57 protein-coding genes (2 of these 57 only partly in view) are annotated in these 55389 nt (G+C 64.4%); 7 read left to right on the forward strand and 50 right to left on the reverse strand.

Annotated elements, in window-relative coordinates:
• Together E8E95_RS18825 and E8E95_RS18830 are read right to left on the reverse strand one after the other, a co-directional pair.
• A protein-coding gene (locus tag E8E95_RS18825) for a P1 family peptidase (protein ID WP_280352712.1) crosses the window boundary here: on the reverse strand, nt 1-1094 show its 5' portion. 13 nt of this gene lie to the left of the window's left edge; only the first 1094 of its 1107 coding nucleotides appear in the window; the start codon lies at nt 1092-1094; its stop codon lies beyond the left edge, outside the window.
• A gap of 15 nt (nt 1095-1109) precedes the next feature.
• On the reverse strand, nt 1110-2474 hold the full coding sequence (locus E8E95_RS18830) for an APC family permease (protein WP_280352714.1): 1365 nt from the start codon (nt 2472-2474) through the stop codon (nt 1110-1112).
• Between the two features lie 201 nt (nt 2475-2675).
• Here E8E95_RS18830 and E8E95_RS18835 point away from each other — a divergent pair, with 201 nt between their 5' ends.
• Both E8E95_RS18835 and E8E95_RS18840 read left to right on the forward strand, forming a co-directional pair.
• Entirely contained in the window at nt 2676-3479 is an 804-nt protein-coding gene (locus tag E8E95_RS18835; RefSeq protein WP_280352716.1) for a helix-turn-helix transcriptional regulator, read from the forward strand.
• 216 nt (nt 3480-3695) lie between these two features.
• Nucleotides 3696-4346: a hypothetical protein gene (locus tag E8E95_RS18840; protein WP_280352717.1), complete on the forward strand. Its 651-nt coding sequence runs from the start codon at nt 3696-3698 to the stop codon at nt 4344-4346.
• A 36-nt stretch (nt 4347-4382) separates the two neighbouring features.
• Here the strand turns inward: E8E95_RS18840 and E8E95_RS18845 are convergent, their stop codons facing one another.
• The 11 genes from E8E95_RS18845 to ccmA all read right to left on the reverse strand — a co-directional run bounded on the left by E8E95_RS18845 (nt 4383) and on the right by ccmA (nt 12476).
• Entirely contained in the window at nt 4383-4931 is a 549-nt protein-coding gene (locus E8E95_RS18845) for a DUF4124 domain-containing protein (RefSeq protein WP_280352719.1), read from the reverse strand.
• A gap of 152 nt (nt 4932-5083) precedes the next feature.
• On the reverse strand, nt 5084-5530 hold the full coding sequence (locus tag E8E95_RS18850) for a hypothetical protein (RefSeq protein WP_280352721.1): 447 nt from the start codon (nt 5528-5530) through the stop codon (nt 5084-5086).
• Nucleotides 5527-6738 (reverse strand): c-type cytochrome biogenesis protein CcmI, encoded by a 1212-nt coding sequence (gene ccmI / locus E8E95_RS18855; protein ID WP_280352723.1) that lies wholly within the window; start codon nt 6736-6738, stop codon nt 5527-5529. Before ccmI ends, E8E95_RS18850 begins: the two co-directional genes overlap by 4 nt.
• A complete protein-coding gene (locus E8E95_RS18860; protein ID WP_280352725.1) occupies nt 6735-7223 on the reverse strand; it encodes a cytochrome c-type biogenesis protein CcmH in 489 nt (162 codons plus the stop codon). The genes ccmI and E8E95_RS18860 overlap by 4 nt, the downstream gene beginning before the upstream one ends.
• Nucleotides 7220-7756 (reverse strand): DsbE family thiol:disulfide interchange protein, encoded by a 537-nt coding sequence (locus tag E8E95_RS18865; RefSeq protein WP_280352727.1) that lies wholly within the window; start codon nt 7754-7756, stop codon nt 7220-7222. The genes E8E95_RS18860 and E8E95_RS18865 overlap by 4 nt, the downstream gene beginning before the upstream one ends.
• Complete coding sequence (locus tag E8E95_RS18870) at nt 7753-9726, reverse strand: heme lyase CcmF/NrfE family subunit (protein ID WP_280352729.1); 1974 nt, start codon at nt 9724-9726, stop codon at nt 7753-7755. The genes E8E95_RS18865 and E8E95_RS18870 overlap by 4 nt, the downstream gene beginning before the upstream one ends.
• A gap of 4 nt (nt 9727-9730) precedes the next feature.
• Nucleotides 9731-10177, reverse strand: a complete 447-nt coding sequence (gene ccmE, locus E8E95_RS18875; protein WP_077521967.1) for a cytochrome c maturation protein CcmE — start codon at nt 10175-10177, stop codon at nt 9731-9733.
• Nucleotides 10174-10350: a heme exporter protein CcmD gene (gene ccmD, locus E8E95_RS18880; protein ID WP_120649971.1), complete on the reverse strand. Its 177-nt coding sequence runs from the start codon at nt 10348-10350 to the stop codon at nt 10174-10176. Before ccmD ends, ccmE begins: the two co-directional genes overlap by 4 nt.
• The gene (locus E8E95_RS18885) at nt 10350-11102 is read right to left on the reverse strand and encodes a heme ABC transporter permease (protein WP_077521963.1); all 753 of its coding nucleotides are present in this window, start codon (nt 11100-11102) and stop codon (nt 10350-10352) included. The genes ccmD and E8E95_RS18885 overlap by 1 nt, the downstream gene beginning before the upstream one ends.
• A 70-nt stretch (nt 11103-11172) precedes the next feature.
• Nucleotides 11173-11844, reverse strand: a complete 672-nt coding sequence (gene ccmB, locus E8E95_RS18890) for a heme exporter protein CcmB (protein ID WP_028626578.1) — start codon at nt 11842-11844, stop codon at nt 11173-11175.
• On the reverse strand, nt 11841-12476 hold the full coding sequence (gene ccmA, locus E8E95_RS18895) for a cytochrome c biogenesis heme-transporting ATPase CcmA (protein WP_280352735.1): 636 nt from the start codon (nt 12474-12476) through the stop codon (nt 11841-11843). The genes ccmB and ccmA overlap by 4 nt, the downstream gene beginning before the upstream one ends.
• A 151-nt stretch (nt 12477-12627) precedes the next feature.
• Here ccmA and E8E95_RS18900 point away from each other — a divergent pair, with 151 nt between their 5' ends.
• Together E8E95_RS18900 and E8E95_RS18905 are read left to right on the forward strand one after the other, a co-directional pair.
• Nucleotides 12628-14166: a flagellar hook-length control protein FliK gene (locus tag E8E95_RS18900; RefSeq protein WP_280352737.1), complete on the forward strand. Its 1539-nt coding sequence runs from the start codon at nt 12628-12630 to the stop codon at nt 14164-14166.
• 121 nt (nt 14167-14287) lie between these two features.
• Nucleotides 14288-14617: an EscU/YscU/HrcU family type III secretion system export apparatus switch protein gene (locus tag E8E95_RS18905; RefSeq protein WP_280352739.1), complete on the forward strand. Its 330-nt coding sequence runs from the start codon at nt 14288-14290 to the stop codon at nt 14615-14617.
• Here the strand turns inward: E8E95_RS18905 and E8E95_RS18910 are convergent.
• A complete protein-coding gene (locus tag E8E95_RS18910) occupies nt 14598-15035 on the reverse strand; it encodes a rhodanese-like domain-containing protein (protein WP_280352741.1) in 438 nt (145 codons plus the stop codon). The genes E8E95_RS18905 and E8E95_RS18910 overlap by 20 nt on opposite strands.
• A gap of 355 nt (nt 15036-15390) precedes the next feature.
• Between E8E95_RS18910 and E8E95_RS18915 the strand changes: the two genes are divergently transcribed.
• The 3 genes from E8E95_RS18915 to E8E95_RS18925 all read left to right on the forward strand — a co-directional run bounded on the left by E8E95_RS18915 (nt 15391) and on the right by E8E95_RS18925 (nt 20685).
• Nucleotides 15391-17508, forward strand: a complete 2118-nt coding sequence (locus E8E95_RS18915) for a hypothetical protein (RefSeq protein ID WP_280352743.1) — start codon at nt 15391-15393, stop codon at nt 17506-17508.
• A gap of 72 nt (nt 17509-17580) precedes the next feature.
• Nucleotides 17581-17880 carry a hypothetical protein gene (locus E8E95_RS18920; protein WP_280352745.1) on the forward strand — a complete coding sequence of 100 codons (300 nt, stop codon included), beginning with the start codon at nt 17581-17583 and terminating at the stop codon, nt 17878-17880.
• 33 nt (nt 17881-17913) lie between these two features.
• Complete coding sequence (locus tag E8E95_RS18925; protein ID WP_280352747.1) at nt 17914-20685, forward strand: HAD family hydrolase; 2772 nt, start codon at nt 17914-17916, stop codon at nt 20683-20685.
• Nucleotides 20686-20721: 36 nt separating this feature from the next.
• On the opposite strand, the gene E8E95_RS18930 is transcribed toward E8E95_RS18925, so the two are convergent.
• The 36 genes from E8E95_RS18930 to E8E95_RS19105 form a co-directional block, all read right to left on the reverse strand.
• Nucleotides 20722-21132, reverse strand: a complete 411-nt coding sequence (locus E8E95_RS18930) for a DUF2802 domain-containing protein (protein WP_280352749.1) — start codon at nt 21130-21132, stop codon at nt 20722-20724.
• 1 nt (nt 21133) lies between these two features.
• Nucleotides 21134-21613 carry a chemotaxis protein CheW gene (locus tag E8E95_RS18935; protein ID WP_016493839.1) on the reverse strand — a complete coding sequence of 160 codons (480 nt, stop codon included), beginning with the start codon at nt 21611-21613 and terminating at the stop codon, nt 21134-21136.
• Between the two features lie 92 nt (nt 21614-21705).
• Nucleotides 21706-22551 carry a CheW domain-containing protein gene (locus E8E95_RS18940; protein ID WP_280352751.1) on the reverse strand — a complete coding sequence of 282 codons (846 nt, stop codon included), beginning with the start codon at nt 22549-22551 and terminating at the stop codon, nt 21706-21708.
• 85 nt (nt 22552-22636) lie between these two features.
• Nucleotides 22637-23425 (reverse strand): ParA family protein, encoded by a 789-nt coding sequence (locus E8E95_RS18945; RefSeq protein WP_280352753.1) that lies wholly within the window; start codon nt 23423-23425, stop codon nt 22637-22639.
• A 49-nt stretch (nt 23426-23474) separates the two neighbouring features.
• A complete protein-coding gene (gene motD / locus E8E95_RS18950) occupies nt 23475-24362 on the reverse strand; it encodes a flagellar motor protein MotD (RefSeq protein WP_280352755.1) in 888 nt (295 codons plus the stop codon).
• 10 nt (nt 24363-24372) lie between these two features.
• Nucleotides 24373-25113 carry a flagellar motor protein gene (locus tag E8E95_RS18955; protein WP_077521941.1) on the reverse strand — a complete coding sequence of 247 codons (741 nt, stop codon included), beginning with the start codon at nt 25111-25113 and terminating at the stop codon, nt 24373-24375.
• Between the two features lie 16 nt (nt 25114-25129).
• On the reverse strand, nt 25130-26242 hold the full coding sequence (locus E8E95_RS18960; protein ID WP_280352758.1) for a chemotaxis response regulator protein-glutamate methylesterase: 1113 nt from the start codon (nt 26240-26242) through the stop codon (nt 25130-25132).
• Between the two features lie 44 nt (nt 26243-26286).
• Complete coding sequence (locus E8E95_RS18965) at nt 26287-28530, reverse strand: chemotaxis protein CheA (RefSeq protein ID WP_280352760.1); 2244 nt, start codon at nt 28528-28530, stop codon at nt 26287-26289.
• A gap of 14 nt (nt 28531-28544) precedes the next feature.
• Nucleotides 28545-29333 carry a protein phosphatase CheZ gene (locus E8E95_RS18970; protein WP_280352762.1) on the reverse strand — a complete coding sequence of 263 codons (789 nt, stop codon included), beginning with the start codon at nt 29331-29333 and terminating at the stop codon, nt 28545-28547.
• 20 nt (nt 29334-29353) lie between these two features.
• Entirely contained in the window at nt 29354-29728 is a 375-nt protein-coding gene (locus E8E95_RS18975) for a chemotaxis response regulator CheY (protein WP_003083073.1), read from the reverse strand.
• Between the two features lie 83 nt (nt 29729-29811).
• Nucleotides 29812-30558 carry an RNA polymerase sigma factor FliA gene (fliA, locus tag E8E95_RS18980; protein WP_028626565.1) on the reverse strand — a complete coding sequence of 249 codons (747 nt, stop codon included), beginning with the start codon at nt 30556-30558 and terminating at the stop codon, nt 29812-29814.
• Nucleotides 30555-31388, reverse strand: a complete 834-nt coding sequence (fleN, locus tag E8E95_RS18985; RefSeq protein ID WP_179060636.1) for a flagellar synthesis regulator FleN — start codon at nt 31386-31388, stop codon at nt 30555-30557. The genes fliA and fleN overlap by 4 nt, the downstream gene beginning before the upstream one ends.
• Before the next feature lie 70 nt (nt 31389-31458).
• A complete protein-coding gene (gene flhF / locus E8E95_RS18990) occupies nt 31459-32808 on the reverse strand; it encodes a flagellar biosynthesis protein FlhF (protein ID WP_280352766.1) in 1350 nt (449 codons plus the stop codon).
• Between the two features lie 15 nt (nt 32809-32823).
• Complete coding sequence (gene flhA / locus E8E95_RS18995) at nt 32824-34947, reverse strand: flagellar biosynthesis protein FlhA (RefSeq protein ID WP_280352768.1); 2124 nt, start codon at nt 34945-34947, stop codon at nt 32824-32826.
• Nucleotides 34948-35210: 263 nt separating this feature from the next.
• Nucleotides 35211-36347, reverse strand: coding sequence for a flagellar biosynthesis protein FlhB (flhB, locus tag E8E95_RS19000; protein WP_280352769.1), 1137 nt, complete (start codon nt 36345-36347; stop codon nt 35211-35213).
• Between the two features lie 52 nt (nt 36348-36399).
• Nucleotides 36400-37176 carry a flagellar biosynthetic protein FliR gene (fliR, locus tag E8E95_RS19005; protein ID WP_179060633.1) on the reverse strand — a complete coding sequence of 259 codons (777 nt, stop codon included), beginning with the start codon at nt 37174-37176 and terminating at the stop codon, nt 36400-36402.
• A 2-nt stretch (nt 37177-37178) separates the two neighbouring features.
• Entirely contained in the window at nt 37179-37448 is a 270-nt protein-coding gene (gene fliQ / locus E8E95_RS19010) for a flagellar biosynthesis protein FliQ (protein WP_179060632.1), read from the reverse strand.
• A 10-nt stretch (nt 37449-37458) separates the two neighbouring features.
• Nucleotides 37459-38208, reverse strand: coding sequence for a flagellar type III secretion system pore protein FliP (gene fliP, locus E8E95_RS19015; protein WP_077521919.1), 750 nt, complete (start codon nt 38206-38208; stop codon nt 37459-37461).
• Nucleotides 38208-38648 carry a flagellar biosynthetic protein FliO gene (fliO, locus tag E8E95_RS19020; RefSeq protein ID WP_280352773.1) on the reverse strand — a complete coding sequence of 147 codons (441 nt, stop codon included), beginning with the start codon at nt 38646-38648 and terminating at the stop codon, nt 38208-38210. Before fliO ends, fliP begins: the two co-directional genes overlap by 1 nt.
• A gap of 4 nt (nt 38649-38652) precedes the next feature.
• Nucleotides 38653-39114, reverse strand: coding sequence for a flagellar motor switch protein FliN (gene fliN / locus E8E95_RS19025; protein ID WP_280352775.1), 462 nt, complete (start codon nt 39112-39114; stop codon nt 38653-38655).
• A gap of 42 nt (nt 39115-39156) precedes the next feature.
• Nucleotides 39157-40128, reverse strand: a complete 972-nt coding sequence (fliM, locus tag E8E95_RS19030; protein ID WP_280352777.1) for a flagellar motor switch protein FliM — start codon at nt 40126-40128, stop codon at nt 39157-39159.
• Between the two features lie 13 nt (nt 40129-40141).
• Complete coding sequence (gene fliL, locus E8E95_RS19035) at nt 40142-40663, reverse strand: flagellar basal body-associated protein FliL (RefSeq protein WP_280352779.1); 522 nt, start codon at nt 40661-40663, stop codon at nt 40142-40144.
• Nucleotides 40664-40980: 317 nt separating this feature from the next.
• The gene (locus tag E8E95_RS19040; RefSeq protein WP_280352781.1) at nt 40981-42243 is read right to left on the reverse strand and encodes a flagellar hook-length control protein FliK; all 1263 of its coding nucleotides are present in this window, start codon (nt 42241-42243) and stop codon (nt 40981-40983) included.
• A gap of 80 nt (nt 42244-42323) precedes the next feature.
• On the reverse strand, nt 42324-42677 hold the full coding sequence (locus E8E95_RS19045) for an Hpt domain-containing protein (protein ID WP_280352783.1): 354 nt from the start codon (nt 42675-42677) through the stop codon (nt 42324-42326).
• 32 nt (nt 42678-42709) lie between these two features.
• Nucleotides 42710-44404, reverse strand: coding sequence for a fused response regulator/phosphatase (locus tag E8E95_RS19050; protein ID WP_280352785.1), 1695 nt, complete (start codon nt 44402-44404; stop codon nt 42710-42712).
• A gap of 11 nt (nt 44405-44415) precedes the next feature.
• Nucleotides 44416-44721: an STAS domain-containing protein gene (locus E8E95_RS19055; RefSeq protein WP_028626550.1), complete on the reverse strand. Its 306-nt coding sequence runs from the start codon at nt 44719-44721 to the stop codon at nt 44416-44418.
• Between the two features lie 259 nt (nt 44722-44980).
• Nucleotides 44981-45427: a flagellar export protein FliJ gene (gene fliJ / locus E8E95_RS19060; protein ID WP_280352786.1), complete on the reverse strand. Its 447-nt coding sequence runs from the start codon at nt 45425-45427 to the stop codon at nt 44981-44983.
• A 6-nt stretch (nt 45428-45433) separates the two neighbouring features.
• Nucleotides 45434-46786 (reverse strand): flagellar protein export ATPase FliI, encoded by a 1353-nt coding sequence (fliI, locus tag E8E95_RS19065; protein WP_280352787.1) that lies wholly within the window; start codon nt 46784-46786, stop codon nt 45434-45436.
• Complete coding sequence (gene fliH / locus E8E95_RS19070) at nt 46776-47573, reverse strand: flagellar assembly protein FliH (protein ID WP_280352788.1); 798 nt, start codon at nt 47571-47573, stop codon at nt 46776-46778. The genes fliI and fliH overlap by 11 nt, the downstream gene beginning before the upstream one ends.
• A gap of 7 nt (nt 47574-47580) precedes the next feature.
• The gene (gene fliG, locus E8E95_RS19075; protein ID WP_077521897.1) at nt 47581-48597 is read right to left on the reverse strand and encodes a flagellar motor switch protein FliG; all 1017 of its coding nucleotides are present in this window, start codon (nt 48595-48597) and stop codon (nt 47581-47583) included.
• The gene (gene fliF, locus E8E95_RS19080; protein ID WP_280352789.1) at nt 48590-50380 is read right to left on the reverse strand and encodes a flagellar basal-body MS-ring/collar protein FliF; all 1791 of its coding nucleotides are present in this window, start codon (nt 50378-50380) and stop codon (nt 48590-48592) included. The genes fliG and fliF overlap by 8 nt, the downstream gene beginning before the upstream one ends.
• A gap of 14 nt (nt 50381-50394) precedes the next feature.
• Nucleotides 50395-50727, reverse strand: a complete 333-nt coding sequence (fliE, locus tag E8E95_RS19085) for a flagellar hook-basal body complex protein FliE (protein ID WP_280352790.1) — start codon at nt 50725-50727, stop codon at nt 50395-50397.
• A gap of 132 nt (nt 50728-50859) precedes the next feature.
• A complete protein-coding gene (gene fleR, locus E8E95_RS19090; protein WP_280352791.1) occupies nt 50860-52275 on the reverse strand; it encodes a sigma-54-dependent response regulator transcription factor FleR in 1416 nt (471 codons plus the stop codon).
• A 6-nt stretch (nt 52276-52281) separates the two neighbouring features.
• Nucleotides 52282-53487, reverse strand: coding sequence for an ATP-binding protein (locus E8E95_RS19095; RefSeq protein ID WP_280352792.1), 1206 nt, complete (start codon nt 53485-53487; stop codon nt 52282-52284).
• 111 nt (nt 53488-53598) lie between these two features.
• Complete coding sequence (locus tag E8E95_RS19100; protein WP_280352793.1) at nt 53599-55071, reverse strand: sigma-54 dependent transcriptional regulator; 1473 nt, start codon at nt 55069-55071, stop codon at nt 53599-53601.
• A 219-nt stretch (nt 55072-55290) separates the two neighbouring features.
• Nucleotides 55291-55389, reverse strand: the end of a protein-coding gene (locus tag E8E95_RS19105; RefSeq protein ID WP_179060617.1) for a flagellar protein FliT. The gene runs 198 nt beyond the window's last position; only the last 99 of its 297 coding nucleotides appear in the window; its start codon lies beyond the right edge, outside the window — the gene reads right to left on this strand; it ends in the stop codon at nt 55291-55293.

Genomic DNA, 55389 nt, shown 5'->3' on the forward strand with positions numbered 1-55389 from the left:
TTCCCCTTCCAGCCCTGTGCTTTCAGGGCCTCCAGCAATGTCTCCCCATCCAGCGCCGGCACTCGCCGTCCATCCGTGCAGACCATCTCGCGTCCGGCCAGCAGCGCATTGACGATGGCCTCTTCCACCGCTTCCGCAGCCGCCGCGAACAACGGCGAAATGTGATTGTTGTTGACCATGGCGAGTGGCGTGCTGAACGGCAGGTCCTTGCGTGCATAGTCCGCAGCAGGCATATCCCGGTTACCGGTGGCGAAGGCGAGGAAGATATCCCCACTGGAATCCTCGGTACCGCCACCGGTGCGGGCGATGCCGATGGAGGCGCGCTGGGCCAGGCGCTGGCACTGGTGCGGCAACAGCGGCGCATCGGTGGCCAGGATGACCACGATGGAGCCCATTCCGGGGGTGTCGCGCTCGGCGAAGGGCGACTCGATCTCCCGCAATACCCGGCCGACCGGATAGCCATCCACCCGCAACTCCTGGCGCACGCCGTGATTCGCCTGCACCAGGGCGCCCACGGTCCAGCCGCCCTGCTCTGCGGTGAGACGCCGGGAAGCGGTGCCAATACCTCCTTTGAACTCATGGCAGATCATGCCGGTGCCGCCACCGACAGGCCCTTCGGCCACTTCGCCGGAACGCGAATCAGCCAACGCCGCCTGCACCTGTGCCGGCCCGACATGCTGGCCCCAGATGTCGTTCAACAAACCGTCGTAGGTTTCCATCACCACCGGCATGCACCAGTACACGGCATCGCCGGCCGCCTCCCGCTCGGCAGCCACCAGTGCATCGCGCACCACGCCGACGCTATGGGTATTGGTGATCGCGATCGGCGTGGTCAGCAGTCCCGCCTCGCGAATCCATTCCAGGCCGGTGGCATCGCCATTTCCGTTGAGTACGTGGCAGCCGGCGAAGCAGGGCTGCTCGCGCGCCGAACCATCCCGGGGCTGCACCACCGTCACACCGGTGCGCACCGGCTTGCCGCCGCGCTCCTCGCAGATCGTGCTGTGTCCAACCCGCACGCCCGGTACATCCGTGATGGCGTTGAATTCACCCGGCGTACCGAGTCCGATGGTGATACCAAGTTGACGCGCGCGCATAACGACTCCTGTGACTCAGAGTTTCTGGAAAGCCGGGCTGAATTTGCCGTAGGTGCCATAGAGGATGGCCGACACCGCCAGCAGCCCGAAGATGATCAACAGATCCTGGCTGGACGCTTCCTGCACCAGGTTGAGCAGCAGATACCCCGCGCCGGTGACCGCCAGCAGGGCCGGCAGTGGCCAGAGCGGCATGCGGTAGCTGTGCTCCACATCACGCCGCAGCACGCGACTGAAGAGCGCGCAGAGTCCGACGATCAGGTAGACGAGGACGATCAGTAGCACGGTGAACGAGGTCATCTCCGCCAGGTTGGAACTGAAGCTGAGCAACGCCGACGGCACGGCCAGGAACAGCGTGGCGAGCCAGGGCGACTCCCAGCGTGGATGGATGCGGGTGAAGGCGCGATTGAGGGATGGCATCCACAGCTCGTCGCGGCCGCTGCTGAAGATCACCCGACCGATCTGGATGACGATAGCGATGATGGCGTTGAACACGGAGAGGAAAATACCGGCGCTGACCAGCCGCGACAGCGTCTCGTTGCCATGACTCATGAGCAGGTAGCCGATGGGGTCGGGACTGGCGATCATCTCCGTCAGCGACGGTGCCCCGATAAGGATCGCGGTGAGCGGGACAAGTTCGATGGCGACCACCAGCAACAACGACCAGAGCACCGCACGCGGAACCCCTCGACCGCCGCACTTCATGTCTTCGGCCATGAGCACTGCGCCACCGAAACCGTTGTAGGAAAACAGCGCCATGCCGACTGTGCTGAGCACCAGCGCCATGGGCGCCACGCCCAGTACGCCGTTGTCGACGACCTGAGGATGCAACAGCACGCTGGCCGGCTGCGTGGCATTGCCAAAACCGAGCGCGACAATCACCAGCAGGGCCGCCACTTCCAACAGCAGGCAGGCGCCCGTGACCCAGGCATTGAGCTTGATGTTGAGGATGCCCAGCAGGTAACTGGCCCCCACGACCACCAGGGCGACCAGTTGCGAATCGAACTGCGTACCGAGCGCGACGTTGAGGTAGGTCGCAGTGCCAGTGGCCAGCACCGGCGGGATGAACAGCAGCATCGCCAGCACCATGAGGAAGGTCGCGTAGCCAGGCAGGCCACCGAACACGCGCTTGGCGTAGACGTACTCACCGCCGGCGGACGTGTGGGCACGACCCAGTTCCGCGTAGCACCAGGCGAACATCAGCGCCAGCACGCCGGCCAGCACGAATGACAGGAAGGCACCGCTGCCAGCCTGCTGGATGGCAAAAGGCGCAATGACAAAAACCGAACTGGCGGGGGTGACACTCGAAACGGTGATGGCAACTACGTCGGCAGTGCTCAATCTGGGCTTGAGCACGCCGTTCTCGGGGGACGTCGCGGGCATATCCTGATCCTCTGGTTGTTATTGGTGATTGAGGCAGTAGGAATCTGTGAGCTGCGTCGCCTGATCGGGACGCTGTCGTTGTGGGCAGATTCTCGGCAGTGGCTCAGGACACGCCAATCACCCTATTGGAGTACGCCCCTTGACGATGCCCGCCCCGGATCAGCCAAGCTTGGCTACCCCATCACCCGATCGGAGAACCGGATGGACAGTCTGTTCAGGGAGGCCGCCCTGCACGCCGGCCTGGGTCGCGCAATCGGACAGCTCGGCGGTGACCGCTTCTGGAAGCAGCTCATCCTGCTGCTGCACCAGTGGCTGCCCTTCGACAATGCCCTGGCCACCTTCTACCCCAATGACGGCGCGCCCCAGCCCCTGGAGGAATACGACGCGGAGCCGCAAGCCGGGCCGGCCTCCATGCCGGTTTACCTGGACGGCCTGTACCTGCTCGACCCCTTCTACCAGGCATGCCGCGAAGGCCTGCCCAATGGTTTCTACCGGCTGGAGGAGATAGCTCCGGACCATTTTCGCCAGAGCGAGTACTACCTGAACTACTTCCACGACAACGTGCTGGAGGACGAGGTGCAATTCATCGTCCAGCTGGAGAGCCGGGGCAGCCTGTCTTTATCGCTGGGCATGCGCCGTCGCTTCAGCGCTGAGGAGTGCGGCATGCTGGGGATGCTGTCGGGATGGGTCCTGGCGCTGATGGAACAACACTGGTTGCAGAGTACCCACGTTCCCTTGCTGACCCGACAGGATGAAGTGGCCTCGCAGGTCCGCGACGCCCTGAGCCAGTTCGGCGCCGGCGTGCTGTCGGACCGGGAGTTGGAGATTGCCCGGCTGATCCTTCGGGGTTATTCGTCCAAGGCCATGGCCGAGCGGCTGGCGATCTCACCGGAAACGGTGAAGGTGCACCGTCGGCATCTCTACGCCAAGCTGGACATCTCTTCCCAGCCGGAGCTGTTCTCGCTGTTCATCCAGGCCCTGGGGCACGACCCGGAAAACCCCTGATCCGCTGGCGCTTTTCCCACGCCCCCGGCCGGCGCTCGCTCATCCCCGAAAGCACAAATTGGAACGATCGTCACCCTATATTCATTTGACTCTAATAATTATTTACAAATAACATCACCGCCCCTGCGGTAATGATTCTCGATTATGAGCCGCAGCAACCCGCGTTTCTGCAGACGCGGGACGGGGATAGCGATTTCATAGAACAAGAGACAAAGCATGGAATTCTTTCACCTGGTCACTGCTCTGCTGAAGCAGGAGGCCAACCTCGAACTGGTGCGCCTGGCGGTCGTCTACATGCACCTGATCGCCTGCTGCGTGGCAGTTGGCCTGGTGGTCACCAGCGACCTCGCCATGGCAAGGCAACTGCTGCGAGGCGACGACTCCGCTCATTGCCGGCCGTCCCACCTGAAATCCCTGCAACGCACCATTTCCCTGGCCCTGCTGGTGCTCTGGGTGACGGGCGCCGCGATCATCCTGCTGGACATGTCCGTGAAGGGCTGGACCTACCTGCTCAATCCCAAGTTGCAGGCCAAGGTCCTGATCGTTGCACTGCTGACCGTCAATGGCATGCTGCTGCATCGCGCCGTACTGCCCGCCCTGGCACGCGCCGGCTCGCTGCTGGCTCTGCAGCCCGCAATGCGCAGTCTGACGATGTTCGCCGGCACGGTTTCGGCGGTGTCCTGGTTCTACGCGGCGCTGCTCGGCGTAGGGCGGCCACTGGCGTGGAAGTACAGCCTGGCCGAACTGATGGTGGCCTATCCGCTGCTGATCATCGCCGGCTACGGCGCCATGCGTTTACTGGTCGCGCTGGCCCGCAAGCGCAGCCGGGCAGAAGTCATCACCACCTCCCTCCCCGACCACCAGTAATTCTCTCGCCTCGGGGCGCTCATGCGCCCCGGCAGCTTATCGGAACGTCTCCGCCCACTCGGCGAACTGCATGCATTGGCCGAATGTCAGCACGTCCTGCGTGTCCGCCAGGCAATCGATGGAAACCCGGCTCTTCTCGCTGGCGACGTACTCGCTCACGCATTCACGCTCATTGCGCTTCAGGCCCTTGTAGAAGTCGTCCATCTTGAACATCGCTTTGTCGAGCTGGTTCTGGGTGATCTTCTGCTTGCGCACTCCATCGCGGCCGAGTTTCTGCGTTTCGTTGATCAGGGTGGGCATGCGCGCGATGGCCGTGGAGCACTGCTGCAGTCCCTTCTGCTGGAGCTGGGCAGGGGTGGGCAATGGCTTCTGTGTCTCAGGGTCGGCGGACGGTTCCGGCGGTTTCGGGGGAAGCGAATCCATGCTGTTCACCTGGAGGTTCTCGCTCTCCACCGCGCGGCTCTGAGGCGGCGGGGTATCGGTGAAATGCAGCTTCCCATCGGCATCGCGCCACTGGTAGACCTGGGCGGCAAGGGGTTGCGCCAGCAGCACGGCGATGGCGGCAAAAGCAAGACGGGGCAGCATCCACGAGCTCCTAGATAGCGCAGTGCCAGCACACTACATAAGGTGCTCGTCGGCGGCAACTATCGGGGGCGGTGATGTGCAGTGCGTCCCGTACGGTCCGGCACGGGGAAGGGATATGGAGCGGGTTGTAGGCCCGCTCCTTGACGCCAAAATCAGCGGAAATGCCGACCCAGGCCTGCCGGGACGCCACTGGCATCGGTGGGTTGCCAGGGCCCCTGCGGGCCATTGGAGTAGCTCCAGCCATTGTCCCAGCGATAGTAGACGCGCTCGCGATAGAACACGTTGCGCTCACCTTCGAGTACATAGACGCCCAGGCCGGTGTCCCAGTAGCAGTTACCACCGGGTGGCGGCGCAAAGCGCGGATGGGCCTTCATGCGCGGAGCCTGCTTGGGAGGCTGCGGCTGAACCGGCGGCAGGGGTCGACTCTGCGGCGGCGGAGTCTGAACCGCTGGCGGCTTGCGGGAAGGTTCCCACACCGGCTCTTCGGGCTCTTGGTAGGGGCCCTGGCCAGCACAGCCGGCCAGGGTCAGGAGGAGGCAGATCAGGGGCAGGCCGAAGCGGGTGCTCGGCGCTGCCGGAAACGCGGTGTGGATGGTCATTTCTTGTCCGGGCTGTCGATGGTCAGTCGTTGGGTATCCGACGTACCAGTAGACAGCGGCGAACTGCTTCCTATCCATTCACCTGCGGTCGCATTGCCACTACGGGAAATCCGGGCGACCAGTTGTACCTGCGGGAAGTTGGACAGCTTGAGCTGCGGCATCATCGCGTCCGCGTCGCTCAGGCTGACTTCCACCGGCAGGTCCGCCACGGTCATGCGCTTGACCGCCAGCGGCATGGGCGGGCCCGAGGTGGCGCGGGCGAAGATGAACACGCTGTCGCCGGGCTGCACCTTGTCCTTGAGGTCGGCCGCCAGATCGACATGGACCTTGAGCTGGGCACCGGTCGGCGCCGGCGCCGCGGCCGGTTCTTCGACAGCCACGCCGCTCTCCTTGAGTTTTTCGCGCGCCTTGTCGATCCCACCCTGCAGGGCGCCACGGGACGGATCATCGGCCGGCAGCTGGGTGATCAGGCGTTCCCAGTAGGTGATCGCGTCCTGGAAGCGGCCTTCCTCGAAGCCGGCGATGCCGAGCAGTCCAAGGCTGGTGATCTCGTTGGGATCGGCCTTCAGGGCCTCTTCGGTGAGCGCCTTGACCTCGGGGGTCAGCTTCTTCTGGCTGGCGAAGTACAGGGCCTGGGCCCACTGGCCGAGCAGTTCGGGCTCGCGGCCGCCACGCTTGACGGCCTGCTCGTAGGCACGTGCGGCATCCGCCGGGCGATCCTGCGCCATGTAGGTACGGCCGAGGAAGTACCAGCCTTCGGCGGACTCCGGTTGCGCCTCGACCACGCGCTCCAGGCGCGAAGTCATTTCCTCGATGCTGCGCGGTTGCTCGCGCAGCTCACGGGTCAACTCCACCTTGCTACTGGCGCCCCAGTGCAGGTAAAGGCCGAAACCCAGTGCCGGAACAAGTATCGCGGCCACCAACGGCAGGGCCTTGCCCAGGCGCGAAACGCGGCCGTTGTCGGCACCTTCGGTATCGGCCAGCAATTCACGGGCAGCTTCCGCACGGCCGGCTTCGAATTGCTCGGCGGTCAGGGTGCCGGAGGCATGCTGGGAGTCCAGTTCGTCCAGGCGCTCCTGATAGAGGGCGACGTTAAGGGAGGTGCGGTCTTCCTCGGTCTGGGCCTTGCGGCCGCGCAGCACGGGGATCAGCAGGAAAGCCAGGGCGACCAGCAGGAGCAGGCCGGCGGCGAGCCAGAAATCGATCATGAGTCTTTCTTGTCCTGGTTCTCGGAGTTCAGCAGGGCGTCGAGACGGGCCTGCTCATCGGCGGAAAGCAGCACCTGCGCGGGGCTGTTCTCCACCCGGCGACGGCGCACGACGATGATGCCCAGCACCACCAGCCCACCGACCAGCAGGCCGGCAGGGCCGTACCAGAGCAGCAGCGTGCGGGTGTTGATCGGCGGCTTGTAGCGCACGAAGTCGCCGTAGCGCGCAACGAGGTAGTCGACGATCTCGTCGTTGCTCTTGCCCTCTTCCAGCATGCGGAAGATTTCCCGCCGCAGGTCGGTGGCGATCGGAGCATTGGAGTCGGCGATGTTCTGGTTCTGGCACTTCGGGCAACGCAGTTCTTCGGTCAGGACACGGAAGCGCTCGCGCTCGGCCTCATCCTTGAACTGGTAGGTGTCGATGGCGGCCTTGGCGACTCCGGTCAGGGCCAGCCCCAGCAGGGCAGCGGCGATCAGGCGCTTCATTTGCCGCCCTCGTCCACCATGGACTGGTACAGCGGGGCCAGTTGTTCGCGCCAGACCACTTCGTCGATCACACCGACGAATTTGTGGCGAATGATGCCGTCCTTGTCGATCAGGAAGGTTTCCGGCGCGCCGTAGACGCCCAGGTCCAGGCCGAGGCTGCCCTGCTCGTCGCGAATGTCCAGCTGATAGGGGTTGTGGAACTCCTTCAGCCATTTCAGCGCGGCGGCATTGTCATCCTTGTAGTTGACGCCGTAGATGGTCACGCCCATCTGCGCCAGCTTGTTCAGTACCGGGTGCTCCACGCGGCAGGAAACACACCAGGTGCCCCAGACGTTGACCAGCGCCGGCTTGCCCTTGAGGTCAGCCTCGGTGAGGGTGCGCTCGCCGGTCACGTTGGGCAGCGAGAAGGCCGGGAACGGCTTGCCGATCAGCGCCGAGGGCAGCTCGGCCGGATCGAGGAACAGTCCGCGATACAGGAACAGCGCGATGGCAAGGAAGCCCAGCAGGGGCAGGACGAGGATCAAACGCTTCATGCTTGGGCTCCAGCCATGCCCAACGCCTCACGGACGCGGGTCTTCACTTTCACGCGGTAGCGACGATCGAAGGCTGCCAGCAGGCCGCCCAGGCCCATCAGCAAGCCGCCCAGCCAGATCCAGCGGACGAAGGGCTTGACGTGTACGCGTACGGCCCAGGCTCCATTGTCCAGGGGTTCGCCGAGCGCGACGTAGAGGTCGCGGGTGAATCCGGCGTCGATGCCGGCTTCGGTCATCACGGACTGCTGCACGGTGTACAGACGCTTCTCCGGATGCAGCACCGATACCTGTTTCTCGCCTTCGTAGACGATCACGGTGCCCTTGTCGGAGGTGAAGTTGGGGCCTTCATGGTGCGCCGCGCCCTCGAAGAGGAAGCGATAGCCGCCCAGCTCCACCGATTCGCCAGGTGCCAGGCGCAGGTCGCGCTCGGCGCTGTACTGACTGGAGAGCACCACGCCCAGGGCGCAGACGGCGATACCGGCGTGGGCCAATTGCATGCCCCAGTAGCTACGGGTCAGGCCAGCGGCACCCTTGAGCAGGCCCTTGTGGCGGGTCTTGTCGAGCAAATCCCGGACGCCGGCCAGCACGACCCAGGCAGACAACGCGCCCACGGCCAGCACCGCCCAGTGGAAGTCGCCATAGAAGAAGGCGGCCAGCACACCCAGCAGCAGGCTACCGATCAGCACCGGACCGAGCATGCCCAGCAGCCATTTCACCGGGGTGTCCTTCCAGCGCACCAGCACGCCGACAGCCAGGGCCAGCATGACGAGGCCCATCAACGGCACGAACAGGGCATTGAAGTACGGCGGGCCCACCGACAGCTTGGCGCCGGACAGGGCGTCCAGCACCAGCGGGTAGAGGGTGCCGAGCAGGATCATCGAGGCCGCCACCACCAGCACCAGGTTGTTCACCAGCAGCAGGGTCTCGCGGGACCAGAGGGCGAAGCCCACCTGGCTCTTCACTACGGGAGCACGCACCGCGAACAACGCCAGTGAACCGCCCACGACCAACAGCAGGAACGCCAGGATGAACACGCCGCGCTCCGGGTCGGAGGCAAAGGCGTGCACCGAGGTCAGTACACCGGAACGGACCAGGAAGGTGCCCAACAGACTGAGGGAGAACGCCGCAATGGCCAGCAGCACGGTCCAGCTCTTGAACACGCCGCGTTTCTCGGTCACCGCCAGTGAGTGAATCAGCGCGGTCCCCACCAGCCAGGGCATGAAGGAAGCGTTTTCCACCGGGTCCCAGAACCACCAGCCGCCCCAGCCCAACTCGTAGTAGGCCCACCAGGAGCCGAGCACGATACCCACGCCGAGGAAGGCCCAGGCGATGATGGTCCACGGCCGCGACCAGCGCGCCCAGGCGGCGTCCAGACGACCGCCGAGCAGCGCGGCGATGGCGAAGGCGAAGGCCACCGAGAAGCCCACGTAGCCCATGTAGAGCATCGGCGGGTGGACGATCAGTCCAAAGTCCTGCAGCAGCGGGTTGAGGTCATTGCCGTCGGCCGGCATGTTCGGCAGCAGGCGATTGAACGGGTTGGAGGTGACGATCAGGAACAGCAGGAAGCCGATGCTGATCATCCCCATTACGGCCAACACACGGGCCAGCATTATTTCCGGCAGTTGCCGGGAGAAGATCGACACGGCGAAGGTCCAGCCCCCGAGGATCAGCGCCCACAGCAGCAGCGAACCTTCGTGGGCACCCCAGACGGCGCTGAACTTGAAGTACCAGGGCAGTGCACTGTTGGAGTTGCTGGCGACGTAGGCGACGGAGAAGTCGTCCACCATGAACGCGTAGGTCAGGCAGCCGAAGGCGAAGGCCAGGAACGCAAATTGTCCCCAGGCGGCCGGCTGCGCCAGGCTCATCCACTGGCGGTCACCGCGCCAGGCGCCGATCAGCGGCAGCGTTGCCTGCACGAGCGCCATGCACAGGGCAAGAATCAGGGCCAGGTGGCCGAGTTCGGGAATCATCAGGTCAGCCCTCCTTCTTCGGGAGTTGGCCACTTTCCTTGAGGGCCTTGGTCACTTCCGGCGGCATGTAGTTTTCGTCGTGCTTGGCCAGCACTTCGTCAGCCACCAGCACACCATCGCCATTCAGCTTGCCGAGGGCGACGATGCCCTGCCCTTCGCGGAACAGGTCGGGAAGGATGCCGTGGTAACGAATGGTCACGCTCTTGGCGAAATCGGTGACGACGAACTGCACGTCGAGGGAGTCGCCGCTGCGTTGTACCGAGCCCTTTTCCACCATCCCGCCAGCGCGGATGCGGGTGTCTTGCGGGGCCTCGCCGTTGGCGATCTGGGTGGGGGTGTAGAACAGGTTGATGTTCTGTTGCAGCGCGGAAAGCGCCAGCGCCACGGCAATGCCCACGCCCGCCACGATGGCGAGGATGATGAACAGGCGCTTCTTGCGAACCGGATTCACTTCGACTCCTCCCGGCGCAAACGGCGCGCCTCGTCTTGCAGATAACGGCGCCGCGCAATCAGCGGCATGGCGACGTTGATGGCCAGTACCACCAGGCTGATGCCGTAAGCGGTCCAGACATACAGGCCATGGTTACCCATGGCGAGAAATTCGGTGAAGGAAGAAAAACTCATCAGACCTTACCCACTTGTGCCTGAATCTCGGCCTTGGCCCAGCTGGCGCGGGACTCGCGCCGGAGCACCTCCAGGCGCATGCGCATCAGCATCACGGCGCCGAAGAAGCAGTAGAAGCCGAGCACCATGATCAGCAGCGGCACCCACATTTCAGCGGGCATGGCTGGTTTCTCGGTGATTTTGAAAGTCGCCGGCTGGTGCAGGGTGTTCCACCACTCCACCGAGTACTTGATGATCGGGATGTTGATCACCCCGACGATGGCCAGCACCGCGCAGGCCTTGGCGGCGCTGTCACGATTGCTGATCGCCTGGCCGAGGGCAATCACTCCGAAGTACAGGAAAAGGAGGATGAGCATCGACGTCAGTCGAGCATCCCACACCCACCACGCGCCCCAGGTCGGCTTGCCCCAGATGGCGCCGGTCACCAGGGCCACGAAGGTCATCCAGGCGCCGATGGGCGCGGCGGCCTGCAGGGCGACATCGGCGATTTTCATCTTCCAGACCAGGCCGACCACCCCACAGACGGCGAGCATGATGTAGCAGGACTGGGCGAGGAAAGCCGCCGGCACGTGGATATAGATGATGCGGAAGCTGTTGCCCTGCTGGTAGTCCGGCGGCGCGAAGGCCAGCCCCCATACCAGGCCGAGGGTGATCAGGATCACCGCGCCCCAGGCGAACCAGGGCAGCCAGCGCCCGCTGATCTCGTAGAACCATTTCGGCGAGCCAAGCTTGTGGAACCACGTCCAGTTCATTGGGGCCACCTGCTCGGCGCTTGGGCCTGTTCGGACATCGGCAGTTTTCTCATCAGGGCAACTCTATTTCTTATTCACCGACGCTGATGGTCAGGCCGGCGGCAATGGCAAAGGGTGTCAAGGTCACCGCCAGGGCAGTGAGGCTCGCCAGCCACAACAGGTGGCCAACGGTCGGCAATCCTTGCAGCGCCGCCTGCAATGCCCCGCTGCCGAGAATCAGCACCGGGATGTACAGCGGCAGGATCAGCAGCGCCAGCAGCAGGCCGCCGCGCTTGAGTCCTACGGTCAGTGCAGCGCCAACGGCGCCCAGCAGGCTCAAGACCGGGGTACCGAGCAACAATGAGAGCAACAGCACCGGCAGACAACGCGCAGGCAAACCGAGCATCAGCGCCAGCAGCGGCGCCAGCAGTACGAGGGCCAATCCAGAAAAAAGCCAGTGTGCCAGCACCTTGGCCAGGACAAGAAGCGGCAGGGGGTGCGGCGAAACGACCCACTGTTCGAGGGAGCCGTCTTCGAAATCACTGCGGAAAAGCCCGTCCAGCGAGAGCAGCACGGCCAACAGGGCCGCTACCCAGACCAGACCGGGAGAAAGGCTTTGCAACAATTGGGTCTCGGGGCCAACGGCCAGCGGGAACAATGCGACCACTATGGCGAAGAACACCAGCGGGTTGGCCAATTCCGCCGGACGGCGTACCAGCAGGCGGGCTTCGCGGGCGACCAGCAGGGTGAAGACGTTACTCATGCGCGGCGCTGCCCCAGGTCGAGTTCGCGATAACCGGCGGGCACCTGACCCATGGTGTGGTGGGTGGTGAAGACAATCAGGCCGCCCTGCTCACAGTGCGCCGCAAGATGCGCTTCGAGCTGGGCGACGCCCTGCTTGTCGAGGGCGGTGAAGGGTTCATCGAGAATCCACAGCGGCGGCGCGTCCAGGTACAAGCGTGCCAGGGCGACACGGCGCTGCTGGCCGGCGGACAGGGTGTGGCAGGGCACATCCTCGAAACCCCGCAATCCGACCGCGTCCAGTGCCCGCCAGATGGCGTCGCGCTCGGCGGGTTGGTGAAGCGCGCAGAGCCAGCGCAGGTTTTCTTCCGGAGTCAGCAAGCCCTTGATGCCGGCAGCATGACCGATCCACAGGAGGTTGCGCGCCAGTTCGCTGCGCTGGCTGGCCAACGCCTTGCCATTCAGGCGAACTTCCCCCGCGGTGGGCTGCATCAGACCGCAGAGCAGACGCAGCAGGCTGGTCTTGCCGCTGCCATTGGGACCGGCGACCTGAAGCATCTCGCCACGGGACAACTGCAGGTCCAGCCGCTCGAACAGCAGGCGCCAATCCCGCTCGCAGGCGAGGGCCACGGTCTCGAGATAGGGACTGGTCACGGCATGGGTACCCGGGATGTATTCAAGTCAGGAAGGTGCCGGCCGCTATACTGGAGAACCCCAAGGCTCGCGGCCGGCCCGGACGGGGCGGCATTATACATGCCATCTCTCACCCCCGAAGCCAGCTTTTTCGACAGGTTGTAACCCCTTCATGACCGAGATCAGCGGCGCGCGCCCTCTCCCGCCCAGCCAGCCCGTCTCCCGCCCCGTGCAGAACGCGGCGGACATGGCGCTCAAACTGCTCCAGCCTCTGGACGGACTGCTGACCGCCGGCGAAAGCGCCGACGCCGAAGTGATCGCCCTCAAGGAAACCGCGCAGAGCTTCCAACTGCTGCTCAAGCTGACCCTGGCCAACGGCACTCAGACCACCCTGGAAGCCAGCAGTACGCGCCCTCTGGCCCAGGGCAGCCTGCTCAACATCACGGCGCTTTCGGATACCCGTCTGGCCATGGCCCTGAAAGGCGGCGAACGCGCCCTCGGCAGCCTCGACCTCGATCTGCTGCCGGTGGGCACCCTGATCCAGGGCAAGGTCCTGACCAGCGAACTGGCCGCCCAGGGCAAGGCCCAGGCGGCGGTCTATAAAGTGCTGGTCAATGTACTCAACACACCACTGGCCGGTAGCCAGCTGAGCATCGAAAGCCCGCGCCCGCTGGCCATCGGCAGCCTGCTCAGCGCCCAGGTCCAGGGCAGCCAGATGCTGCAGTTCCTGCCTCTGGCCGCACAGCTGGATCAGCTCGAACTCACCCAGCAACTGGCCGGGCAACAAAGCCGCCAGAGGTCCCTGGACGCCTTGATCGGCGCGCTGCAGAGCACCAGCCGGGACAACCTGCCGGAAAACCTGCGCGCGGCCATGGACAAACTGCTCGGCGCATTGCCCGACATCCGCCAGCTGGGCGACCCCAAGGTCCTGGCTGCCGCCCTGGAAAACAGCGGTGCCCTGCTGGAGGCGCGGCTCCTCGCCGGGCAAACCGGCTCCCTACCCCAGGACTTCAAGGCCAACCTGCTGCGCCTGGTCGCCCAGTTGCTACCTGCCTTGCCCACGCCCGGCAGCCTGCCGACCACCGGCACCAGCAACGCCATGGCCCAGGCCCTGCCAGCCTTCATTCGCAATGCCCTGGGTGCCCTCGGCCAGGCCAATGCCCGCCAACAGGCGCTGAGCTTCCCCCTGCCGTCGCGCCTGGCGCAGGCCGCCGAGGAAGAAGGCGACCTGGAAACCCTGCTCAAACTGGCTGCCGCCGCCGTTTCGCGGCTGCAGACGCACCAACTCTCCAGCCTCGCCCAGACCCAGGTAACGCCCGAAGGTAACCTGCTGACCACCTGGCAGCTCGAAGTGCCGATGCGTAACCAGCAGGACATCGTCCCGTTGCAGATCAAGTTGCAGCAGGAACAGGAAGGCCGGCAGGAAAAGAACGAGCGCAAGGAAAGCCTCTGGCGGATCGAACTGGCCTTCGACCTGGAGCCTCTCGGCCCCTTGCAGGTGCAGGCGCAACTGGCGCAGGGCAGCCTGTCCAGTCAGCTGTGGGCGGAGCGTGCCGACACCGCCGGATTGATCGGCCGCGAACTGCCGAACCTGCGTGAGCGCCTGCAGGCGGCGGGCCTCACTGTTGGAGAACTGGCCTGCATCCAGGGGCAACCGCCACGCGGCCAGCGCACCACACTCGAACAACGCTGGGTAGACGAAACCGCATGATTCCAACGCCCTTGCATGCGTTCAGCCTTGTCGGCTGCGCACCCAATTCCTCGCCGTACTGTTCGTACTGTCTCGTCGCTGCTTGCTTGCCTTCGCGCTGCACATTTGCAAGGAAGCCGGAATGAGCAAGAAACCGCGCCAGGCCATTGCCCTCTCCTATGACGGTACAAATGCTCCCAACCTGACCGCCAAGGGCGACGACGAGCTGGCCGAAGCCATCCTCGCCATTGCCCGCGAATACGAAGTGCCCATCTACGAGAACGCCGACCTGGTGCGTCTGCTGGCCCGGCTGGAACTGGGCGATGCGATCCCCGAGCCGCTCTACCGCACCATCGCCGAGATCATCGCATTCGCCTGGTACCTGAAGGGCAAATGCCCGGACGGCTTCGACCCTGACGCTGAACGTGACGTCACCCCTGCCCTGCCCCTGCTCAACGCTCCGGATCACTGAGCACCAGGCGCTCACCCGCCAATCCCTTGCCCTGGGGGAAATCCTGCAACTGCCAGGCGAAATAGCCTTCGCGGAAGTAGAAGACCTGCCGATAGCCCCAGCTCACGGCCATCTTCACCGCCTGGGCGCCATGGGGGCAGACCTCGCTATCGCAATAGATCACCAGGGGAATCTGGCGCGGCCATTGCGGTTGGGCCAGGTCGCTGAACCGATCGAGCAGGTCGAGGTGCAGGGCGCCATGGATATGGCCCCAGGTCCATTCGCGCGTGGGTCGTATATCGATGAAGATCGCGCCGCGCTCGTACAGGTAACGTGCTTGCAACACATTGACCGTCATTGCGCCCTCTACTTCCATGGGGGCTTCCTGGGCTTGCAGACAGGACACCAGGCAGAACAACAGAACTGGAAGTAGACGCATCGCCGGACCTCCCCGGAGAGAAGCCCCGGAATTTCAGCTTAGGCCAGTCCGACCCGCTGGAACCGACCTGCGCGGAACCGCCCGACGACAGGCTAAGAACCCACCGCGCTAACCCGCAGCAGGACAGCTTCGAAATTGCTGGAACCCGCGTACCAAGCGGGTTTCAGGCGATGAGTGGCGTTTTACAGACGTCGCCTCCGAACCATACTTTTGACGTCATGCGATTGTCGCTGTGCATGACCAGACCTCATCGAAGGAGACAACATCAAGGGCACCGTACCGGAAGTGCAGTCGCTCGCGTGCAAGCTGGATTCCACGGGCAGGGTGCGCCCCTTGTTGAATAGGAGTGTTCAACGTGTCCAACCTGCCAGATCAAAACAACATCCCTCCCATGCCCGACCTGATCCCGCCGACGCAGGAAGACGGTCCCACGCCCTCCCCCACCGCGCTCAACCCCAACCTGCCCCTGGCCATACCGGGCCGCTTCACCCTGCCGCCCATCCGCAGCGTGCGCGCCGGCTGCTGGCTACTGAACTACAAGCCGAGCGGTGCGCCGCTGGTGTCCTACGACGGGACCCTGCGCGTGGAGAGCCACAGCGACGGCCGCACCGCCAGCGGCGACCTCTACCAGCGACCGGTGATCTTCCTGCCGATTCCCATCCCCTTGCCCTTCCCGGTCCTCCAGGGGCAGCCGATAGTCACCCAGGACCTGCAACTCAAGCCGATCCTCCTCGCCGGGCCCAATCCCGCTTCGGGCATCCCGATCCTGGCGCGCTCGCGCTATCGCTACTACGTCCGGGTCACTGCGCTGCCCGAGTACTTCTATCTCGGCAACAGCTTCGGCCTCAGCTTCCAGCTGTACCGGTTCACCGCCCCGAACAGCTGGGCGCTGGAGTCCACCCTCACCGCGCAGATGACGCGGATGACCGCGCCAGCCGGCTACCCCTCGTCCTCCGACTACGCCGAAGGCGATGTGAAGAACGCCGCCAACACGGTGGTCGGACGCCTCACCATGGGCTGGCTGTCGGCCTACTTCCGCCGCTGCAGCGTCGAGATCGACACGGTGTCCGGCTCCGAACGTCCCACCAACAGCGGTATCGGCCACACCTGGGCGACCGTGATGGACGCCGTCGGCTGGCAGACCGCGGTGAACCTCAGCGATACCAATGTCGCCGAACCGTCGGGCAATTCGTGGTCCGATGCCGAAATGCACGCGGCGATGCTGGCACGCCGTGCGGTGGTGAACCTCGACAGCGAATGGCGCTACCACATCCTCGCGGTGAAGAACATCGACTCCACGCCGCGCGGGATCATGTATGACGCCAGCGGAACCGACTCCAACAACGTTCCCCGCGAAGGTATCGGCATCGCCTCGCACTGGACCATCGCTGCTGGCTGGGGCACGGTCAGCGGCCAGCGTTTCGGCACGGCGGCGGCGCCGTACTTCCGCACCGCGGTCCATGAACTGGGGCACGCCATGGGCCTCTACCACAACTTTGCCGACCACGGTTTCATGTGCACCAGCGATGTCATCGCTTCCGCCGGTACACCTGCGACGCCGTTCCCCAGCAACATCCAGTGGTCCTTCAACCCGGACAACCTCAAGCAGTTGCGTCACTACCCCGATCCCTTCGTGCGCCCGGGCTCGGTGGCCTTCGGTGGTGCGTCCACCAGTACCCCGAGCATCACCCCGACCGACCTCGAAGCCGAAGTCTTCGGGCTGGCCGTGGAAGTCGCACCGCTGCTCGGCGAAGTGCCGCTGGGAGCCCCGGTGCGTGTCGGCGTAGCCCTGGTCAACCAGGGCGACCAGCCGGTCCGGGTGCCGGCGACCCTGAGCCTGAAGAGCGACTTCGTCAGCGGCACCGTCACCGATCCGGCCGGCAGCGTGCGCAGCTTCCGGACCCTGGTGCACTGCATCGAGGATCGTCCGTTCCGGGTACTCCAGCCCGGCGAGCGCCTCGAAGACTCCATGACCCTGCTGCGGGGGGCCGAGGGCGCGCTCTTCGGCGTGCCCGGCATCCATGAAGTCCGGGTCGAAGTGCACTGGGAAATCGACGGCATGGTTGCCCACGCGGCCGGTAGCTCGACCGTGATGGTCACCGCAGCGGTGGATGCCCGCCACGCTGAAGCGGCGCACAAGGTGCTCGTCACACCCGACCTGCACCTGGTGCTGGCCCTGGGCGGCGACCATCTGGGCGACGGCCTGGATGCGCTGGATGCGGCACTCGACTCGGCGGTATTGCGGCCGCACTTCGCCGCTGTCGCAGCCAAGCGCCTGGCGCGTCGCTTCCTCAAGCGCAAGCCTGACGTCAAGGCTGCGGTGGCCTTGCTCGAAGACGATGCCGTGATGAGCGACGCCGAGCGCAGCAAGCTGGCTGCGCTGATCGACGACGCTGGCGGTGCGGCCACCAAGGACCTGGCCAAGGCACTCAAGGGCAAGTCCAAGTCGACCACGCTGGTACGCGCCAAGTAACGCGCTGCAGAAAGGTGGAGCGCCGGCCCCGGCCGGCGCGCCCCCCGAGCGATTCACCAAGGAGCCACGAAAATGACGGAAGCGGACCTGCGACTGGTCGGCCAATGGCATCGGAGTTCCGCGGACGCCGGTGCAATCGGCTATGCCGGCTACCTGCGCTTCGCGGCCGACGGACTCTATGCCGGCCAGGCTGATCCCCCCGGCGCTTTCACCTGGTGGGACGGCGGCACCTGGGCAACCCGGGCACCGGGGCAGCTCGCGCTGTCCACCGCCAATGACGCCATCGTCACCTACAGCTACGAACTGGATCGCGACACCCTCACCATCACCGATGCCTCGGGCAACGCGGTCATCTATCGCCGCGTCGTCTGAGTCGCCGACCTGAATCATTGCCAGGAGGGCGATATGCCAGGCCCCTACCCCACTACGGTCTACTTCGACCTGGGCGACACCCTGGTCACCACCATCGGCGGCGTGCGCCAGCGCTATGCCGACACCCTGGACTGCCTGCAGATCCTCAAGGCACGCGGCTATCGCCTGGGTCTGCTGAGCAATCAAGCGGCCGGCACCAGCGTCACCTCCATCCAGTCACAGATGGAAGCATTGCGGTTGGCCGGTTACATCGAGCCCGGGCTGATCACACTGTCCACCGAGATTCCGGGCAACGTCGGCAAACCGGCGCAGCCCATCTTCGACCTGGCCCTGCTCAAGGCAGGGCATGGCGAGGCCAGCGAACGCGCCATCTTCATCAGCGAATCAGCAGCGGACGTGCTTGCCGCGCGCAGTTTTGGCTGGCGCGCGATCCGTAAGCGCAATGGCGGCGCCTGCCTGCCCGGCGATGGTGAGTGCGTGGCCAACCTCGCCGGCTTGCTCGAGCGCTTGCCGCCCCTGGCTGACATCGTCGGTAGCAACCTCGACCTGGCGCCACCGCCCCGCCTGGTGGATGGCCTCTGGGCGGTTCCGCTGGACATCGTGCGGATCGACGCCGCGCTGACGTTCGATGCCGCCACCCAGCAGGCCAGCGGCGATGCGACCCTGGAGTTTCGCCTGGGCGTCAATGCCGGCTGCCCCATCTTCGACCTCCGCCAGACACCCACCGGCGCCTGGCTGGATGGCACACCCATCCCGTTGGCCGAGATAGCCGCACACGACTTCGGCGGCGGCGCACATGCCAGCCTGCGGGTGCTGGCCCGGGTGCTGGAGGCCGGCAGCCTCCACAGCCTGCGCCTGACCTACGCCGTCGGCCTGCCCCAGGCCTCCACCGCCGGCTCCTATCAGCCGCAGGTCACCTGGAGCGCCGGCCCGAGGCTGGTGTTCAACTTCGGCTTCACCGATCTGGGTGCGGGACGCTATCTGGAGGCTTTCGTCCCGGCCAACCTCATCTACGACCAGTTCGAACTGGACCTGGAACTGCAACTGCTGAACACGCCGGTGGCCCATACCCCCATCAGCAACGGCACGATCAGCCCACTGGGTAGCAATCATTGGCGCATCACTTTTCCATCGCGCAGCACGGCCTTCTCACCGCTGCTCGAGCTGCGACCAGCCAATAGCCTGCAGAGCGCCACCTTCGACACCCTGCTTCCGGTCTCGGGCAGTGCAATGACCGTGACAGCCTGGAAGCTCAGCAGCAGCCCGGTGGATATCGCCGCCCAGGCCGGCGCCATCGCCGGTTTTCTCGTGGACAACGAGAACAGCTCCGGGCGTTACCTGCATGGAGGACGCTTCACCGCCTTCATCCATCAGGGCGGCATGGAGTACGACGGCGGCACCACCAGCGGCACCGGCGCATTGCGCCATGAGGCATTCCACAGCTGGTGGGCGCGCGGCCTGAAGCCGGCGAGCCAGCCCGACGCCTGGTTCGACGAGGCCTGGACCGTCTACCACGGCAACGGAGCCGGGGGTGTTCAGCCCTTCGACTTCAGTGCGCCTGCCCTGGCCCTGTGTCCGCGCAATCCCTGGGTGCGGGTCACCCATCTCGATGCCTATGGCGCCGGCGAACGACTCTGGAAAGGCATCGCGGCGCTGACCGGGGCGGCAGCCCTGCGCGACCAGATGCGCGCCTTCTACCTGGCTCGTCACGCCCGCCCGGTGCTCAGCGAGGACCTCGAATGCCACCTGCTGGCGAGCACGGGGCAGCCCGATTGCGTAGATGCATTCCATCGTTTCGTCTATGGCTTCGCCGACCCATCGCCCGTGCCGGACCTCTGGCTGCGCGACGATGCTGCCGACCCCGGCGGCAACGATTGGCCCGGCCGCTTCTGGGACTCTCCCGACCTCTGGGTACGCAACCGTGACGACAATGGCCTGGAGCACCAGAACCTGGAATACGGCCAGGACAACTGGATTCACGCTCGTGTGCGCAATCGCAGTGCCACGGCGATCGCGCGCCATCTGGTGGTCAGCTTCAACGTCAAGCAGTACGCCGGCAGCCAGTTCACCTACCCCGCCGACTTCCTACCTGCTGTGACGGCGGCCGCCGCCTTCGACCTGGGGCCTGGGGAAAGCCGCATCCTCAAGGCACGCTTGCCCCGCTCGGCGATTCCTCCCGTCGGCAGCCATCCCTGTCTGCTGGCCAGCGTCTTCACCCGCTTCGATCGGCCACAGGCCGGGCGTCATGTCTGGGAGCAGAACAACCTGGCGCAGAAGAACCTGACGGTGGTCGACCTGGCGCCGAACGCCTGGATCGTGTTGCCGCTGCTGGCCATCAACCTGCGGCCGCGGCGCGCGTTGACCGTGCAGCTTGAACTGGTGCGACCAAAGGGCCTGGAAGGCTTGGCTGCAAGCCTGATTCTGGATAAACGTGCCCTCGCGCCCGGATTACGGAGCAACGCCCTGGCACTGCCCACGCCTCCTAGATTGCAGGACTCCACGCGCCTGGATTGCTCCTGCGGTGAGCGCAGCGACGGAGCGCACTCAAACCCGGCAGTGCTCACCAGCCATGCAGCGGAGCGGCTGGCCGAGCAATTTCCGGGAGCATTGGAGCTGGCCTGGGCACAGGGTGAACGCGCGCAAATACCCGTCCTGCTGCGACCCTCGGAGGCGCTGCGTGTCGGCCTGCGCATCCAGGTGCCGAATGCGGCGAAGCGCGGTTCGCGTTTCACCATCGATCTGTTGCAGCGGGAAAATGGCAAGCTGGTTGGCGGCGTGGCACTGGAGGTACGGGTGAGCCGGTAACCGGCTGGAGGGGAATGAGTCTGCGGTCCGGCGAACTCAGTCGTGATCCTTGCGGGCCTGGTGAAGCTTGCTCACCAGTTCGGCTTCGGCCTTGGTCAGGCCGCAGGAATGGGTGAGGTCGTCGACGCTGGCGCCGAGACCAACCAGGCGCGCCGCCTGGGAGAAGGACAGGCTGGTGGGGTCACGCTGCTCCATGCGGCTCAACTTGTCCGGCAGGGGCGCGACCACGCGGCGAAGCTCCTGGAGGTCTTCGCCCATGCGCACACTGCCCTCGAAATAGGCTTCGAGGCGGCGCCCCAGCTCCTTGAGTTTCTGATCGCGCACTGCGTCGCGCTTGGCTTGCGCCTCCACTTCCTGGCGCAGGCGCTTGGCCAGCCAGTAGCACGTCCAGCCCAGGCCGATGCAGGCCAGGGCCAGGACCACCGCGAGCAGCGCAATCCAGATCAACTCAGATGCTCTCCAGCTCGGACCACTCTTCTTCGCTCATCATCTTGTCCAGCTCGACGAGGATCAGCAGTTCGCCGTTCTTGTTGCAGACGCCCTGGATGAACTTGGCGGATTCGTCGTTACCGACGTTGGGTGCAGTCTCGATCTCCGACTGCCGCAGGTAGACGACCTCGGCCACGCTGTCGACGAGGATGCCCACCACCTGCTTGTCCGCTTCGATGATGACGATACGGGTGTTGTCCGTCACCGGCGCCGGGCCGAGGCCGAAACGCTGGCGGGTGTCGATCACCGTCACCACATTGCCACGCAGGTTGATGATGCCCAGCACGTAGCTCGGCGCCCCCGGCACCGGCGCGATTTCGGTGTAACGCAGGACTTCCTGCACCTGCATTACGTTGATGCCGTAGGTTTCATTGTCCAGGCGGAAAGTCACCCATTGCAGGATGGGATCTTCGGCACCTTGAGCGGACGATTTCTTCATGTTCCCTAGCCTCTCTTGAGCCACCCTGGGCGGCGTTCGCGGGTTGACCCGCTGTTGTGTTCATGGCGCTCCGTACGGCACGGAGGCACCTTTCAATTCAGTGTCATGTGCCTGATGGCACCGCTGGCGATCAGCTCGGCAAGGGCCGAGACGTCCAGCAGCGCGCACATGTGTTCAATCACGGTACCGGCCAACCAGGGCCTTTGGCTACGCTGGCTGCGCCATTTGATTTCGTTCGGGTCCAGGCGGATGGAGCGGCTGACCTGATGAACCGCCAGCCCCCACTCGTAGCCCTGCACCGAAATCACGTACTGCAGCCCCTCGCGGAAATCGTCGCGGTAGCGTTCGGGCATGACCCAGCGCGCGGTATCCAGCACCTTCAGGTTCCCCGCCTGGCACGGCAGTATGCCGAGGAACCAGTCCGGCTGCCCGAACAACGGCGTCAGCTCCTGCCCGGCCAGCGGGTAGATGGAGCCAAGGGATACCAGCGGAACGGCCAGCGTCAGGCCGGCGACATCGAACAGCAGGCACTCGAAGGGTTCCTCGCCCCATGCAGGACGCCCTCCGGCGACGAGCGCGGGAACATCGGACTGGAGCGTGCCCGGCATACCGAGTTCCACCAGCGCTTCAACGCGCGCCAGCACGGGCTCCGGCTCGGCCTCGATTGCAGCCGGCATGAAGGCTTCGGGCTCCAGGACCAGCAGCGGCTCGACTTCCGGCTCAGATACCACCACGACCGGAGCGGCCAGAGGCTCGGGCGCAGCTTCCAGCACCTGAGTCAGGCGTGCGTCACGTACCTGCTCTTCCAGCACCGCGGCTTCGAACTCTTCCCGGCTGATGCTTTCGGCCAGCTCGACCGAAGCCTCATGCAGCAACGCATCCAGGTAGGACTGCAGGGCCAGTTGCGGGCGGGTGGCGGTGGCGAGGGGACGACTCATGTTGGAAACCCACGGGATTGATCTGTAGAGCCTATCGGCAGGCGGCGCACTTCACTTGAGCTCCAGCAGTCGACATTGCAACGCATCAGGCTACCTGGGCTGCCAGTTGCTGGCCGAGCAGGTGCTTGAGCAAGGCCCGGTAGGCGATCACGCCCCGGCTGTTGCCATCGTACTGCGAGGGTGTGACGCCGGCGCGGCTGGCATCCCGCAGACGGGTATCCACCGGAATGTAAGCCTGCCAGAGGGTTTCCGGGTAGTTGTTGCGCAGCACCTTGAGGGTGTTGAGCGATGCCTGGGTGCGGCGGTCGAACAGGGTCGGCACGATGGTGTAGGGCAGCGCCTGCTTGCGCGAGCGGTTGACCATGCTCAGCGTGCTGACCATGCGCTCCAGGCCCTTCACCGCAAGGAATTCGGTCTGTACCGGGATCACCAACTGCTGACTGGCCGCCAGGGCGTTGACCATCAGCACCCCGAGCAGTGGCGGGCTGTCGATGATGGCGTGGTCGAACTGCTGCCAGAGTTGCGCCAGGCTCTTGGCGATCACCAGGCCGAGGCCATTCTGCCCGGGCGACTGGCGCTCGAGGGTCGCAAGCGCCGTGCTGGATGGCAGCAGGGAAATGCGTTCGTGGCTGGTCTGCAGCAGCAGCTCGCGCGGCAGACCGTCGGGTACGCCCCCCTGGTTCAGGAACAGGTCGAAGCAGCTGTGTTCCAGCGTGTCCGGGTCATGCCCGAAATAGCTGGTCATCGACCCGTGGGGGTCGAGGTCAACCACCACGACACGCTTGCCGGCATCCGCCAGCAGGCCCGCCAGGGCGATGGATGTGGTGGTCTTGCCGACTCCACCTTTTTGGTTGGCTACTGCCCAGACTCTCATCTTCTTCATCCTCCCGGCTGCGCTGATGCACCGAGACTCTCAACCTGCCCTAGGGACCAGGTGACGGGGAATTGACGGCACCCGCTGCCGGGGCCTGTGCTGGGGCTGCTGGTGCAGGTTGCGTGCCAGCCCTCTGCAGTGCGGCATCCGGCTTGGCATTGGCGCTACCGACGCCGCTGACACTACGGCGCACATCGAGGTTTCGGGAAATCACCAGCACCACGCGCCGATTGCGCGCCCGCCCTTCAGCCGTAGCGTTATCCGCGACTGGCTGGAACTCGCCATAGCCCACCGCTGCCAGCCGGCGCGGTGCCAGTCCGTCCATGGCGAGCATGCGCACGATGCTGGCGGCGCGCGCCGTGGACAGCTCCCAGTTGGACGGGAACTGCGAGGTGGCGATGGGCAGGTTGTCGGTGAAACCTTCGACGTGTACCGGGTTGTCGTAGGGCGCCAGAATCCTGGCAACCTTCTCGATCAAGGTGAAGGCGACGTCATTAGGGACGGCATCGCCGCTGGGGAACAGCAGGCTGGAGTTCATCTCGATCTCCACCCAGAGTTCGTTGCCGCGCACGTTCAGCTGTTCGGACTTGATCAGGTCGCCGAAGGCATCGCGCACGCTCTGGGCGATCTCCTGCAGCGGATCGGCACCCGGATCGTCGATGGAGGTCTGGCTGCGCTCGCTCTCTTCCACCATGCTGCGGTCGGGTTCGGTGGTGCGCGGCTTCTCCTCGCCCACCGGGATCGGCTTGATCGAACGGTCCGGCTGGTTGAACACGCCGACCAGGGATTCCGAAAGGATCTTGTACTTGCCTTCGTTGATCGAGGAAATGGAGTACATCACCACGAAAAAAGCGAACAGCAGGGTGATGAAGTCCGCGTAGGACACCAGCCAGCGTTCGTGATTCTCATGCTCTTCCTGATGCCGCCTGCGCGCCATGCTCAGCTCCTCAATCCATGAAGCCTTGCAGCTTGAGTTCGATCGATCGAGGGTTCTCGCCTTCGGCGATGGAGAGAATGCCTTCCAGCAGCATTTCGCGGTAACGCGACTGGCGTATGGCGATGGATTTCAGCTTGTTGCCGATCGGCAGAAGCAGCAGGTTGGCGAAGCCGACGCCGTAGATGGTGGCGACGAAGGCTACTGCGATTCCGCCCCCCAGCTGGCTGGGATCGGCCAGATTGCCCATCACATGGATCAGGCCCATGACTGCACCGATGATGCCGATGGTCGGCGCGTAGCCGCCCATGCTCTCGAACACCTTGGCCGCTTGCAGGTCCCGTCCCTCCTGGGTGAAGAGATCGACCTCGAGGATGCTGCGGATGGATTCCGGCTCGGCACCGTCCACCAGCAGCTGCAGGCCCTTGCGAGCGAAGGGATCGGGTTCGCTGTCGGCAACCGGTTCCAGGCCCAGCAGACCCTCCTTGCGCGCGGTCATGCTCCAGTTCACCACGCGGGTGATGCCACCGGCGAGGTCCACCTGGGGCGGGAAGAGAATCCAGCGGAAGATGACCAGCGAGCGCTTGAAGATGCTCATGGGCGTCTGCAGGAATGCCGCGCCCAGGGTGCCGCCCAGAACGATGAGCGCCGCGGGCCCATTGAGCAGGGCCGCGGCGTGACCGCCTTCGAGGTAGTTGCCGCCAATGATGGCGACGAAGGCCAGGATTACCCCGATGAGGCTCAGTACATCCATTACCTGGGTATCTCCATCACATGCACGCCTCGACCAGGTGACGGCCGATATCGTCCAGGCCATACACGGCATCGGCCAGATTGGCCTTCACCACCGCCATGGGCATGCCGTAGATCACGCAGCTGGCTTCGTCCTGGGCCCAGACCTGGCTGCCGCCCTGCTTGAGCAGGCGCGCACCTTCACGTCCGTCGGCACCCATGCCGGTCAGCACCACGGCCAGGACCTTGTCATTGTAGGACTTGGCCGCCGAGCCGAAGGTGATGTCCACGCAGGGCTTGTAGTTGAGGCGCTCGTCACCGGGCAGGATGCGCACCACACCACGGGTGTCGACCATCATCTGCTTGCCGCCGGGGGCCAACAGGGCCAGGCCGGGACGCAGCACGTCGCCATCCTCGGCTTCCTTGACGGTAATCCGGCAGAGCTTGTCCAGGCGCTCGGCGAAGGCCTTGGTAAAGGCCGCCGGCATGTGCTGGACCAGCACCAGCGGCGCCGGGAAATTGGCCGGCAGCTGGGTGAGCACGCGTTGCAGGGCAACCGGCCCGCCGGTGGAGGTGCCGATCGCCACCAGCCGGTAGGCCTTACGCTTTGGGGCAGCGGACGCGGTCGGCGCTGCCGGTGCGGCATGGCTCGGCTGCGCTGGCGCATGAGCGGGACGCGCCGGGATGCTGGCCGCAGGCGACGGGGCCGAATGAGTCGGATGCGCGGTAGCACTGAAGCTGCTGTAGCGGCGGTTGCTGCGCGCGATGCTGTGCACTTTCTCGCAGAGCAGTTGCTTGACCTTTTCGGGGGTGCGCGAGATGTCCTCGAAATTCTTCGGCAGGAAATCCACCGCACCGGCATCCAGGGCGTCGAGGGTGACGCGGGCGCCTTCGTGGGTCAGCGAGGAAAACATCAGGACCGGCGTCGGGCAGCGTTGCATGATGTGCCGCACTGCGGTGATGCCGTCCATCATCGGCATCTCGTAGTCCATGGTGATGACATCGGGCTTGAGCGCCAGCGCCTGGTCAATGGCTTCGCGGCCATTGGTGGCAGTGCCCACCACCTGGATATTGGGGTCGGAAGAAAGGATTTCCGAGACACGGCGGCGGAAGAACCCGGAGTCATCCACCACCAGAACCTTGACTGCCATAAGAAAAAAGCTCCTAGCGGGCGGCCAGTCCTGGCCGCCCCAGATCAACCACGGCGTGCGTAATGCTTGAGCATGCTCGGCACGTCGAGGATCAGTGCGATACGGCCGTCACCGGTAATGGTGGCACCGGACATGCCCGGCGTTCCCTGGAGCATCTTGCCGAGCGGCTTGATCACCACTTCTTCCTGGCCTACCAGTTGGTCGACCACGAAGCCGATGCGCTGGGTGCCCACGGAGAGGATCACCACATGGCCCTCCCCCTGCTCCTCGACCGCTGCATCACGCACCAGCCAGCGCTTGAGGTAGAAGAGCGGCAGTGCCTTGTCGCGGACGATCACCACTTCCTGGCCATCCACCACGTTGGTGCGCGACAGGTCGAGGTGGAAGATCTCGTTGACGTTCACCAGCGGGAAGGCGAAGGCCTGGTTGCCCAGCATCACCATCAGCGTCGGCATGATCGCCAGGGTCAGCGGGACCTTGATGACGATCTTCGAGCCCGCGCCCTTCTGCGAAAACACGTTCACGGTGCCGTTGAGCTGGGAGATCTTGGTCTTCACCACATCCATGCCGACGCCGCGGCCGGACACGTCGGAAATCTCGGTCTTGGTCGAGAAGCCCGGGGCGAAGATCAGGTTGTAGCACTCCAGTTCGGTCAGGCGTTCGGCAGCATCCTTGTCCAGCAGCCCTTTCTCCACCGCCTTGGCACGCAGCACGGCTGCATCCATGCCCTTGCCGTCGTCGGTGATCATCAGGAGGATGTGGTCGCCTTCCTGCTCGGCAGAAAGGACAACCCGGCCGGTGCGCGGCTTGCCAGCGGCCTCGCGCTCATCGGGCGATTCGATACCGTGGTCGACGGCATTGCGAACCAGGTGAACCAGCGGATCGGCCAGGGCCTCCACCAGGTTCTTGTCCAGGTCGGTTTCCTCGCCCACCAGCTCGAGGTTGATTTCCTTCTTCAGGTTTCGCGCCAGGTCACGAACCAGGCGCGGGAAACGGCCGAAGACTTTCTTGATCGGCTGCATCCGCGTTTTCATCACGGCGGTCTGCAGATCGGCAGTGACCACGTCCAGGTTGGACACGGCCTTGGCCATGGACTCGTCGCCGCTGTTGGAACCCAGGCGTACCAGACGGTTACGCACCAGCACCAGCTCGCCGACCATGTTCATGATTTCGTCCAGGCGCGCGGTATCCACCCGAACGGTGGTTTCCGCTTCGCTGACCACTGCAGGGCCGGCAGCACCATTGCCAGCGGCTGCCGGTGCGGCGGGCTGACGGGGCGCCGGGGCCGGTTCGGCCTTGGCGGCGGGCCTGGCAGCCGGAGCCGGAGCAGCAACGGGTGCGGGACGGCTGACAGCGGCAGCGGCAACCGGTTCTTCAGTAGCGCCGTTGAACTTGCCCTTACCGTGCAGCTGGTCGAGCAGCGCTTCGAACTCGTCGTCGGTGATGTTTTCACCAGCGCCAGCGACCGGGGCGGCCGGCACGACGGGCGCGGGCGGGGTGATGGCTGCCACTTCGGTGGCGCCATTGAACTTGCCCTTGCCATGCAACTGGTCGAGCAGGTCCTCGAACTCGTCGTCGGAGATTTCATCGCCACCGCCAGCGGTGACCAGGGCGCTCACCGGAGCGCTGGCTGCTACGGCGGCTTCCGGCTCCGCTACAGCCGCGAACTTGCCCTTGCCGTGCAGTTGGTCGAGCAGTGCTTCGAATTCGTCGTCGGTGATTTCATCGGCAGTGGCAGCAGCAGCGACGGGCTCGGCGGTGCCACCGACGTTATCGCCCAGCGCGTCGAGCAACTGCTCGAACTCGCTGTCGGTGATATCGGCGTTCGCTTCGACGCGAGCCGGCTCGGCGATCACCGGAGCCGGAGCTGCCGGAGCGGCGGCCACGGGCTCGTCACCGGCAGGTTCGGCCAGGCGCGACAAGGCAGCCAGCAGTTCCGGCGTTGCGGGCGTCGGTTCACTGCGCTCACGCACTTCGCGGAACATTTCATTGACCGTGTCCAGCGCCTGCAGCACCACGTCCATCAGCTCGGCATCCACGCGGCGTTCGCCCTTGCGCAGGATGTCGAAGACGTTTTCGGCGATATGGCAGCACTCCACCAGAGCGTTCAGCTGGAGGAAGCCCGCGCCACCTTTCACGGTATGGAAACCACGGAAAATCGCGTTGAGCAGGTCCATGTCGTCCGGGCGGCTTTCCAGCTCGACCAGCTGCTCGGACAATTGCTCCAGAATCTCGCCGGCCTCTACCAGGAAGTCCTGGAGGATTTCTTCATCGGCGTCGAAGCTCATAAGTGGAGTGCTCCCTAAAACCCAAGGCTGGATAGCAGATCGTCGACGTCGTCCTGTCCGGACACCACGTCCTCACGTATATCGGCATGGATCTGCGGACCTTCACCCCTGGAAGGATTTTTTTGTTGTTCCAGCTCTGCGCGCAGCGCGGCGTGGTCGTGCTCGATGCCGGCGTAGCGATCGACCTGGCTGGCCATCATCACCAGCTTGACCAGGTTGCTTTCCACCTCGGTGACCAGTTGCGTGACGCGCTTGATCACCTGGCCGGTGAGGTCCTGGTAGTCCTGTGCGAGCAGGATGTCGTTGAGCTTCCCGGACAGCGCATCGGTGTCGCGCTGGCTGCGGGCGAGGAATTGCTCGATGCGGCGGGCCAGGTCACGGAATCCGTCCGCGCCGATTTCCCGACGCATGAAGCGGCCCCATTCCTCACCCAGCTTCTGGGCTTCGTCGCTCAGGCCGCCCAGCAGCGGCGCGCTTTCCTCCACCAGATCCATGGTGCGGTTCGCGGCCTTTTCGGTCATCTGCACCACATAGGAAAGGCGGTCGGTCGCATCGGCGATCTGCGACATCTCCTTGGCATGGGGCAGGTGCGGGTCGATCTGGAAGTTGACGATGGCGTTGTGCAGCTCACGGGTGAGCTTGCCGACTTCCTGGTAGAGGCCGCGATCACGGACGTGATTGAGTTCGTGGATGAGTTGTACGGCGTCGGTGAAGTTGCCTTTTTCGAGGCTGTCCACCAGTTCCCGCGCACGGTCTTTCAGGGTCGACTCGAAGTCTCCCAGCAGGTGTTCTTTCTGGTCCATGGTGCCCTCGCGGCTGACATTCAGCCGTTGACCCGCTCGAAGATCTTCTCGATTTTTTCTTTCAGGACCTGGGCAGTGAAAGGCTTGACCACATAGCCGTTCACACCGGCCTGGGCCGCTTCGATGATCTGGTCGCGCTTGGCCTCGGCAGTCACCATCAGCACCGGCAGGTGTTTCAGGCGCTCATCGGCGCGTACCGCGCGCAGCAGGTCGATACCGGTCATGCCGGGCATGTTCCAGTCGGTCACGAGGAAGTCGAAGTTGCCGCTGTGCAGCATGGGCAGGGCGGTGGTGCCATCGTCCGCTTCGGCGGTATTGGTGAATCCCAAGTCGCGCAAGAGGTTCTTGATGATGCGTCTCATCGTCGAGAAATCATCAACGATGAGGATTTTCATGTTCTTGTCCAAGTCGACCTCCGTACAGTCTCAAACGTCCCTCTTGCCGGGGACGCCATCCAAATCTGAAAGCGGTGTACCGTTCAGCGCGCGCGCCACTCGCCGAGCCGTGCGCGCAGGCGTGCGGCGCACTGGCTATGCAACTGGCTGACACGTGATTCGCTGACCCCCAGCACTTCACCGATTTCCTTCAAGTTCAGTTCTTCGTCGTAATACAGCGCCAGCACCAGGCGCTCACGCTCCGGCAGGTTCGCGATGGCATCAGCCAGCGCGGCCTGGAAACGGTCTTCTTCCAGATCATGGGAAGGCGAGAATTGGGTGACACCGGCGTCCTCGTGCACACCGCCCTGCTCGCCGTCCTGCAACAGGTCGTCGAAGCTGAACAGGCGGCTGCCCAAGGTGTCGCTCAGGATGCCGTAGTAGTCTTCGAGACTCAATCCAAGTTCGGCAGCAACTTCCTGATCTTTAGCGTCGCGACCTGTTCGGGCCTCGATGGTGCGGATCGCGTCACTCACCATGCGCGTGTTGCGGTGCACCGAACGTGGCGCCCAGTCGCCCTTGCGGACCTCGTCGAGCATGGCCCCGCGGATGCGGATGCCGGCGTAGGTTTCGAAACTGGCACCCTTGCTGCCATCGTATTTCTTCGAGGCTTCGAGCAGTCCGATCATCCCAGACTGCATGAGGTCTTCCACCTGAACGCTGGCCGGAAGGCGCGCGAGCAGGTGATAGGCGATGCGCTTGACCAGGGGGGCGTAGCGTTCGATCAGCTGATGTTGCGAATCCCTTGCCTGTGCCTTGCCGTACATACGCAGCCCCGTGGCGGGTGTCATACAGGGGTTTCCGTGGACGGCTGCCGGACCAGCCGCTCGACGAAGAACTCCAGGTGGCCCCGCGGATTGGCCGGCAGCGGCCAGCTGTCGACCTTCTGTGCGATGGCCTTGAACGCCAGGGAGCACTTCGAGCGCGGGAAGGCTTCATAGACCGCGCGTTGCTTCTGCACGGCCTTGCGCACCGATTCGTCATAGGGGACGGCGCCCACGTACTGCAGGGCGACATCGAGGAAGCGATCGGTAACCTTGGTCAGCTTGGCGAACAGGTTGCGCCCTTCCTGCGGGCTGTGGGCCATGTTGGCCAGCACGCGGAAGCGGCTCATGCCGTAGTCGCGGTTGAGCAGTTTGATCAGCGCGTAGGCGTCGGTGATGGAGGTGGGTTCGTCGCAGACCACCACTATCACTTCCTGGGCGGCACGGACGAAGCTGACCACCGAATCGCCGATGCCGGCGGCGGTGTCGATCACCAGCACGTCGAGGTTGTCGCTGATCTCGCTGAATGCCTGGATCAGGCCGGCGTGCTGCATGGGCGAAAGCTGCACCATGCTCTGGGTGCCGGAGGCGGCCGGGACGATGCGAATGCCCCCCGGCCCCTGCAACAGCACGTCGCGCAGGTCGCATTCGCCATTGATCACATCGGCCAGGGTGCGCTTGGCGGTAAGGCCGAGCAGGACGTCGACGTTGGCCAGGCCGAGGTCGGCGTCCAACAACATGACGCGGCGGCCGAGATCGGCCAGGGCCAGCGAGAGGTTGACGGACACGTTGGTCTTGCCAACGCCGCCCTTGCCGCCGGTCACCGCGATCACCTGTACGGGATGCATACTACCCATTTCAAATACCTTGCCTTAGGGGCCAGTTTGGCGGTCCAGCACCGCCCCACACGGGGCGGCTCACAATTCTTCAACCGGCGCGGCGCGCCGGATTCTGGTAAAGCCCGGCGAACAGATCGGCCATGGCTTCTTCACTCGGGTCCTCCGGAGCCTGGAGGCTGACCGCACGACTCACCAGCTGGTGGCTGCGCGGAACCTGCAGATCATCCGGGATTCGCGGGCCGTCGGCCAGATAGGCTACCGGGAGATGCTGGCCGATAGCCAGTCCCAATACCTCGCCCAGGCTGGCGGCTTCATCCGCCTTGGTGATGATGCAACCGACCAGGCCGCAACGCTTGTAGCTGTGATAGGCCGCCTTGAGCACCTGGCTCTGGCTGGTGGCCGCCATCACCAGGTGATTCTTCGCGTTTATCGCCCGGCTGGCCAGCGCTTCGAGCTGCATGGTCAGGGCCGGATCGTTGACCGGCAGACCGGCGGTATCGATCAGCACCACACGCTTGCGGGCCAGGGGCGCGATGGCCTGGGTCAGGGATTGGCCCGGATCGACGAGGGTCACCGGCACATTGAGGATTCGGCCCAGGGTCTTGATCTGCTCCTGGGCGCCGATGCGGAAACTGTCCATGCTCACCAGGGCGACGTTTTGCGCGCCGTACTTGAGCACGTAGCGGGCAGCCATCTTGGCCAGGGTTGTGGTCTTGCCCATGCCGGCCGGACCGACCAGGGCGATCACGCCACCCTCTTCCATCGGTTCGATCTGCGGCGTGCGAATGGCGTGAGCCAGGTGCGCCAGCAGCATGCGCCAGGCCTGGCGCGGCTCGCTGACTTTGGCCACTTTGTCCAGCAGGGCGCGGGCCAGTTCAGCCGGCAGGCCCATGCGCTGCAGGCGGCGCCAGAGGCTGGCCTGCTGCGGGCGGCGGCTCTGCATCTGGCCCCAGGCGATGGAGCCGAGTTGCACTTCGATCAGTTCACGCAGGCCGCTCAGTTCGAAGCGCATGGCATCCAGGGCGGCCTGATCCACGGCAGCGGGCTGGGGCGCACTGACGGGCTCCACAGCACGGGGTACCGCGCGAGGGCGATTCATGGCAGCGGCCAGGGCGGATTCCGGCAGCTCCGACTCGATGGCGGTCAGGGGCTCCCCGGCGAACAATTGACGGTCCTTGCCGGCGTCGGCCTGAGCACGGGTGGTCAACTCAGCCTGGGCTTCGGCAATGCGCGCCTGGGTCTTGCGCAACTCCGCCTCGAGGGCCGGGTTCGGCCTGCTCGGGGCCGCTGCCGGCATCGGGTAGTCCAGCGCCGCGGTCAGCTCGACACCGCCGGCGACACGGCGGTTACCGATGATGGCGGCATCCGCGCCCAGTTCATCACGCACCAGCTTCATGGCTTGACGCATATCGGCGGCGAAGAAACGTTTGACCTGCATGGCCGTTGACCTCGGTTAGTTCTGCCCCACAGTCGCAACTATGGTGACCTGCTTGTTGTCCGGTATTTCCTGGTAGGCCAGTACGTGCATGGTTGGCACGGCGAGCCTTGCGAAGCGCGACATCATCGCCCGGATCGGTCCGGCCACCAGCAGGATCGCCTGCTTGCCGAGCATTTCCTGGCGCTGCGCCGCTTCCACCAGGGAACGTTGCAGCTTCTCGGCCATTCCGGGTTCGAGGAGAACGCCATCTTCCGAACCTTGTCCGGCCTTCTGCAGGCTATTCAGCAATATCTGTTCCAACCTGGGTTCCAGAGTGATCACAGGCAGCTCCGGCTCTAGTCCTACAATGCTTTGCACGATTGCGCGCGCCAGCGAGACACGGACCGCCGCGACCAACGCGGCGGGATCTTGACTCTTCGGCGCGATGTTCGCGATGGCTTCGGCGATGGTGCGGATGTCACGTACCGGCACCTGCTCTTGCAGCAGGGCCTGGAGCACCTTGAGCAGGGTCGACAGCGACACCATGCCCGGCACCAGCTCTTCGGCCAGACGTGGCGAGCTCTTGGCCAGGTTCTGCATCAGTTGCTGGACTTCTTCATGGCCGAGCAACTCGTGGGCGTGCTTGTGCAGCACCTGATTCAGGTGAGTGGCGACCACGGTGCCGGCATCGACCACGGTGTAGCCGAGCGACTGCGCCTGATCACGCTGGCTGGCGTCGATCCACACCGCCTCCAGGCCGAACGCCGGATCCTTGGCGGCGACCCCATTGAGGGTGCCGAACACCTGGCCGGGGTTGATCGCCAGTTCGCGGTCCGGATAAACCTCCGCCTCGGCCACGCTGACGCCCATCAGCGTCAAGCGATAGGCGTTGGGCAGCAGGTCGAGGTTGTCGCGGATATGCACCGAGGGCATCAGGAAGCCCATTTCCTGGGACAGCTTCTTGCGTACGCCCTTGATCCGAGCCAGCAACTGGCCGCCCTGGTTGCGGTCCACCAGCGGAATCAGGCGGTAGCCCACTTCCAGGCCGACGAGGTCCACCGGGGTCACGTCGTCCCAGCCGAGCTCCTTGGTTTCCTGTGCACGTTGAGCCGGCAGCAATTCCTGCTGACGCTGCTCCTCCTGCACCGCCTGCTCCTTGACTTGCTTCTGCCGATGCCAGATCCACCAGGCACCGCCGGCAGCCACCAGGCCCAGGCCAACGAACGACACGTGCGGCATGCCCGGCACCAGGCCCATGGCAATGAGGATCATCGCGGATACCGCCAGCGCCTTGGGCGAGGCGAACATCTGGCGATTGACCTGCTGCCCCATGTCTTCGGACGAGGACACGCGGGTCACCATGATGGCCGCCGCGGTGGACAGCAGCAGCGACGGAATCTGCGCCACCAGGCCGTCGCCGATGGTCAGCAGCGAGTAGATGCGGCCGGCGTCGCTGAAGCTCAGGCCATGCTGCAGCATGCCGATGGCCATGCCGCCGATGAGGTTGATGAAGAGGATCAGCAGGCCGGCGATGGCGTCGCCGCGTACGAACTTGCTCGCACCGTCCATGGAGCCGTAGAAGTCGGCTTCCTGGGAAACCTCGGAACGGCGTTTCTTGGCCTCGGCCTGATCGATGAGGCCAGCGTTGAGGTCGGCGTCGATGGCCATCTGCTTGCCGGGCATGGCGTCCAGGGTGAAACGCGCACTCACTTCGGAGATACGTCCGGCACCCTTGGTGACCACCACGAAGTTGATGATCATCAGGATCGCGAAGACCACGGCACCGACCACGTAGTTGCCGCCCACCACCACGTCGCCGAAGGCCTGGATCACCTTGCCGGCGGCATCGTGGCCGTCCTGGCCGTGAAGCAGCACCACGCGGGTGGACGCGACGTTCAGCGCCAGACGCAACAGGGTCGCTACCAGCAGGATGGTGGGGAAGACGGCGAAGTCCAACGGGCGCAAGGCGTACACGGACACCAGCAGGACGACGATGGACAGGGCGATGTTGAAGGTGAAGAAGACGTCCAGCAGGAACGGCGGCACCGGCAGGGTCATCATGCCCAGCATCACCAGCACCAGCAGCGGCACCCCGAGGTTGCCGCGGCCCATGCCGATCAGGTTACTGCGGACATTGCCGATCAGTTGCGTACGATCCACTGCTACTCCCCTACCCCTTTCGCGAAGCATCGCTCCGCACATCCAATCTTTTGACGCCAGACGGCGTCTCGATCCCCTTTGTGCAAGAAGCTTTCCAACTTCGTTAAGGGATTGATTGCAAGGGAGTAAGGAGCTGTTCCTGTGGGGGCGAATTCATTCGCAAAGGGCGGCGAAGCTGCCCCATCTGATTCTGCTGGGCAGGTCTTCGACCTGCTTAGCGAATAAATTCGCCCCCACAAAAAACGAGCAGACCAGGAGCAATGTCACTCATCCCGCCGCAAATCCGCCGGAATGGGCAGGTCGTTCAGCGGCGCCGGGCGCTTGCCTCGACCAGCGCGGAACTGCTTGAGCTGATAGACGTAGGCGAGGACCTGGGCAACCGCCAGGTAGAGACCGGCCGGGATTTCCTGGTCCAGCTCGGTGGAGTAGTACACCGCCCGCGCCAGCGCTGGGGATTCCAGCACGGTGATCTGGCTCTCCTGGGCGATCTCGCGGATCTTCAGTGCGGTGAAGTCATTACCCTTGGCCAGCAGCATCGGCGCGCCGCCCTTTTCGGCGTCGTACTTGAGCGCCACGGCGAAGTGGGTCGGGTTGGTGATGACCACATCGGCCTGGGGCACGGCGGCCATCATGCGCCGCTCGGCCATTTCGCGCTGGAGTCGGCGGATTCGCGACTTGACCTCGGGCTTGCCCTCGGAGTCCTTGTACTCGTCGCGCACTTCCTGCTTGGTCATCATCAGCTTCTGCTTGTTGTCCCAGAGCTGGAAAGGCACGTCCACGGCGGCGATGAGGATCAGGCCGCAGGCAAGCCAGACCGCGCTCCAGCCCACTACCTGGACGCTGTGCAGGATGGCCATGTCCAGCGGCTCATGGGCGATGGCGAGAAGATCGTCACGGTCAGAATTGAGCACCGCGAGCGCCACCAGCAGGATCAGCGCGAACTTGGCCAGCGCCTTGAGCAGTTCCGCCAATGCATGCAGCGAGAACATCCGTTTGAGCCCGGAAAGCGGGTTCATGCGGCTGGACTTGGGCATCAGCGATTCGGTTGAGAACAGCCAGCCACCCAGGGAAATCGGGCCGACAATGGAAACGACCAGCAGGGTGATCAGCAAGGGCAACACTGCGTCCAGCGCCATCTTGCCCGAGGTGAGCAGGAACAACCCCATGCTGCGCTCATCCATCAGCACGGCGCGCGGCAGGTCGAAGTTGCTGTGCATCAGCTTCATCAGCATGTCGGCCATGCCGCCACCGGTTGCGAGGACGCCACCCGCCCCAGCCAGGGTCACGGCCAGGGTATTGAGCTCCCGGGAACGGGCGATCTGGCCCTTATCGCGGGCTTCCTGCAACCGTTTGCCTGTGGGTTCCTCGCTCTTATCGGCCCCACTCTCACTCTCTGCCACGGCTCACCTCAGCAGTAGGCCCGGGAAACCGCCGGGACGGGTAAGGGATTGTTCATCGCGCCCTCGCCAGCTCACGCATGAGCTGCAGTGCGTCGCCAGCCAGTACCTGGTACTGGCTGAGGATGTCGGCCATGCCGATCCAGACGATCACCAGGCCTAGCGCCAGCGTCAGCGGGAAGCCGATGGAGAAGATGTTCAGCTGCGGCGCCGCACGGGTCATCACGCCAAATGCCAGGTTGACCACCAGCAGCGCGGTGATCGCCGGCAGCGACAGCAGCAAGCCGGCGCCCATCACCCAGCCAAGCTTGCCGGCCACTTCCCAATGATGGCTGGTCAGCAACCCGCCACCCACCGGGAGGGTGACGAAGCTTTCGGCGAGAATCTCGAACACCACCAGATGACCGTTCATGGAGAGGAACAGCAGGGTCACCAGCATCAGGTAGAACTGGCCGAGCACCGGCACCGAAACGCCGTTAGTGGGATCGACCATGGAGGCGAAACCCAGGCCCATCTGCATCGAGATGATCTGCCCCGCCACCACGAAAGCATGGAAGAACAGCTGCAGCACGAAACCGAGCAAAGCCCCGATCAGAATCTGCTCGCCAATCAGAAGGATGTTGCCGAGGTTGATCGCATCCACCTGCGGCATGGGCGGCAAGGTCGGCACCAGTACCACGGCAATCGCCAGCGCCAGGTACAGGCGAACCCGCGTCGGCACGAGCTGGGTGCCGATGATCGGCATGGTCATCAGCAGCGCGGCAATGCGGAACAGTGGCAGCACGAAGCTGCCGACCCAGCCGCCGATCTGTGCGTCGCTGAGTTCGAGCATGGTCAGCCGATCAGCATCGGGATGTTCTGATAGAGCGTCTGGATGTACTCCATCAGTTGGCGAGTGAGCCAGGGGCCGGCCCAGATCAGGGTGAGCAGCATCACCAGCAGGCGCGGCAGGAAGCTCAGCGTCTGTTCGTTGATCTGCGTGGCTGCCTGGAACATGGCGACGATCAGGCCGACCACCAGGCTCGGCACCACCAGGATGCCGACGATCAGGCAGGTCAGCCAGAGCGCTTCACGGAACAGGTCGACTGCAACTTCCGGAGTCATCGCAACTCTCCTAGACGCCGCCGAAACTGCCGGCAAGGGTGCCGATGATCAGGGCCCAGCCATCCACCAGGACGAAGAGCATGATCTTGAACGGCAGGGAGATGATCAGGGGCGAGAGCATCATCATGCCCATCGCCATCAGCACGCTGGCCACCACCAGGTCGATGATCAGGAACGGGATGAAGATCATGAAGCCGATCTGGAAGGCGGTCTTCAGCTCGGAGGTGACGAAGGCCGGCACCAGGATGGTCAGCGGCGCGGCATCCGGGCTGGGGATGTCGGTGCGCTTGGACAGCCGCATGAACAGGTCGAGGTCGCTGGCACGGGTCTGCGCCAGCATGAAGTTCTTGATCGGCACTTCGGCCTTGGCGATCGCATCCTGGGCCGTCATCTGCTCATTGAGATAGGGCTGCAGCGCCTCGCGGTTCACCTGGTCGAACACCGGCGCCATGATGAACATCGTCAGGAACAGGGCCAGGCCAATCAGGATCTGGTTCGACGGCGTCTGCTGCAATCCCAGCGCCTGGCGCAGGATGGAGAAGACGATGATGATCCGGGTGAAGCTGGTCATCAGCATGACGAACGCTGGAATGAAGCTCAGCGCCGTCATGATCAGCAGGATCTGCAGGCTTACCGAGTATTCCTGCTGTCCTTCAGGGTTGGTGGACAAGGTGATGGCGGGAACCGACAGCGGATTGTCGGCGCCAAGCGCCAGGGGCGCGGCCAACACCAGCAGCAGCGCAATGAGGAGGCGGGGCATCAGTGCTTGTCCTTGCCGAGCAATTCCATCAGTCGTTGGGCGAATTCCGGGCTGGCGGTCTGGGCGTCAGCCAGTTGCACGGGCTCTTTCAGCACATGCAGCGGCGTGATGCGGCCAGCGCTGATGCCGAGCAGGATCTGCTCACCGCCCACTTGCACCAGCACCAGTCGGTCACGCGGGCCGAGGGCCTGGCTGGCCACCAGCTTGATCACCTGGCCGCTTCGTGGACCGAGCTGCTGCACCCGGCGCAGCAGCCAGGCGAGCACAAAGATCAGCCCCACCACCAGCAACAGGCCAATGGCCAGTTGGCCCAGCTGCGCAGCCATGCCGCTGCCAGCCTGGGCGGCCGCTGCAGCGGGAGGTGGCGTGGTTACTGCGGTTTCAGCGGCGAAGCCGCCGAGGGGCAGCAGAAACAGCCCGGCAAGAAGAAAACGGCGCATGGTTTCAGCGCAGCTTCTTGATGCGTTCGCTCGGGCTGATCACATCGGTCAGCCGGATACCGAACTTCTCGTTGACCACCACCACTTCGCCGTGGGCGATCAGCGTGCCGTTGACCAGCACGTCCAGCGGCTCGCCGGCCAGTCGGTCAAGCTCGATCACCGAGCCCTGGTTGAGCTGCAGCAGGTTGCGGATGGTGATGTCGGTGTTGCCCACTTCCATGGAAATGGACACCGGGATATCCAGGATCACATCCAGGTTCGGGCCGTCGAGGCTGACCGGACCGCTGGCCTTGGGTACGCTGCCGAACTCTTCCATGGGCGCGCGTGGAGAACTCGGAGCGGAGGAGCCCTGGTTCATCAGTGCGTCGATATCGTCCTGGGAAGCGTCACCTGCCTCGGCCAGGGCCGCAGCCCACTCATCGGCCAGGGCCTGTTCTTCTGGGGTGGTGTCCATGTCGTTTGCCATCGCTTGACCTCGGCTGGCTCTGAATTCGTGGGAAACGCGCAATCAGCGCTGGCGTTCGATCGGTTCGAGGATCTGCAGGGACAGGTTGCCCTTGTGCGACCCCAGCTTGGCCTTGAAGGCCGGCACGCCATTGGCGCGCATGATCATGTGCTCGGGCATCTCTACCGGGATCACATCGCCCGGCTGCATGTGCAGGATGTCCCGCAATTTGAGCTGACGGCGCACCACGGTGGCAGCCACCGGCACGCTGACGTCGAGGATGTCCTCGCGCAGTGCCTTGATCCAGCGTTCGTCCTGGTCGTCGACATCGGACTGGAAGCCGGCGTCGAGCATCTCGCGGATCGGCTCGATCATCGAATAGGGCATGGTGATGTGCAGGTCGCCACCACCGCCATCCAGTTCGATGTGGAAGGTGGATACGACCACCACTTCGCTGGGGCTGACGATATTGGCCAGTGCCGGGTTCACTTCGGAGTTGATGTACTCGAAGTTCACATCCATCACCGCGTGCCAGGCCTCGGCCAGGTCGACGAAGGCCTGGTCCAGGACCATGCGCACGACGCGCAGCTCGGTAGGCGTGAACTCGCGACCCTCGATCTTGGCGTGACGGCCGTCGCCACCGAAGAAGTTGTCCACCAGCTTGAACACCAGCTTGGCGTCGAGGATGAACAGTGAGGTACCGCGCAGCGGCTTCATCTTCACCAGGTTGAGGCTGGTGGGCACATAGAGCGAATGCACATATTCGCCGAACTTCATCACCTGCACGCCGCCGACCGCCACGTCGGCGGAGCGCCGCAGGAGGTTGAACATGCTGATGCGGGTATAGCGGGCGAAGCGCTCGTTGATCATTTCCAGGGTCGGCATGCGCCCCCGGACGATGCGGTCCTGGCTGGTCAGGTCATAGCTTTTGACACTGCTAGGGTCCGCATCGGTTTCGGTTTCAACCAGGCCATCGTCGACGCCGTGCAGCAGCGCGTCGATTTCATCCTGGGACAGCAGGTCTTGAACAGCCATGGTTGTACCTTGCCTACTGCAGTACGAAGTTGGTGAAGAGCACTTGCTCGACGGTTATCGCCCCGGTTTCCTGCTTGGCCAGCTCCTGCACGGCAGCGGTGGCTTGCTGACGCAGCATTTCCTTGCCCACGGGCGTAACCAGGTTGTCGAAGCTCTGGCTGGAGAACAGCATGACCAGCTTGTTGCGCAGCACCGGCATGTGCACCTTGAGCGCATCCACCTGGGCCTGGTCACGGGCCATGAGCGCAACGCTCACCTGCATGTAGCGCTGGCGACCGTTCTGGCTGAAGTTGACCACGAAGGCCGGAGCGAGGTCCTGGTAAATGGCGGGTTGTTTGGTGGGCGCTTCGGCGGCGGCTTGTTCCTTGTCCGGCTCGGCGGACTTGTCGCCGCGACTGAGGAAGAACCAGGTAGCGCCGACCGACAGGCCGATCGCCAGCAACAACGCCACGACGCCCAGAATGATGAGCTTCAGCTTGCTCTTGCCGCCTGCCACAGCGCCCTCTGCCGGGGCCTTCGCTTGTTTCTTCGCCATGCCAATAATCCGTCGCCGAGCGGGGAAAACCCGCTTTCTCCTGGGGAATGAGCAAGTGTTATGCCAGCTCGCCGGCCAACCGGCGGTTCAGGCAAACGCTTCAGGGCTGCGGATATACCAGTGTCGGGGGGCGGCTGTCACGAGGGGTTGGCGGAAATCTTGGCGCGGGGGAAACGCCCTCTCCCTGTGACTCGCGCCGGATGCATCGTCATTCAGCCGGAAGCTGCAGAGCTCATCTGAACAAACCCTTCATTTCGGCACGGATGAACTCCCCTCTCCGCTTCAGGGAGAGGGGCTGGGGGAGAGGGAAAGCGACGTCAGGCGTAGAAATCCACCAACCCGCGTCCACCACCGGAGCTGGTCGGACGGATCTCGCTGTGGCTCACGCTGATCTCCTCGTCGCTGCCACCGCCGAAGTCGGCACGACCACCGCCGGAGCGCCGCTCACCGTCGCCACCCTGTCCCTGCCAACCGCGATTGAGCGACTGGTCGGACACGTTCACGTCGGGCTGGCTCATGCCCTGCTGGGCGAACATGTCGCGCAGGCGGTGCATCTGCCCTTCCAGGGCATCGCGAACGTTGGCGTTGGCGCTGGCGAAGGTCACCTGGGTTTGATCCGGGGTCATGTGAACCCGGACCTCGAGCCTTCCTAGTTCCTGGGGATCAAGCTGGATCTCCGCAGACTTGAGGTTCTGGCTCGACAGCCACATCACCCGGTCCACGACCGCCTCACTCCAGCCACCCTGCTGCATGGCAACCGGCTGTCCGGGGACCAGTGCCGGCGCACGCTGGGCCTGGGCAGCCTGCTGGCTGACGGCCTGGCTCAGAGCATTGAGGCGGCTGGCCAGCAGTTCGTTGCGCACTTCACCTTTGTTTTCGCCAAGGCCTTCCGTCAACTCCACCGACAGTTCAGCGGATGCCAGCGCCTTGTCGAGCTTGCCTTCGCCTGCCTCCAGCGGCTTGTCGGCGAAGGCGGTCAGGGCATCGGCGAAGTCCTGGTCAGCGGAGGGTGCAGCCTGCGCCGCCTGGGTGGCCGCACTCTGCGCCTGCTGGGCGGCCTGGGCGCTCTGCTCCAGCGCCATTTTCACCGCTGGTACGCCGTTGAGCTGGTCAAGGTCCGGATCGAGACTGGCTTCGCTCAGGGTCGCCGGGGCACTGCTGGTCATCTGCGGAGTCACCGGCAATGCGGCCTCCACTGGCGCGGTATCGGCTGGCAACTCGCCGGTCATTCCCATGAGTAGCAGCGGGTCCATCACTGGCTCATCAGGCTTCGCCTCAGCGTCATCGCCTTCCTCGGCCGGCAACGGCTTGCCGCTTTCGGCAACGGCGGGCGGGCTGGCGGCAGGATCTGCCACCGGCGTGTCCTGGCTTGCCGCTTCGTCTGCCTTGTCTCTGGCCTGTTTCGCAGCGGCCTCGCTGCGTTCCGCAGCCTTGGCCTGACGCTCTTTCGCGTACATCTGGGCGAAGCTGGAAGCCTCGCCCTTGTTGGTTTCCGCCGGTTTTTCCGGGGCTTTTGCGGCCGGTGCTTTCGGCTTCACTTCAGGCCGGGCCTGAAGAAGCAGATCGGGGGCAACGGGCATGGGCACTCTCCGCTCGGGTTGGTTCGTGCCAGTGTGAGTGCAAGGGATGGGCCAACATGGCCGGGCGGCGGGAGTCTTGATCAGTGCGGCAGGCCGCGACGTGCTTCCTGCAGCAGACCACGGACAGTGAGGAACTCCTGCTCGATCAGCAGGATGACGCCAGGTGCATCGGAAAGCTGGTCACGACGGGCCATGTCCTCCAGTTGCTTGCACAGGCCCGCCAGCTCGAGGGCACCCATGTTGCTGCAGCTGCCCTTGAAGCTGTGGGCAGCCAGGCGCAGGGCCTGGCTATCGGATGCGGCATTGGCCTGGCGGATCTGTCGCAGCCGTTCCGCCGAGTCCGCCAGGAAGGTATCCAGCAACACGGGGAACTCGTCCTCCATGACATCCCGCAGGGCGGACAGCACTGAATGGTCGAGATGGATATCGGACAACTCCGTCGCTCCCTTCACTGAACGTCAGAAAATTATGCCTTAACGGGCCAACGGAATTCGACGCGAATGCCCTTGCCATCCTCGGCGGGCTCGCAGCTCGCAGCGAGCTGCCTGATCAGCGTCAGGCCCCGACCACAGAGACCTTCCGTGAGTGGTTCGCGCGCCAGGACAGAGCCCAGTTCGAAGCCCTGGCCGCTGTCCTCCACATGCACCAGCAACCGCCCTCCCCGGCCTTCCGGGACCAGTTGCAGATTGAAGCGCACATAGCCGTCCTCCAGCCCGGCGAGGCGTTCGCTACGCTCGCGATAGTAGAGGGCGAAGCCTTCGGCATTGCGCTTGAGGGACGAATCCAGCCCCAGCACACCATGTTCCAGCGCATTGGAGTAGAGCTCGGCCAGCACGGTGTAGAGCGCACCACCCTGGTCGCGCAGCCCCTGGACTTCCAGCAGAAGCTGCAGGAGGAACGGCAGCGGATTGAAGCGTTTGAGTGTCTGGGCGCGAAACTCGAAGGACGCCGACCAGTCCAGCGGGCTGGCCTGGCCACTGTCGGTGAAGGCCAATTTGGCGCGCTCGTTGGAGTCATCGAGCATGCGCACTTCGATCATGCTGACATCGTCTTGGGCATGACCACGGAAGGCGCTCAGCGCCAGCTGGATTTCGTCGAATAGTCGGTTGCCGTCGCCATTGGCATCGAAAACCTCACGCAAGCGCTGGTCCCCGAAGGTTTCGTCACTGTCGTTGCGGGTTTCCAGCACGCCATCAGAGACCAGGAAGATGCGGTCGCCGGTCTCGATGGGGTAGGACTCGAAATGCGCGTTGAAGCTGCCCTGGTCGAGCACCCCCAGCGGCAGGTGGCGCGACACCAGCGGCACCAGCTCGCCGCTATCCGCTCGACGCAGATAACCCTCGGGAAGACCGCCATTCCATACCTCGACCAGACGCCGCTGGAAACTGAGGTTGAGGAAGGTGGCACAGCAGAACACGCCAACCGGCAGGATGCGTTTCAGCTTGGCGTTCATCTCCCGCAGGATGTCCGCCATGGCATAACCCTTGGCGGTCATGCCGTAGAACACCTCGGCCAGGGGCATGGCGCCAATGGCCGCCGGCAGGCCGTGGCCGGTGAAGTCGCCAAGCAGCACATGCATGCCGCCGGAGGGCTTGTAGGCCGCCAGCAGCAAGTCGCCATTGAATAGCGCGTAGGGCGATTGCAGGTAGCGGATGTTCGGCGCGCTCAGGCAGCCCGAGTGCGCCACCTTGTCGAATACCGCCTTGGCCACTCGCTGTTCGGTGACCAGGTGTTCGTTGTGCCGAGCGATCAGGTCACGCTGCTGCAGTACCGTGTCCTGCAGGCGGCGCAGCCGGTCAAGCGCCTTGATCTTGGCTTCGAGGATCACGCGGTTGTAGGGCTTGGCGAGGAAGTCATCGCCGCCCGCCTCCAGACAGCGCACCAATGCCTCGTTCTCGGTGAGGGAGGTGAGGAAGATGATCGGCACCAGCGCTTCGCCGGCCAGTTGCTTGATCCGGCGGGCAGCTTCGAAGCCGTCCATCACCGGCATCAGGGCATCCATCAATACCAGTTGCGGCTGCTCCTGCTGGAACAGCGCAACAGCCTCGCGGCCATTGGCGGCCGTCAGGGCGCGGTGGCCCTGGCGGCTGACAATGGTGGACAGCAGCAGCCTGTCCGCCGCGTTGTCCTCGGCAATCAGGATCGTCAGCGGCGACGGCATGGCAACGGGCCTCAGGCGATCTGGAACAGTTGTTCGAAGTTGGAAATGGCGAGGATCTTGCGGACGTCGGGGTTGCAGTTGGCAAGGCGGATCTGTGCACGCTCGCCACCGGCGTGGTCACGCAGAAGCAGCAGCATGCCGAGGGCAGAGCTGTCGAGATAAGTGGTGCCCTTGAGATCCACGACGTAGCGCTTGGGGGTGAAATTGACGCGCTCGTAGGCGTCGCGGAATTCCTGGTGGGCGCCGAAATCGAAACGTCCCTGGATAGTGATGGTCAGCTCCTGCCCATCGTCGGAGGGCATCGAGGTGATGGCCATGCAAAGCTCCTTGTTCAAGTTCGGAATGCGCGTGGTGAAGATTTAGCACCCGCCTTCAGGCACGGCAACTGGAAAGCGGCGAGCCGGGAGAATTTATGGTTCTGAGATGACGTGTTGAAGAACTGGTTGCAGCGGAACGGGACTGCATTGCCTGTAGGAGCTGGCTTGCCAGCGAATGGTCCCTTTTTCGCTAGCAAGCTAGCTCCTACAAGACTCCTTTGCCGACTATCGATTCTGGCAACAGCCAATGATTTCGCCCCTACAGGTCTCTGGCCGGCAAGCGCTGGGCCAGTTCGTCCAGCAGCTTCTGCTCGCGCTTGTCTTCGGCCGCACGGGCTTCGTCGAGGTAGCGCTGCACCAGCTTGCGCAGCCCTTCGAGACGCGCGTAGCGCTGCTGCCAGGCGGCGCGGGCCTTGTCGAGGTTGTCGCGGTGCCAATTGACGCTCTGCAACTGCTGACCGATGGCGGATTCGAGCTGCGACAGGAAGCGCTGGTAGTTCATCAACCATTGGCCGGAAACGCCGCGCCGCCCTTCCTCGATCCATTGCTGCTGGTAGTCGGAGCGATAGCGCTCCAGCTCGCCCAGCTTCATTTCCGCCTGGGTGGCCTGGGCCTGGCAGCGGCCGAGCATACGCGCCGCTTCTCGCTCGGCGCGCGCGGCCATCTCGACCACCGGCGCCAGGCGCGCCGCACGATTCTGCGACATGCGCTATCAGCCCTGGATTCCCAGGGCGGCCGCAAGACGCTGGGCGCTCTGGGGAAGGCTCTCGCTCTCGTCCAGGCCCTGGCGCAGGAAGGCGCTCATGGCCGGCTGGCGGGCGATGGCCAGATCGGTGTCAGGATCACCACCGGCGACGTAGGCGCCGACGCTGATCAGGTCGCGGCTCTGCTGGTAGCGCGACCACAGCTGCTTGAAGCGCTGGGCCATCTTCATGTGCTCGGGGCTGACCACCTGCGGCATGACCCGGCTGATGGAGGCTTCGATGTCGATGGCCGGGTAGTGGCCTTCCTCGGCCAGGCGACGGGACAGCACGAAGTGGCCGTCGAGCACGCCGCGCGCGGAGTCGGCAATGGGGTCCTGCTGGTCGTCGCCTTCGGAAAGCACGGTATAGAAGGCCGTGATGGAACCGCCCCCCTGTTCCGCGTTACCGGCGCGCTCCACCAGCTTCGGCAGCTTGGCGAACACCGACGGCGGGTAGCCCTTGGTGGCCGGCGGTTCGCCAATGGCCAGGGCGATCTCGCGCTGGGCCTGGGCGAAGCGGGTCAGGGAATCCATCAGCAGCAGGACGTTCTTGCCCTTGTCGCGGAAATACTCGGCGATGCGGGTGCAGTACATGGCGGCACGCAGGCGCATCAGCGGCGCATCGTCCGCCGGGGATGCCACCACCACTGAACGTTTGAGGCCTTCCTCACCGAGGATGTGCTCGATGAACTCCTTCACCTCGCGGCCCCGTTCGCCGATCAGGCCGACGACGATGATTTCCGCTTCGGTGAAGCGGGTCATCATGCCCAGCAGCACCGACTTACCCACACCGGTGCCGGCGAACAGGCCGAGGCGCTGCCCGCGGCCGACGGTAAGCAACGAATTGATGGAGCGAATGCCCACATCCAACGGTTCGCTGATGGGGTGACGCTTGAGCGGGTTGATGGTGGGGCCGTCCATCGGCACCCAGTCTTCGGCCTTCATGCCGCCCTTGCCATCCAGGGCACGACCGGCGCCATCCAGCACGCGGCCCAGCATGGACATTCCCATGGGCAGGCGGCCCGTATCCGGCAGCGGCACCACGCGAGCGCCCGGGGCAATGCCGGAGAGGCTGCCCACCGGCATCAGAAAGATCTTGCTACCGGAAAAGCCCATCACTTCGGCTTCCACCTGCACCGGGTGGTAGCTGTCATCGTTGATCACCAGGCAGCGGCTTCCCACCGGCGCGCGCAGCCCTTCGGCCTCCAGGGTGAGGCCCACCATGCGTAGCAGGCGGCCTTCCACCGTGGGTTGCGAGGGCAGATCGATGACGTCGTTATATCCCGCCAGTCGCTTGGCGAAGCTGGCGCGCTCAATACGCATGGTCGAGGCTGTCCGGCGAGTCCAGGTCGACCACCAGATCGGCCGACGGCGGATGGACCTTCTGTTCGCGCTGCTGCTCGAAGAGCTGCTTCATGGCCTGGCTCAGGCGCGTCTCGATGCTGGCGTCGATGCGCGAATGCTCGGTCTCGACGCGGCAGCCGCCTGGCTCCAGCGATTCGTCTTCGAGGATGCGCCAGTTTTCTTCATGGCGCTCACGCAGGGCCTTCACCTGTTCGAAGTCCTGCGGGTTGATGTGGATGCGCACATTGTCGGCGCCCATGGGCAGCAGCTTCAGCGCTTCGCGCAGCACATGGCGGATCTGTCCGGAATCCATGCGCAGTTCGCGCTGGATCACCTGGCGGGTGATCAGGCTGGTGAGGTGCACCAGGGATTCCTCGATCTGCCGGTCCTGCTCGGCGATGGGGTCCAGCAGCTGGGCCATCAGCGTGTCGAGCTGGGTAAGGCGGGCATTCACGGCAGCCTCGGCTTCCTGGCGAGCCTTGAGCTGGCCGGCGTGGAAACCGTCGCGCTCGCCGGTGGCGAAGCCTTCGTTGTAGGCGTCCTGGCGGATCGCCTCGAGCTCGTCCAGCGTCAGCGGCTTGACCTCCTCGACCGGCACTTCCTCGATCTGCGGTTCAGGCTCGGGCGCGGGTGCCTCTGCAGCTAACGGCTCTTCCGGTTCGGCCGCTTGCGGGGCGTCCGGGTCGAAACTGGGCAGCGACCAGCGATCGAAGACGTTGATGTCCTTGGCGCGGATCAGTTCGCTTGCCGAATCCTTGTTGGCCATGGGCGCCTCAGATCATTTCTTCGCCGCCCTTGCCGCCGAGGACGATTTCCCCGGCTTCGGCCATACGGCGGGCGATGGTGAGGATTTCCTTCTGCGCCGACTCGACGTCGCTGACACGCACCGGCCCCTTGGCTTCCAGGTCGTCGCGCAGCAGTTCGGCCGCGCGCTTGGACATGTTCTTGAAGACCTTCTCCTTGATCGCCTCGTCCGAGCCCTTCAGGGCCAGCACCAGCACGTCGGAGGACACTTCGCGCAACAGCGCCTGGATGCCGCGGTCGTCGACATCGGCCAGGTTGTCGAAGACGAACATGAGGTCTTCGATCTGGGTCGAGAGGTCTTCGTCCACTTCGCGAATGGAGTCCATCAGCTGGCCTTCGACCGAGCTGTCGAGGAAGTTCATGATGTCCGCCGCGCGCTTCACCCCGCCCATGGCGGTGCGGGTGGTGCTGGCATTGCCGGCGAACTGCTTCTCGAGAATCAGGTTGAGTTCCTTGAGCGCGGACGGTTGCACGGTGTTGAGCGACGAAACGCGCAGGACGATGTCCAGGCGAACCTTGTGATCGAAGTGACTGAGCACTTCGGCCGCCTGGTCCGGGTCCAGGTAGGCGACCACAATGGCCTGGATCTGCGGGTGCTCGTAGCGGATGACGTCAGCCACGGCACGCGGCTCCATCCATTTCAGGCTGTCCAGGCCGCTGGTGCTGCCGCCCAGCAGGATGCGGTCGATCAGGTTGTTGGCCTTGTCCTCGCCCAAGGCCTGGGTGAGCATCTTGCGGATGTAGCCATCGGCGCCGACGCCCAGGCTGGTCTGGTCGCCGACGATCTCGACGAACTCGCTCATCACCTGCTCCACCTGCTCGCGGTGGATGTTGCGCATCTGCGCCATGGCGACGCCGACTCGCTGCACTTCCTTCGGCCCCATGTGACGGAGCACCTGGGCAGCATCGGTCTCGCCCAGGGACAGCAGCAGAATGGCGGCCTTGTCGACCTTGTTCAGCTTGGCGGGCGCGCGGGTATCACTCATCGGCGTTGATCCACTCTTTGACTACCAAGGCCACACGGCCAGGATCTTCGGCCACCAGGCTCTTGATGGCGTTGAGCTGCGCATCATACCCGTCGCTCGGGCTCGGCAGCAGGATGCTTTGCGGTCCACCCAGGCTGACGCGGTCATCCGACAGCTCGCCGGACAGCCCCATCTCGCCCAGGTCGGCGTCGCCGCCGCGACCGCCTTCGAGCTCCCTGGATTTGCTGGTGCCACTGATGTTGTTCAGCACCGGACGCAACACCCCGAAGACCAGCACCAGGATGAAGAGCACACCGAGCACCTGCTTCACCACATCCCAGAACCAGGGCTGGGTGTAGAAGGGAATGTCGATGACTTCTTCGCCGTTGTCGTTCATGAAGGCGGTGTTGATCACGCTGACGCTGTCGCCACGGCTGGCGTCATAGCCGACCGAGTCCTGTACCAGGCGGGTGAAGCGGGCAATCTCGTCGGCGCTCCACGGCACTCGCGTGGTTTCACCGGTCGTCGCGTCGACCTTCACCTGATCGTCCAGCACCACCGCGACGGAAAGCCGGCGCAGGCGGCCCTGCTGCTGCTTGGTGTAGCTGATGGAGCGGTCCAGCTCGAAGTTGCGGGTGGTCTGGTCGCGCTTGTCGGTCGGGTACGGTGCGAGCATCGGCTTGCCGGTGGCCGGGTCGATGATCTGCTGGCCGTTGTCATCCAGCAGCGGCTGCCCCGGCTGTACGCCGGCCGGTGCGGCACTGGTGGCCTGCTGAGGTGCGGCACCCGGTGCCGGCGGCTGGTTGGACAGTGCCCCCGGCACGCCTTGCGGACCGCCGTTGTTCTGGCGCTCTTCGGCGAGTTTCTGCTCGCTGCGCAGGGCCGGCTGATCCGGGTTGTACATTTCGGAGGTGGATTCCACCGCGCTGAAGTCCACGTCCGTAGACACTTCCGCCTTGTAGCGGCCATTGCCCAGCACCGGCTGCAGGATGCTGTGCACACGCTGGGTATAGAGGGTTTCCATGCGGCGGGTGTAGTCGAACTGCTTGCCGGCCATGGTCAGCTCGGACAGTTCCTGCTGGTCGGACAGCAGGTTGCCTTTCTGGTCGACGACGGTGACCTGGGATTTCTCCAGCTCCGGCACGCTGGTCGCCACCAGGTTGACGATCGCCATCACCTGGCTCGGCTCCAGGGAGCGCCCCGGATAGAGTTCGACCAGAACCGAAGCGGTCGGCTTGCGCTCGTCGCGGACGAACACCGAGCTTTTCGGAATGGCCAGGTGCACTCGCGCACCCTTGACGTTGTTCAGGCTGGAAATGGTGCGCGCCAGCTCGCCTTCCAGGCCCCGGCGATAGCGGGTGGCCTCCATGAACTGGCTGGTGCCCAGCCCCTGTTCCTTGTCGAGGATCTCGAAGCCGACGGTGTTGTCGCTCGGCGCGACGCCGGCAGCAGCCAGCTTCATGCGGGCGCGGGCCAGGTCGTCGGACTTGACCAGCAGGGCGCCAGAGTTGGGCTCGATCTTGTATGGGATGTCGGCCGCGCCCAGGGCTTCCACCACCTGGTTGGCGTCCATCCCGGACAGGCTGCCGTACAGCGGGCGGTAGTCCGGCTGCTGCGACCAGAGCACCACAGCGAAGCCGATGGCGACACTCGCGGCCAGGCCGACCAGGAGGCCGACCTGACGCAGCATGCTCATCTGCGAGAGGTTATCCAGGAAGGACAGGCCGAACAGCGGCTTCTTCTCACCCTGCGCATCCGGCGCATCTGCCTTGGCGGGAACCTTTGCAACAGCGGCTTCAGCCATTTCTCAATCCGTCCTCAAACCGGCATCTGCATGATGTCTTGGTAGGCCTGGACCAGCTTGTTACGCACCTGGGTCATGGCCTCGAACGAAACGCTGGCTTTCTGCGAAGCGATCATGACGTCGGTGAGGTCGACGCCCTTCTGCCCGACCTCGAATGCGCTGGCCATGTCCGTGGAAATCTTCTGGGTTTCCGCAACCTTGTTGACCGCTTTGCCAAGCATGTCGGCGAAGCTCGGCGCACTGGCCTCGGGGGCTGCCACAGGGGCAGGTTTGGCACGGGCCATTGCATCCATCTGCATGGCTCGCATTTCCAACATCAGGCGATTGAATTCAACACCCTGGCTCATCTCATTCCTCCAACTGCCGCGTTTTTTTGACGCTACGCGGTCCGATGAAGGGGTATCTGCAACAAGGGTGCCAAAAGCTCAGGGACGGGCGTTACGGGGAGGGGCAGAACCTCCTACAAAAAAGCGTCAGCCTCAGCTGGCGTAGAGGTAAGCCTCTACATCCATGCCGGCGTCGCGCATCTGGGCCAGCTTGTAGCGCAGGGTGCGCGGGCTGATGCCAAGGCGCTCGGCAGCCTCCTTGCGACGGCCACGCTCGGAACGCAGGGTGTCGATGATCATCTGGAACTCGTGGCGGCGCAGGTCATCGCCCAGGGCGCTCGGTGCCTCGACCGGCAGGGCGGCTACCGGCAGCGGTACCACGGGCGCGGAAACCGGCGCGGGCGTCAGCGCCGACAGGGCCGGAGCGATGCCCATGCCGATGGGCGCGGTCAGGCACAGGTCGTGAGGCTGGATCAGTCCGCCCTGCTGCAGGATCAGAGCGCGCTGCACGGCGTTGTCCAGTTCGCGTACGTTACCTGGCCAGCCGTGGACCAGCAGAGCTGCCTGGGCTTCAGCGGAGAAGCGCACGGCGGCGTGATTCATTTTTTTGACGTGCTTGGCGAGCAGACGCTCGGCCAGCGGCAGGATGTCTGCCGGACGCTCCCGCAACGGACGCCAGGCCAGCGGGAAAACCGAAAGGCGGTAATAGAGGTCTTCACGGAAGCGCCCCGCCGCCACTTCGCCGGCGAGGTCACGGTTGGTGGTAGCCAGCACGCGGATATCCAGGCTGATCGGCCGGCGTGCGCCAACCCTTTCCACTTCGCGCTCCTGCAACACCCGCAGCAGCTTGGCCTGCAGGCCCAGGGGCATTTCGGAAATCTCGTCGAGCAGGATGGTGCCACCGTCAGCCATCTCGAACTTGCCAGGCGCACTGGCGATGGCACCGGTGAAGGCACCCTTCTCATGACCGAACAGGGTGGCCTCGAGCATGTTGTCCGGAATCGCCGCACAGTTGATGGCGATAAAGGGACCATTGGCGCGGGTCGACTGCTGGTGGATGTACTGCGCCAGCACTTCCTTGCCAGTGCCGGACTCGCCAGAGATGAGGACAGTCGAATCACTGCGCGCCACGCGCGCGGCCAGCTCCAGCAATTGACGGCTGGCCGGCTCCAGGGCGACCGGACCGTCACTGGTGACCTGACTCACACGACCCAGCGCATGGCGGGCCACGAGCTCCAGCAGGGTATTGGGTTCGAACGGCTTCACCAGGTAATCGGCGGCGCCCTGACGCATCGCGTCCACGGCCCGCTCCACTGCGCCAAATGCCGTCATCAGCAACACAGGAAGCTGAGGGAAGCGCTGACGAACGATGGCCAGCAACTGGTGACCGTCCATGCCGGGCATGTTGACGTCGCTCACCATCAGGCCGAAGGACTCTTCACCCAGCGCGACCAGCGCGGTTTCGGCGCAGTCCACGGCGCGGAAGTCGTAGCCACCGATCAGCAGAGTGTCCGCCAGGGCCTCACGCAGGGCGCGGTCATCTTCGACCAGCAGAATTTTGGCAGTCATCGTCCTTTACTCCTGTGTAACCGACTGCGCCGCGGGAATCAGCGGCAGGACCAGGGTGGCGCAGGTGCCGCGACCGGGGCGCGAGCGCAGTTGCAGCTCGCCCTGGTGGGCACGCGCCACCGCTTTGACCACAGCCAGCCCGAGGCCGGTGCCGGTGGTCTTGGTGGTGAAGAAGGGTTCTCCGAGGCGCGCCAGGGTCGTGGCGTCGATGCCTGGGCCGTTGTCACTGATGGACAGGCGCAGATCGCTGCCACGACGATAGAGGTGGACCTTGAGACGCAGGTCGCGGCCAGCCGCCTGGTTGGCGTTCTCGATCAGATTGAGCATCGCGCCTACAAGGGTGTCGCGATTGCACAGCAGTTCGCCGCCGGCGAGGTCGCACTGCCAGCGCACTTCCTTGCCTTCCACATGGGATTCAGCCGAGGCGCGCAAGGCGGAAAACACGGCAGCAGGCGTCAGTCGATCCGGCAATGGCAACTCGCCGCGTGCGAATACCAGCATGTCGCGGACCTGGTGCTCCAGCTCGTGCAGGCGCTCCTTGAGGCGCCCGGCGAAGCGTTGCTGCTGGTCCGTCGGCAAGACCTGTTGGGTCAGGTGGCTGGCATAGAGCAAGGCCGCAGAAAGGGGCGTGCGAATCTGGTGGGCCAGGGAGGCGACCATGCGACCCAAGGCGGAAAGGCGTTCATGGCGGGACAGTTGGTCCTGCAGGCGACGGGTTTCCGTCAGGTCGGTGAGGAGCACCAACTGGCCGGGTTCGGCATTCAGGGAGCGAGTGGCGATGGAAACGCGGCGACCATCCTTGAGGGAGATCTCATGGCCATCGTCTTCACGGGGGGCAAAATTGCGGGCGATCACTTGGCGCCAGAGCATTCCCACCAACGGCTGGCCAAGGAGGCTGCGAGCCACGGGATTGGCTTCACGCACCACACCCTGTCCATCAATCACGATGACGCCACCAGGCAGCAAGTCGAGCAGGCTCTGCAGACGGTTCGCCAGGCGCTCCTTTTCCGCCAGTTCCTGCATGCGCTGGGCACTGACCAGGGCCAGTTGGCCCTTCAGCTCGGTGACGCGCGCCTCCAGCATGCTGTAGGACTCGCTGAGCTGGGTCGACATCTGGTTGAACAGCGCGAACGCTTGCTCGAGACCAGCGCGACTAGCCTGCTCGGCGGGGGCGTTTTCCGGATTCTGTGCGGGGGGTACTGCGTGGCTCATTGCTCGTCTCTCGCTCCATCGACCGTCAGCAGACGGTCGGTCGAGGGAGAGATAGCAATACTCGTGCCTAAAATTTAGCCCTTTAAAAACAAGGGCTTGGGAAAAGCGGAATTATTCTTCCGCCAATTCCTCGTCGCGGCGGCTCATGCCGTACTTGCGCATCTTCTCCACCAGGGTGGTGCGACGGATACGCAGGCGCTCGGCGGCGCGGGCCACTACGCCGGAAGCATCGTCCAGCGCCTGCTGGATCAGCCCCTGCTCCAGGTTGCCGAGGTAGTCCTTGAGATCCAGGCCTTCCGGCGGCAGCAGCGCCGGCGAAGCAACGCCGGGCAGGCCGGCGCCGATGGCCGAACGCTCTTCGATTTCCTCGCGCAGGCTGGCCTTGAGCTGCTCGTCCTCGTCATCCACATGGCGGAATTTCTTCGGCAGCTCGCTGACGCCGATGACGCCGTAGGGATGCATGATCGCCATACGCTCCACCAGGTTGGCGAGCTCGCGGACGTTGCCCGGCCAGTCGTGGTTGCACAGGGACATGATGGCGGCGGAGTTGAAGCGAATCGAACCGCGCTTCTCGTGCTCCATGCGCGAGATGAGCTCGTTGATCAGCAGCGGAATGTCTTCCACCCGCTCACGCAGCGGTGCCATTTCGATGGGGAAGACGTTGAGGCGGTAGTAGAGATCTTCGCGGAAGCTGCCCGCCTCGATCATCTGCTCGAGATTCTTGTGGGTGGCGGCAATGATGCGCACATCGACGTTCTGGGTCTTGTTGCTGCCCACACGCTCGAAGGTGCGCTCCTGCAGCACGCGCAGCAGCTTGACCTGCATCGGCAACGGCATGTCGCCGATCTCGTCGAGGAACAGGGTGCCGCCGTTGGCCAGCTCGAAACGCCCTGCCCGGCTGGTAATGGCACCGGTGAAGGCGCCTTTCTCGTGGCCGAACAGTTCGCTTTCCAGCAACTCTGCCGGAATGGCGCCGCAGTTGACCGGAACGAATGGGGCTTCGCGACGCTTGGAATGGTAATGAAGGTTGCGCGCAACCACTTCCTTGCCGGTGCCGGACTCACCGAGGATGAGCACGCTGGCGTCGGTGTCGGCCACCTGCTGCATCATCTGCCGCACCTGCTGGATGGCACGGCTGGTGCCCACCAGGCTGCGGAACAGGTTGGGTTCGCGCTGGCGGCCACGCTCGCGGGCGTGGTCGTACATTTCGCGATAGACCTGGGCGCGATGCAGGGAGTCGAGCAGCTTGTTGTAGCTGGGCGGCATCTCCAGGTTGGTCAGCAAGCGGCGGCGGAGGTCTTCCGGCCAGTCCATCTGGATCTGGTCGCCGATCAGCAGCACCGGCAGGAATTCGTCCCACGCCAGCAATTGCTTGACCAGTTCGAGCGCGCCGCCCTTGGCACTCGTCTCGCCCAACATGACGCACAGGACGTCGCGGCTGGAGCTCAGGGAACCGGTCACGTCGCGCCAGTCGTGGCTGGCACAGTCCAGGTACTCTTCCCCGAGGAAATTCAGGATCACCGCGAAGTCGCGGCGGCGATCGCTATTGTCGTCGATCAGCAGAATCTTGGTTTCACGCCACATTGTCTGGTTCTTGCTTTTATGGGCTGAACGCCGCGTTCCGCGACGTATGGACAGACGGTGCTTCCCGAAGGCGGGTTTGACCGGCAATTGGCCACTAGTAAAGTGAAAAACCCTTGCCGAGTCAATTTTATGGCGTGCTTTTTTTGGTCTAGCCGACGGAATGGCTAAGCAGTTGTCAGAGCAATATCGAACTAGTGGCAGATCGAAACTGTCGGGCCATCAGCCGAACAGCTTGTACACCTTGGCACCCTGCTGGGCCTGATTGATCTGCACCAGTTCCCCGGCAATACGGCGCTGCTCGGCCTGGCAGATTTCCAC

The sequence above is a fragment of the Pseudomonas sp. BN414 genome, from assembly GCF_029871275.1.
GTDB lineage: Bacteria > Pseudomonadota > Gammaproteobacteria > Pseudomonadales > Pseudomonadaceae > Metapseudomonas > Metapseudomonas resinovorans_C.

What these genes read in the sequence shown, in the direction of transcription:
- E8E95_RS18830 (WP_280352714.1), bottom strand. Translation starts at nt 2,474, where the DNA reads ATGCCCGCGACGTCCCCCGAGAACGGCGTGCTCAAGCCCAGATTGAGC.
- E8E95_RS18835 (WP_280352716.1), top strand. Translation starts at nt 2,676, where the DNA reads ATGGACAGTCTGTTCAGGGAGGCCGCCCTGCACGCCGGCCTGGGTCGC.
- E8E95_RS18840 (WP_280352717.1), top strand. Translation starts at nt 3,696, where the DNA reads ATGGAATTCTTTCACCTGGTCACTGCTCTGCTGAAGCAGGAGGCCAAC.
- E8E95_RS18845 (WP_280352719.1), bottom strand. Translation starts at nt 4,931, where the DNA reads ATGCTGCCCCGTCTTGCTTTTGCCGCCATCGCCGTGCTGCTGGCGCAA.
- E8E95_RS18850 (WP_280352721.1), bottom strand. Translation starts at nt 5,530, where the DNA reads ATGACCATCCACACCGCGTTTCCGGCAGCGCCGAGCACCCGCTTCGGC.
- ccmI (WP_280352723.1), bottom strand. Translation starts at nt 6,738, where the DNA reads ATGATCGATTTCTGGCTCGCCGCCGGCCTGCTCCTGCTGGTCGCCCTG.
- E8E95_RS18860 (WP_280352725.1), bottom strand. Translation starts at nt 7,223, where the DNA reads ATGAAGCGCCTGATCGCCGCTGCCCTGCTGGGGCTGGCCCTGACCGGA.
- E8E95_RS18865 (WP_280352727.1), bottom strand. Translation starts at nt 7,756, where the DNA reads ATGAAGCGTTTGATCCTCGTCCTGCCCCTGCTGGGCTTCCTTGCCATC.
- E8E95_RS18870 (WP_280352729.1), bottom strand. Translation starts at nt 9,726, where the DNA reads ATGATTCCCGAACTCGGCCACCTGGCCCTGATTCTTGCCCTGTGCATG.
- ccmD (WP_120649971.1), bottom strand. Translation starts at nt 10,350, where the DNA reads ATGAGTTTTTCTTCCTTCACCGAATTTCTCGCCATGGGTAACCATGGC.
- E8E95_RS18885 (WP_077521963.1), bottom strand. Translation starts at nt 11,102, where the DNA reads ATGAACTGGACGTGGTTCCACAAGCTTGGCTCGCCGAAATGGTTCTAC.
- ccmB (WP_028626578.1), bottom strand. Translation starts at nt 11,844, where the DNA reads ATGAGTAACGTCTTCACCCTGCTGGTCGCCCGCGAAGCCCGCCTGCTG.
- E8E95_RS18900 (WP_280352737.1), top strand. Translation starts at nt 12,628, where the DNA reads ATGACCGAGATCAGCGGCGCGCGCCCTCTCCCGCCCAGCCAGCCCGTC.
- E8E95_RS18905 (WP_280352739.1), top strand. Translation starts at nt 14,288, where the DNA reads ATGAGCAAGAAACCGCGCCAGGCCATTGCCCTCTCCTATGACGGTACA.
- E8E95_RS18910 (WP_280352741.1), bottom strand. Translation starts at nt 15,035, where the DNA reads ATGCGTCTACTTCCAGTTCTGTTGTTCTGCCTGGTGTCCTGTCTGCAA.
- E8E95_RS18920 (WP_280352745.1), top strand. Translation starts at nt 17,581, where the DNA reads ATGACGGAAGCGGACCTGCGACTGGTCGGCCAATGGCATCGGAGTTCC.
- E8E95_RS18925 (WP_280352747.1), top strand. Translation starts at nt 17,914, where the DNA reads ATGCCAGGCCCCTACCCCACTACGGTCTACTTCGACCTGGGCGACACC.
- E8E95_RS18935 (WP_016493839.1), bottom strand. Translation starts at nt 21,613, where the DNA reads ATGAAGAAATCGTCCGCTCAAGGTGCCGAAGATCCCATCCTGCAATGG.
- E8E95_RS18940 (WP_280352751.1), bottom strand. Translation starts at nt 22,551, where the DNA reads ATGAGTCGTCCCCTCGCCACCGCCACCCGCCCGCAACTGGCCCTGCAG.
- E8E95_RS18945 (WP_280352753.1), bottom strand. Translation starts at nt 23,425, where the DNA reads ATGAGAGTCTGGGCAGTAGCCAACCAAAAAGGTGGAGTCGGCAAGACC.
- motD (WP_280352755.1), bottom strand. Translation starts at nt 24,362, where the DNA reads ATGGCGCGCAGGCGGCATCAGGAAGAGCATGAGAATCACGAACGCTGG.
- E8E95_RS18955 (WP_077521941.1), bottom strand. Translation starts at nt 25,113, where the DNA reads ATGGATGTACTGAGCCTCATCGGGGTAATCCTGGCCTTCGTCGCCATC.
- E8E95_RS18960 (WP_280352758.1), bottom strand. Translation starts at nt 26,242, where the DNA reads ATGGCAGTCAAGGTTCTGGTGGTGGATGACTCCGGGTTCTTCCGCCGC.
- E8E95_RS18965 (WP_280352760.1), bottom strand. Translation starts at nt 28,530, where the DNA reads ATGAGCTTCGACGCCGATGAAGAAATCCTCCAGGACTTCCTGGTAGAG.
- E8E95_RS18970 (WP_280352762.1), bottom strand. Translation starts at nt 29,333, where the DNA reads ATGGACCAGAAAGAACACCTGCTGGGAGACTTCGAGTCGACCCTGAAA.
- E8E95_RS18975 (WP_003083073.1), bottom strand. Translation starts at nt 29,728, where the DNA reads ATGAAAATCCTCATCGTTGATGATTTCTCGACGATGAGACGCATCATC.
- fliA (WP_028626565.1), bottom strand. Translation starts at nt 30,558, where the DNA reads ATGACACCCGCCACGGGGCTGCGTATGTACGGCAAGGCACAGGCAAGG.
- fleN (WP_179060636.1), bottom strand. Translation starts at nt 31,388, where the DNA reads ATGGGTAGTATGCATCCCGTACAGGTGATCGCGGTGACCGGCGGCAAG.
- flhF (WP_280352766.1), bottom strand. Translation starts at nt 32,808, where the DNA reads ATGCAGGTCAAACGTTTCTTCGCCGCCGATATGCGTCAAGCCATGAAG.
- fliR (WP_179060633.1), bottom strand. Translation starts at nt 37,176, where the DNA reads ATGCTCGAACTCAGCGACGCACAGATCGGCGGCTGGGTCGGCAGCTTC.
- fliQ (WP_179060632.1), bottom strand. Translation starts at nt 37,448, where the DNA reads ATGACTCCGGAAGTTGCAGTCGACCTGTTCCGTGAAGCGCTCTGGCTG.
- fliP (WP_077521919.1), bottom strand. Translation starts at nt 38,208, where the DNA reads ATGCCCCGCCTCCTCATTGCGCTGCTGCTGGTGTTGGCCGCGCCCCTG.
- fliO (WP_280352773.1), bottom strand. Translation starts at nt 38,648, where the DNA reads ATGCGCCGTTTTCTTCTTGCCGGGCTGTTTCTGCTGCCCCTCGGCGGC.
- fliN (WP_280352775.1), bottom strand. Translation starts at nt 39,114, where the DNA reads ATGGCAAACGACATGGACACCACCCCAGAAGAACAGGCCCTGGCCGAT.
- fliM (WP_280352777.1), bottom strand. Translation starts at nt 40,128, where the DNA reads ATGGCTGTTCAAGACCTGCTGTCCCAGGATGAAATCGACGCGCTGCTG.
- fliL (WP_280352779.1), bottom strand. Translation starts at nt 40,663, where the DNA reads ATGGCGAAGAAACAAGCGAAGGCCCCGGCAGAGGGCGCTGTGGCAGGC.
- E8E95_RS19040 (WP_280352781.1), bottom strand. Translation starts at nt 42,243, where the DNA reads ATGCCCGTTGCCCCCGATCTGCTTCTTCAGGCCCGGCCTGAAGTGAAG.
- E8E95_RS19050 (WP_280352785.1), bottom strand. Translation starts at nt 44,404, where the DNA reads ATGCCGTCGCCGCTGACGATCCTGATTGCCGAGGACAACGCGGCGGAC.
- E8E95_RS19055 (WP_028626550.1), bottom strand. Translation starts at nt 44,721, where the DNA reads ATGGCCATCACCTCGATGCCCTCCGACGATGGGCAGGAGCTGACCATC.
- fliJ (WP_280352786.1), bottom strand. Translation starts at nt 45,427, where the DNA reads ATGTCGCAGAATCGTGCGGCGCGCCTGGCGCCGGTGGTCGAGATGGCC.
- fliI (WP_280352787.1), bottom strand. Translation starts at nt 46,786, where the DNA reads ATGCGTATTGAGCGCGCCAGCTTCGCCAAGCGACTGGCGGGATATAAC.
- fliH (WP_280352788.1), bottom strand. Translation starts at nt 47,573, where the DNA reads ATGGCCAACAAGGATTCGGCAAGCGAACTGATCCGCGCCAAGGACATC.
- fliG (WP_077521897.1), bottom strand. Translation starts at nt 48,597, where the DNA reads ATGAGTGATACCCGCGCGCCCGCCAAGCTGAACAAGGTCGACAAGGCC.
- fliF (WP_280352789.1), bottom strand. Translation starts at nt 50,380, where the DNA reads ATGGCTGAAGCCGCTGTTGCAAAGGTTCCCGCCAAGGCAGATGCGCCG.
- fliE (WP_280352790.1), bottom strand. Translation starts at nt 50,727, where the DNA reads ATGAGCCAGGGTGTTGAATTCAATCGCCTGATGTTGGAAATGCGAGCC.
- fleR (WP_280352791.1), bottom strand. Translation starts at nt 52,275, where the DNA reads ATGACTGCCAAAATTCTGCTGGTCGAAGATGACCGCGCCCTGCGTGAG.
- E8E95_RS19095 (WP_280352792.1), bottom strand. Translation starts at nt 53,487, where the DNA reads ATGAGCCACGCAGTACCCCCCGCACAGAATCCGGAAAACGCCCCCGCC.
- E8E95_RS19100 (WP_280352793.1), bottom strand. Translation starts at nt 55,071, where the DNA reads ATGTGGCGTGAAACCAAGATTCTGCTGATCGACGACAATAGCGATCGC.